Source organism: Campylobacterota bacterium (assembly GCA_040752835.1).
GTDB lineage: Bacteria > Campylobacterota > Campylobacteria > Campylobacterales > Sulfurimonadaceae > Sulfuricurvum.
The window spans coordinates 95,032-152,702 of the sequence record JBFMGG010000004.1; the positions used below are offsets into that span (position 1 = coordinate 95,032).

Consider the following 57,671-nt stretch of genomic DNA (forward strand, 5'->3'; position numbering starts at 1 on the left):
CTTGTTGATCCGCAATCCCGAACTCAAACTCGCCAAGCTCTTATCCAACCCGGCGTTTGTCTTCTGTGCAAACATGTGTGCGTTCATCGCACCGATATTCGTGTTAATTCTGAAACCCATGATAAATCCTTTTATCGCAAGAGCTTTATGCTCTCTCTTGTTTTATCAGCGTCCTTGCTGTTATGAACTATATCGGGTATCCGCAAAAAAAACTTTAGCCGTTTTACAATTTTTTTTGTTACACTTTCGAAATCTATCGGCAACATTATCCATATTATATAGGATTGACTATTTGAAACTCATCATCGTCGAGTCTCCGGCCAAAGCCAAGACCATCAAAAACTTTCTCTCCAAAGACTACGAAGTCATCGCTTCCAAAGGGCACATCCGCGACCTGCCCAAAAACCGTTTCGGGATCAAGATCGACAACGAAACCCTGATTCCCGAGTACCGGATCAGCGATGACAGTACCGCTACCGTCAAACAGATCCAGGAACTTGCGAAAAAAAGCGATCAGATCTACATCGCGACCGATGAGGACCGCGAAGGAGAAGCAATCGGCTGGCACATCGCCCACGCCATCGATAAGGACCCCGCGGCACTCCCCCGGATCGTCTTTCACGAAATTACCAAAACCGCCATTACCCACGCGCTCGAAACCCCACGATCCATCGACATGGACCGGGTAAACGCCCAGCAGGCACGCCGTCTCCTGGATCGTATCGTGGGATACAAACTCTCCCCGCTGCTGGCCAGCAAAATCCAAAAAGGACTTTCCGCCGGACGGGTACAGTCCTCGACGCTGAAAATCGTCGTCGACCGGGAGCGTGAGATCCGCGCTTTCGTCCCCGAAGAATACTGGAGCATCGACACCGTCTTCGCTCCCGATATCGAAGCGACCCTTACCCTCCTCCATGCGGAAAAAATCGACAAGCTCTCAATCAAATCGGGCGACGAAGCCAAACGGATTGTTGAAACGCTCAAAGCGCAAAGCTATGCGGTCGGAGAGATCGAAACCAAAGAGCGCAAAAGCTCCACCCCCCCGCCGTTCATGACCTCGACACTGCAGCAGGCCGCCAGCTCGCAGCTTGGCTTCTCCCCCAAGAAAACGATGATGATCGCGCAGGCGCTGTACGAAGGGGTCAAAACGCCCGACGGGACGAGCGGGGTCATTACCTACATGCGTACCGACTCGCTCAACCTGGCCGGCGAAGCGGTCGAAGCGGCGCGTGAAGTGATCGGCGAACGCTACGGCAAAGCCTATCTTCCCGAAAAACCCAAAGTCTACGTCAAAAAGGCCAAAGGGGCCCAGGAGGCCCACGAAGCGATCCGTCCGACGATGCTCTCGTTCACGCCCGAAATTGCGGCCGGTTACCTCAAACCCGACGAAATCAAACTCTACCGCCTGATCTATAACCGCTTTTTAGCGTGTCAGATGAACGATGCCCGCTTCGAACAGCAAAGCATCGCGTTCGTATCCGAAGCGGCCGAATTCCGTGCGACGGGGCGAAAACTTCTCTTCGACGGATTTTACCGCGTCACCGGAAGCGACGATAAAGACAAGCTTCTCCCGACGCTGCGGACGGGGGAATCGATTTCGATCCAGAGCATCACTACCGAGCAGCATTTCACCGAGCCGCCCTCACGCTACTCGGAAGCAAGCCTGATCAAAAAGCTCGAAACCGAAGGGATCGGACGCCCTTCGACGTACGCCCCGACCATTTCGACACTGCAGGCGCGCGATTACATCACGATCGAAAAACGCTCGATCATTCCGACCGAAATCGCTTTTACCGTCACCGAACTGCTGGAAAAACACTTCAACGAAATCGTCGACGCGGGATTCACCGCCCAGATGGAAGAGACCCTCGATGAGATCAGCGAAGCGGGGAAATCGTGGCACGCTATCCTCCTCGATTTTTATTACCCTTTCATCGAGAAAATCGAAGCGGGAAAAACGTCCATCGCCAGCCTGAAAATGGCCAAGCCGCTCGGACGGAACTGCCCGCAGTGCGGCAGCGAACTGCTCCTGCGTTCGGGACGCTACGGCGAATTCATCGCCTGCAGCGGCTTCCCGAAATGCAAATACACCGAACAGACCGAAGAGAACAAAAAAGAGGATTCGGGTGCCCCTGCGGACGAAACGAGCGAAGAGACGTGCGAAAAATGCGGTGCGCCGATGGTGATCAAAAACGGTCGCAACGGGAAGTTCCTGGCGTGCAGCGCCTATCCCAAATGCAAAAACACGAAAACGCTCGCGGAGCAGAAAGTCTCCGCGATCCCCTGCCCCGACTGCGGCGGGAAACTGATCTGGCGCCAGTCGCGCCGGGGGGCGTTCTGGGGATGCGAACATTATCCCAAATGCAAATTCATCTCGAAATTCGAACCGAGCGACAAAAAATGCGAGCTCGAAGGGTGCGACGGAGCACTGGCACGCCGTACCTACCGGAACAAAGAGGTGTACGAGTGCACCAAATGCAAAAACCGCACACCGGTGGAAGAAGAGAACGGGGAATGAAAATCGGCCTTTTGTCCGATACCCACAGTAAAAAAGGACGCTCGCAACGCCTGATCGACCATCTCGTTTCACAGGGAGCGGAGTTTTTGGTCCATGCCGGGGACATCGTCAAACCCGAAATCCTCGAGCAGCTAAAAGCCAGCGGCTTGCGCTACGTCGCGGTTTACGGGAACAATGACGCCAGACTCGTCGAATACCATGACCGATACAACCTCGTGCAAGAGCCCCATTATTTCAAACTCGGCGGTGCCGCGTTCAAACTGATGCACCTGCCGTTTTACATGACTGCGGACGCGGAAATCGTCGTTTTCGGCCATACCCACGTCTTCGAATGCGATTTCAAAAACCGCACCCTATACCTCAATCCCGGAGAGTGCTGTGCCCGGGACAAACCGTTTTCGAGCGGGGCGATGCTGGAAATCACCCAGGAATTGTTCAAAGTCACCCATTATTCGCGCGCCGTCGGGAGCGATACCTTTGAAGAACGCCATTACACTTTTGAAAGATCGTAAACCATGAAAAAAATATTTCTCTGTTCCATCTGCAACATCAACAGTGGTACCTGCAATGAAGACTGCAAGTTTTGCAGCCAAAGCATCAAGTACAAAGCCGATATCGAACGTTACAAACAAAAACCGCTTCCCCGGATTCTCGACGAAGCACGACGCCTCGAAGCGCTCGGGGCGCTCGGATTCTGCCTCGTGACGGCCCAAAAAGGGCTGGATGACAAAACCCTCGAATTCGTCTGCAACGTCGCACACGCGGTAAAAAAAGAGGTTCCAAGACTCCGTCTGATCGCCTGTAACGGCACCGCGTCGGTAGATCAGCTGCGCGAACTCCAGCGCTCTGGGGTCGCGGCCTACAACCACAACCTGGAAACCAGCCGCGAATTCTATTCTCAAATCTGCACTACCCACCCGTGGGACGAACGGTACGAGACGTGCGAAAACGTCAATACCGTCGGACTCAAACTCATCAGCGGCGGAATTTTCGGAATGGGAGAGACCCACGATGACCGCATCAGCATGCTCCGTTCGCTCAAAGAGCTGAATCCCGTATCGGTCCCGCTGAACTTTTACCATCACAATCCCGCCCTGCCGCTTAATCCCAGTCCGCTGAGCGTGGAGGAAGCCCTCTCCCTCATCACCCTCGCGCGGCAAACGCTCGATCGGGCCGACCGTATCATGATCGCCGGCGGACGCGAAGTCACCTTCAAAGAACGGCAAAACGAAATCTTCGACGCCGGAGCCAACAGCATCGTCATCGGCGACTACCTCACAACCGCCGGGCGCGATGCCCACCAGGATCTGCAAATGCTTCGCGGACTCGGTTTCGCGATTGCTACCTCACCCGAAGACAAATAGGCTATAATAGGATACCGCGATCCAGAAAGGGAGGAAGTATTCCGTGTCACAATCGGTACTGCTTACCATTGCCCGCCGCTCCATCGAAGAGGTTCTTCAAGCCGAAAACATCATCGACCGGAACGAACTGTTGGAACAATATCCCGTTTTGACGCAGCCGATCGCGACGCAGGTCAATCTCTACCTCGGCGACGAGCTCAGGGGAAGCGCCAAAAGCGCCGTTCCCGAGCATTCGCTGCTCGAAGACATCATCCGCAACGCCAAAATCGCCGCCTTTCAGGATGAGAGCTTCGCCCCTCTCGTCACCTCCGAATACCTTCGCACATCGGTCGAACTGATCCTTTTCAGCCCCGAGGGGCCCCTCAGCCATAAAGACGCCCCGATCCTCTCGGAATAATTCAGCGCGATTGGATGTAGCGGGCGATGGCGAAGCCGTGGTTCAACCCCAGCGCGATCGATCCCCCCGATTCCTGGGTAATGTCTCCGGCGACGAAAAGGCCCGGAACATTCGTCTCGTAGTTTTCATCATGGACCGGTTTTCCGTCCTCTTCGCGGATGCCGCTGCTTTGCAAAAAACCGCTCGGGGTCGTCCCCCCGATCGCATAGACGATCCGGTCGAACCGTTCCGACGAACCGTCGGAAAACAGGACGTTCACTTTTCCGCTTTCGTTTTCGACCCCCGTGATTTCGGTATTCAAAAGTGCCCGTACGGCCCGATTGGCGATGGCCTGTGCGATATCGGCCTGGTTGGTGGGATTGGCACGCCGAAACGTCCCCCGCCGGTAACAGATCGCCACCTCGTTGTTGCCGCATAACTCTACCGCGTACTCGATCGCGGAATCGCCTCCGCCCACCACCATGATTTTTTCACCCGCACCACAGCCGTCGAGCGTATAATGGACCTGATCCTTGATGGAAGGGGGGATTTTGTAATCGGGCTTGTTCGGCTTACCCATCCGTCCGATGGTCACGACGACGTATCGGGCCCGGATCGAGTCTCCCGCCACCTGTACGTCGAATGCATCGCCGTTTTTAACGATCTTCTGCACTTCGGTATGGGTCCGAAGCTCCAGGACTTCGTTGTCCAGCAGACGGTCGAAAAAATCGAGGGTCGACTCTTTGGTTCCGTCGACGAAATAGATGGTCCCGTCGAGCTCGACCTTCTGCCCCTTCCAGTCTTTGTCGACCCGCTTGCTGTCCTTGTAGAATTTACGGATGGTCGCATTGTGGTTTTCGTCTTTTTCCAGCAGCACGATATCGCGCATCCCCAGCACGTAACTTTCCACGGCCGTCGCTATGCCGGCCGGCCCGGCGCCGATAATCGCCAATTGGTAGGTGTGTCCCATCCCTTTTCCTCGTCGAATTGAATTTAATACTGTATCACAAAGAGGGATAAAATTTGATTTATGCTATGATGGGCGAATGTACTATGTAATACAACGTCATCACGGAAATCCCAAAAAGCACTACATTGCTTACACGGTTCCCAAATACATCAGTTCCAATACAAGTCAGAACGTCATCTTCGAATTCCGTCAGGACGGCGCCGTCAAACGCAAATGGGCCCCAAAAAGCGACATCGTCCTCCTCACCGACGATCGCGCCCTCTTCGAATCGATCCTCACCAAACTCGAAAACCTCAAAAAAAATCACCTCGAACGGATCGACGAAGCCGAGATGCAGCTCAACCGCGAAATCTCCGAAATGCTCAGCGCCATGCAGTTCGAATTCGACAATATTAAAGAAAGTAATTAACCTTTCGTTCACACCCTTCGATTAAAATTGTGTGTTATACTTTGTGAACTATGAATCGAAGGAGTTAATCATGAAAAAAATCGCTTTGTCCGCTTTGGTAGCGGCGACGCTCGTTTCGGCGGCGGATTACAATTACGAAATCAGCCCGGTCGTCGGGTATCTGTGGAACAGTACCTCGGACGAAACCAACGCGGGAGCGATGGGAGGGGTCGACAACCGTGCCGTCTACGGCGTCGAGCTGCAGATGAACAACGCCTGCGAGCTGATCAAGCCCGAAATTTCAGTCCTTTACGGTCGCGACCGGGCAGCCGGTTATGCCGACAAAACAGGAGTGTTGACGACCATGCTCAACGGCGTCTACGAAGTCGGCGATTTTTCGGGGATCACCCCTTTCGCCAAAGCAGGGGTCGGGTATGAATGGTACACCAATACCCATCCCAACGATTACGACGGCTTTTTACTCGACGCCGGGGTGGGGATGAAAGCCGCCCTGACCGAGCAGCTCGCGTTGAAACTCGAGGGGCTGTATCTGTACAAAATGAACCGTAACGGCGTGGACGGCAGCAACGGCGAAGTCCACAACATCGCGGCGCTCGTCGGCCTGAGCTACAGTTTCGGCGAAAAAGCGGCCCCCGCCGTCGCGGCTCCGGTTGCCGCACAAGAGACCAAGCCCGAACCCAAACCCGAACCGAAACCTGAGCCCAAACCTCTCGTGGCCGCCCCGCTTGACAGCGACAAAGACGGGGTTTTCGACTCCAAAGACCAGTGTCCCAACTCTCCGGCAGGGTTTGCGGTCGATGCCAAAGGGTGCAATCTCGACAGCGACAAAGACGGCGTGCTCGATCCTGCCGACAAATGCCCCGATACTCCGGCCGGCTTTAAAGTCGATGCCGACGGATGCCCGCTCAAAGCGACCCTTCACCTCAATTTCGCATTCGATTCAAACAAAGTCGTCGATGCCGACAGCACGGCGAAAGTCGATAATTTCGCGGCGTTCATGAAAGAAAGCCCGGCGTACAAAGCTTCGATCGTGGGTCACACCGATTCCATCGGAAAAGAAGCGTACAATCAAAAACTTTCCGAAAAACGGGCTGAAATCGTCAAATCGATGCTCGTTGAACGCGGCGTAGAAGCAGACCGCCTCTCCACCGGCGGAAAAGGCGAATCAACACCGATCGCCAGCAACAAAACCAAAGAGGGACGTGCGGAAAACCGCCGCATCGAAGTCGAACTTTCACACTAAAATGACGGGGCGGGAATCCCTTCCCGCCCTTTTTTTCTCGCTGGCTACCGCTTAACTTTTCCGCCGTATTTCTTCATAAATTTCTCTATTTTCGGAGCTATCACCGCATAGCAGTACCCTTGCGTCGGATGTTCGTCGTAATAATTCTGATGATACGGTTCCGCCGGATAAAATTCGGCGAGAGGGGAGACTTCGGTGACGATCGGAGCGTTCCAGTCGTTTTGGGCCTTTCGAATCGACTCGATGGCCTTCTGACGCTGCTGTTCGTTGTAATAGTAGATGACGGAGCGGTATTGCGTCCCTTTATCGGCCCCTTGTGCGTTGAGTGTGGTGGGATCGTGAATCACCCAGAAAATCTCGAGTATCTCTTCGTAGGTGATGACCGCCGGATCGAACGTCACTTCGACTACCTCGGCATGCCCCGTCGCACCCGTACAGACCTGCTCGTAGCTGGGATTTTTCCGCATCCCGCCGCTGTACCCGCTGACTGCGGCACTTACGCCCCGTACACGGCGGTAAACCGCTTCGATGCACCAGAAGCACCCTCCGCCCAATAACGCTTTTTCCATAACCTGTTTCCTTTTTGGTACGATTATGCGTTATTCGTTCTGTCGGACGCGTAAAAAAAATATTTTGCTTCAAAAGATTAAGATGCCCATTTTTTAATCAACTATTTGAATATTTTATACATCCCTTCGTTTACAATGTCATTGTTTCGTCAAAACCGTTATCGTCCGGTAATCTTTTATCGGTACGATACCGTTAATCTGATACGAAAGGAGTACAACCATGGAAAAGATGACGCCGTTTGACAAGATGCTGCTCAAAAAACTTCGCCGTTCCAAACGTTCGAGCTGGATGGTCGATTAACGTTTTTCTTTGCTCGCAAGAGCAACCGTTTCCTCATTTCTTCTTTTTTTCCGTTTACCGTCCGTACTTGTTTATTAACATCCCTGCGTCATAATGACATACCCATTCCACCATTGCGAGAAAAATCGATGCTGTTTGCCCTGATGATCGAAGACGATCCCGACATTACGACGCTGCTGGTCAATTTTCTCAAAAGCTACGGCATCGCCCTCACGGCCCTGCCCAACCCCGCCGAAGGGCTGGAACTCCTATCCCGCGAACGATTCGACTTTATCATCCTCGATCTCACGCTTCCCCAGATGGACGGACTGGAAGTGTGCCGGGCGATCCGAACGCTCACCGACGTGCCGATCATCATCTCCAGTGCCCGCAGCGACATCCGCGACAAAGTCGTAGCCCTGGGCTATGGCGCCGACGACTACCTCCCCAAACCCTACGAGCCGCGCGAACTCATCGCCCGGATCAAGAGCATATTGCGGCGCTACCGCCCCGAACGGGCGAACACAACCAAGCGCTTCTCCCTGAACCGGGACGAACAGTCGATCCTTTTTAACGGCGCACCCCTTTCCCTCACCCGTGCCGAGTACGAGATCCTCGCTCTTTTCATCGATCATCCCAACCAGACCCTCAGCCGCGATTTTCTTTCGGGGCATTCCGCATCGATTTCGCAGGAGAGCTCCGTACGGACGGTGGACGTCATCATCAGCCGTCTCCGGCAGAAAATCGAACACGATCCCAGAACGCCGCGACACATCCATTCGGTACGCGGAAGCGGATACCGTTTTTCGGGTTGAACGGTGGGACAGAGCATTTTTTTCCGGATCACCCTCTTTTTTGTCGTGGTGATGCTCGGCGCAGGGGTCGGATTTTACGCCCTCTCCGTTCAGCTTCGCAAAGAGCACGAATCGCGTTTGCGCACGGAAGCGCAGGCCATGCTGGGAATACTGCGCCAAAGCGTCGTTTATCCCCATGCGCGGCGGATGACGTTCCTGCGCGAAAAAGGGTATCGCGTTCTTGCGCCCGAACCTGCGTTGATGCAATCGCTGGAGCCCGCTTTTTCCGGCGTTCCCGATGACTATCCGGTTGAAATCCGAGATTCGATGCGCGAAGGGATCATCCGCGTACTCAAAGATGCCGACCATCTCTACATCCACCTGGTCCGCGCATCCCCCCCGATGGTGGTCGCCAAACCCGAAGCCGCGCGTCGTTCGCTGTGGCCGGACGTCGTTTTTGCAACGGTTCTGGGTGCCTTGCTGATCCTCTACTTGGCCATTGTCCGTACCCTCTTTCCCCTCACGCGTCTCATCCGCTCCATCCGTACCTACGGCGTCAGCGGGAGGTATGAACCGATCGCTTCAAAAAGCCGGGACGAACTCGGCCTCATCAGCACGGCTCTCGATACCGCAATGCGAAAAAACCGTTCGCTGATCGAGGCGCGACAGCTCTTTTTGCGCAACATCATGCACGAGCTCAAAACGCCGATCACCGTCGGTAAACTTGCCCTTCCGTTTCTGAAAAAAGGGGAAGAAAAATCGATTCTCGAAAGGGCTTTCGTCCGGATGGAACAACTGATCCAGGAGGTCGTACGGGTCGAACAGATCACCTCCGGAGAGCTCAAACCCGACCTTCGCTCCTGCGATCCCTCCCTGATCGGCGAAAAAGCGTGCGCGTTGCTCTTTTTGCGCGAGGAGCAGCGGGTCGAAACGCGTTTTGACGGAAACCTCATCACCGCCGACTGCGATGCGTTCGTCAGCGTCTTTAAAAACCTCATCGACAACGCTCTCAAATACAGCCCCGACCACGCGGTGCGAATCGAGCAGGAAGGCGACACCCTGATCTTTTCCAACGCGGGGGATGCGTGGGAGCCCAACCGGACCCTCGCTTCCCTGAGCGAACCCTTTTTTCACAGCCGTTCCCACCCCGAAAGCTTCGGATTGGGACTTTACATCGTCAAGTCGATTCTGGACGCTCACGGTTTTGAGATGGTTCATCGCTATCAGGACGGTCGCCACCGGTTTGAGGTGACGTGTCATCGCCCGCAGACGAGCGGTTAAGCCGTATTTCGAAGCAGGCCCCTTTTGACGCGTTGTAAACGCTCAGTTTTCCCAGAAAGTGCTTTTCGATGATCGTTTTGGCCATGTACAGCCCGATCCCCGTCCCCTGGGATTCAAATTTGGTCGTAAAATAGGGGTCGAATATCTTGTCGGCGATCGCGGGGGGAATTCCCCCTCCGGTATCCTCGATCGCAATCGTGCAATAGTGCTCGTCGCTGACGCAACGGATAATGATTTTGCGCTCAGGGCTCCGATGCAGCTCGATCGCCTCGCGTGCGTTGTTGATGATGTTGATCAGCACCTGTTTGAGTTCGTTGGGGTATACAAGCACTTCCGTCAACGGATCGATCTCCCGTTCCACCGTAATCTTTTTTCGGATCAGCAGCGGTCCCAGAAGAGCTTCGACATCGTTGACAAGCGCATTGATGTTGACCGGGATCCGGCTGCGGTCTTGTTTGAAGAAATTGCGGAAGTCGTCGATCGTCTGGGACATGTACTGTATCTGGGCTTCGGCGATGTCGATCACCTTGCGCGTGTCGCTTTTGGGGTCAAGCGGGCAGTTCAGACTCAGCCGCGTCATCGACAATCCCAGGATATTGAGCGGCTGGCGCCACTGATGGGCGATCGATTCGAGCATCGAGCCGATTTCGGCCATCTTGGCCTGCTGCATCAGCAATTTTTCCTGTTTCCGGTTTTTGTCGACCGCTTTTTCGATCTCCTCCTGAAGCCGCTGATTAAACATCTCCAGTTCATCCGTCCGTTTTCGGACCAGTACGTCCAGACGGCGGTTTTTGTACGCAATGAGCACAAACAATACCGCCATGAAACCGACAATCCACCATACGACCCGATAGTTGACTTGCGGAGCCGGGTCCATAACAAGCCATCGTCCGTGAATCTCTTCGTATTCGGCCGGGGTGATGGAGCCAAGTACTTTATCGCTGATGGAAGCCAGCATCTCCCAATCCTTGCGGAACGCGAAGCCAATCTCGTACTGATAAGGGGTCTCGCCGACTACCTTGAGATGCTTGATGCCGTGGCGCTCGATCAGGTAGCTGACGACTCCCAGCCCCTCGATACACGCGTACGCTTCCCCCGAAGCGACTTTATTGAGTGCTTCAAGGGCCGAATCAGCCACGACCGGAACGATTTTCGGATAATGTTTGCGCAATATCTCTTCGGTGGCATACGAACGGACGACCGCGACTTTCTTTCCGTCCAGATCCCCCAGATCGTTGACGAAACCCACTTTGGAATTGGCCACGATCACCATCGTCTGCTTCATGTAAGGCCGGCTAAACGCCAGACGTTCCTGGCGGGTGTCGGTAATGGCGACGCACGAGAGCATGTCAAGCTCTTTGTTGTACACCGCCTGAAGTGAATCGCTCCAGTACCGGCGGCTGTAATCGACTTCGAAACGGACACCGAGGCGCTTTTCGAGAAGGGCCAGGTACGAAGCGCTGATCCCGAAATGTCGTCCGTTTTGATCGACCGATTCGATCGGCGGCCAGTCGTGGTCGATCCCCACCCGAATTACCGGATGGGCTTTGAGCCAGGCCCTCTCCTCTTGCGTCAGATGAAGAGAGCTTTGCTTGTACAGTGCCGGACCGAACGGAGGCGTCGATTTTACCACCCCCATCAGACGATACCCCTGGGCAATCATTTCCAGCCGCATGGGATCAATCGAACCGAAGCTGACGTTGGGCCTGAAAGCGAGATCCCGCAGGACTCTCCCCTCGTAGATCAGGGCTTCGAGCGATTTCCCCTGCGGATTGTAATGGCGATGGATCAGTGCGGCCGTCTCTTCAATGTGCTCAAATGCCCAGAGCCATCCGCGAATCGACGCATCGTAAAAAGCATCCGCACGCTGAGGGTGTTCGGCAATCTCCTGCTGCGTCGTAAACAAAATATCGCTGTAATAATCGAACCCGTACTCTTTGGGATCGATCGGATGGGTTTCAATGCCCATTTTCTGAAGGATAAACGGCTCGTTGGAAAGATACGCGACCATAGCATCGGTTTCGTTGCGGGCCAGCGAACGGGGATCGTACGAATGGCGCTGTAGCTTCAAATCGGCATCATGCAGCCCCGCACTGCGGAGCATCGCCTGCATCTCCGCCCCCTCAACCGTATCGGGGGTCAGCATCACCCGTTTGTGCCGGAGATCTTTGGCGCTGCGGATATTGGCGTCTTTGCGGGTGAGCAGCACCATCGGGGAAGACTGGTAAATCGCCGCCATCATGACGATCGGCGCACCCGAAGCGTAATTGACGACCAAAGAAGAACGTCCGACTCCGTATTGGGCTTTTCCCTGCGTCACCGCCTGGATCGAATGGTGTGCGCTTTTCGCGTCCAGAATCGTCACATCAAGCCCGGCATCGGCGTAATACCCTTTTTCCTTGGCGACGTAATAACCGGCAAACTGGAACTGATGCAGCCATGAAAGCTGCAACGTAATTTTCTCCGACGCCCACAGCCACGAGGACACTATCGCCAAAATCAGCAACGCTCTTTTCATACCCAAGAGTGTACCCTAACAATTATATCGCCTCCCTTATAAGCGCTTATGCTCCTTTTTGCTAGAATCGCGCCAATTTAGCCAAACAAAGGTTTTTCATGTCGGTCAAAGCCTACCTCCTCGATACCATTACCCGTCGTCCGGTCATCATCGACGGCGCCATGGGAACGCAGCTACAGGAGCGAGCCGACAAGATTCCCGAATCGGCATGGGAAGGGATGGAAGGGTGTAACGAACTCCTCAACGTCACCTGTCCCGAAGTGATGGGATCCATTTTCCACGCCTATCTTACCGCGGGTGCCGATCTGATCACCACCAATACCTTCGGTGCCTTTAAATGGGTTTTGGACGAGTACGGAATCGCTCATCGCTCCTATGAACTCGCCCGTGCGGGTGCGGCGGTCTGTAAGGCGGAATGTGAAAAGTTTTCCACCCCCGAGCATCCCCGTTTCGTTCTCGCCTCGATCGGGCCGGGGACGAAACTCCCCTCGCTTGGGCACATCCATTACGACGAAATGTTCGAGGGTTATGTCGAATGCTGTCTCGGTCTGATCGACGGGGGTGCCGATATTTTCCTTCTTGAAACCTGTCAGGACCCCCTGCAGATCAAAGCGGCGCTCCATGCGTGCGAAGCCGCCAACCGTGAACGGGGCACCAGCCTCCCGATTATGGTGTCGGTCACGATCGAACTGGCCGGGACGATGCTCATCGGAACCGATGCCCAGACGATTGCTGCCATCATGGAACCTTTCGACATTATCAGCCTCGGGTTCAACTGCGGTACGGGGCCCGAACAGTACGCCAAGCACGTCCGCACCCTCAGCTCGGTCTGGGGCAAACCGATTTCGGTCCACGCCAACGCCGGACTCCCCCAAAACCGCGGAGGGTATTCGTTTTATCCGATGGGGCCGGACGAGTTTGCCGAACGTCAGTACGGTTTCCTCGAATACGATGGGGTCAGCTTTCTGGGGGGATGCTGCGGCACGACCCCCCAGCATATCCGCGCACTCGTCAACAAAGTATCCGCGGTTGCCCCGAAAAAACCTGTCGGGAGCCAGCCCAATGCGCTGGCCTCGCTTTTTGGCACAGCGGCACTGATGCAAGAACCCGCACCGCTCCTCGTCGGCGAACGATCGAACGCTACGGGTTCGAAAGCATTCCGCGAGCTCCTGCTGGCCGAAGATTACGAGGGGACGCTCAGCGTCGCGCAAGAACAGGTGCGCGCCGGGGCGCACGTCCTTGATCTCTCAGTCGGGTTTGCCGGACGGGACGAGACCAAAGACATGAATGCCGTCATGGCCCTCTACGCCCAGAAGATCAACCTCCCGATGATGCCCGACTCGACCCAGACCCCGGCGCTCGAAGCGGCACTCAAGCTCATCGGGGGAAAACCGATCATCAACTCGGTCAACCTCGAAGACGGGATTGAGAAGTTCGACAAAGTGTGCGCGCTGGCGAAAAAATTCGGTGCGGCCCTCGTCTGCCTCACGATCGACGAAACCGGCATGGCCAAAACCAAAGAGCGTAAACTCGAAGTGGCGGAGCGGATCTATGAACTGGCAACGAAGAAGCACGGGATCAACCCCGAGGATCTCGTCTTCGACCTCCTCACTTTCACCGTCGGAAGCGGCGATGAAGAGTACCGCGATGCGGCGATTCAAACAATCGAAGCGATCCGTGAACTGCGGTCACGCCATCCCGAAGTCGGGGCCATCCTTGGACTTTCGAACATTTCGTTCGGTCTGCATAAAGACGCCCGGCCCTATCTGAACTCGGTCTTTTTGCACCACTGTATCGAAGCGGGTCTCACCTCGGTCATCATCAACGTCAAACACATTATCCCGATGGCCAAAATCAGCGACGAGGACAAAAAAATCTGTGAAGATCTCCTCTTCGACCGCCTCCCTGATGGAGCCGCCCTCTTTAATTTCATCAACCACTTCGACAGCCGCGAAGCGATCGATACGGCCGCCGAAGACGAAGCCTATCTGGCCATGAGCGACGAGGAGAAGATCGCCAAGCTCCTGATGGACGGCGACAAGGAGCGGATGCTGCCGCTCGTCGAAGAGGTGCGCCACCGTATCGCCCCGGAAAGAATCGTCAACGAAATTTTGATCGATGCGATGAAGGTGGTGGGGGAACTTTTCGGCTCGGGACAGATGCAGCTGCCGTTCGTACTGCAAAGCGCCGAAACGATGAAAGCGACCGTCGACGCCCTCAATCCCCACCTGCCCAAACAGGAAAAGACGGCCGAAACCGTTTTGGTGCTGGGAACGGTCAAAGGGGACGTCCACGACGTGGGGAAAAATCTCGTCGACATCATCCTCACCAACAACGGGTTCAAGGTTATCAACCTGGGGATCAAGGTAGAGCTGGAAAGTTTCATCGAAGCGGTCAAAAACTCCAACGCTTCGGCGATCGGGATGAGCGGATTGCTCGTCAAATCGACGCAGGTGATGAAAGAAAACCTCGAAGCACTCGCCCGTGAAGGGATCGAAATCCCGATCCTTCTGGGAGGCGCCGCGCTAACGCGCAGCTTTATCGACGATTTTTGCCGTCCGATCTACAAGGGGCCGATTTTTTACTGCAAAGACGCGTTTGACGGGGTCACCGCGATGGGGCGGATCGAAGCGGGGAACATGGATACCGATTTGCACGGCAACGTCCGAGACGACTGGGAGACTACCCCCAAAGAGGAAATCGTCATCCCTCCGTTCGAAGAGCTCACGATGCCCTCACGCGACGTGCGGATCCCCACGCCGCCGTTCTGGGGGCGTCGCGTCATGGCCATCACGCCGCAGACGATGAATCTGGCGTTTGAATGGGTCAACCACAAAATCCTCTTCAAACAGCGCTGGGGATACAATTCCAAAGGGCTTTCCAAAGAGGCCTACCAAAAACAGCTCGACGACGTCGTGTGGCCCGCTTACGAGCGGCTCAAGTCGCAGTTTCTGAACGAAGGACTCTTCGATCCCAAGGTCGTTTACGGCTACTGGCCCTGCCGGGGCGACGACACGACGCTGCTCGTGTTCGATGCGGGGGAGGGGTGGAACAGCGAAAGCGAGCGTAACCGGGAACCGCTGGAGAGCGTGATCGCCCGCGCAACCCATCAGTTCACCTTTCCGCGTCAGCGCAAAGCGCCCCACCGGGCGCTCAGCGACTTTTTTCACCGTGACCGCCACGACCTCCTCGCCCTCACCTGCGTGAGCGCCGGATCGCGTCTGAGCGAATACGAAAAAGAGCTTTACGATGCGGGGAAATACGCCGAATATTACCTGGTCCACGGCCTTGGGGTAGAACTGGCCGAGGCGCTCGCCGAAATTGCCCACAAACAGATCCGTCTGGACCTTGGGATCAGCGAGAACGAAGGCTCGACATTGGCCGACGTACAAATGAACCGCTATCAGGGATCGCGCTACAGTTTCGGCTATCCGGCGTGTCCGGATCTCGAACTCAATGCGCCGCTTTTCGATCTGCTCAAACCCGAAGAACTGGGGATCACCCTCTCCGAAACGTTCCAGATCGTCCCGGAACAGTCGACGTCGGCGCTCGTCGTCTACCATCCGAACGCGACGTATTACAATATTTAAGGGTGTAAGGGAATTATTTTTTCCACACCTTATCGATCCATTCCCCCATCTTTGCTTCGTAGCCGATGTTTTTAAACTCGACGAACCGGAGCGGTTTGGCGAGGTATTTTTGTTCGACCCATCCTCCGAAATCATGGGGATAGCGGTACCCCTTGTGCTGCTGACGCAAGTGTTCGGGTATTTCCAGGATCAGCCCCTCGCGTACCGCCTGCTGCGCGGCATTGATCGCGTTATAGGCGGTATTGGATTTGGGGGAAGCGCACAGGTAGATGACCGCCTGCGAGAGGATGATCCGTGCTTCGGGATATCCGATCTGTTTCACGGCGCCCATCGCCGATGCCGTCAGCGTCAACGCCTGGGGGTTGGCGTTGCCGACGTCTTCGGATGCGAGGATCACCAGACGCCGCGCGATGAATTCGGGGGGTTCTCCCCCCTCAATCAGGCGTGCCAGATAATACACCGCCGCATCCGGATCGCTCCCGCGGATGCTTTTGATCAAGGCCGATGCGAGATCGTAATGGACCCCCGCTTCGGAGCTCCCCCGCGCCTGTGCCGCAGGACGCAACGAGGTAAGCAGCTCTTTGGTGATCGGTTTCTTGAGCGCTGCGGCCACTTCGAGGAGTTTGAGCATCGCTCTCGCATCACCGCCCGAACTGCGGATCAGGTATTCACGCGCTTCCTCGTCCGTTTCTATCCCCGTACGAACTAACAAAACGGCTAACGCTTCCTCACCAATCTCTTTGAGTTCGAACAGTAACGAGCGCGATCTCATCGCCGCCGTAAGGCTGAAATAGGGGTTTTCAGTCGATGCACCGATTACTAACACACTGTTTTTTTCCATAACCGGCAGTAACACTTCCTGCTGATTTTTCGAAAGACGGTGCACTTCGTCGATAAAGATCAACGGACGTTCGAGGGCGTTTTCGTATTGGTCGAAGACCTTGCGCAGCTGTTCGATCTTCAACGACGTGGCATTGAATTCGTAAAACGGAAGCCCCATAGCCGAAGCGATAATCCGGGCCATCGACGTCTTGCCGCAGCCGGGGGGACCGTAGAAAAAAGAGTGGGTGAGGGCTCCCTCTTCGCACAACGCCCGCAGCGGAGCTTCCGGGGAACACAGATGTTCCTGCCCCACTACCTCGTCAAAGCTTTTGGGGCGGAGAAGATAGGTAAAGTCCAAAAACGTTATCCCGCAATGACCTTGATCACGACTTCACGGGCCTGGCGGGGACCGTCGAATTCGCCGAAAAAGACCCCCTGCCATTTCCCGAACATGGGACGCCCTTCGTGAACGGGGATGCTGACCGATGCTCCCATGCGCGACGATTTGAGATGTGCCGCGGCATTGTCGCCGACGTGGGTGTAATGCTCATCGCTCGGGATCGTTTTGGACAACGCGGCAAGAAGGTCCCGGCGCAGGTTCGGATCGGCGTTTTCGAACAAAAAGACGCTTCCCGTCGTATGCGGGGTGAAGACGACGCAGATCCCCTCTTTGACTCCGGAAGTGATAACGGCTTCGCTCACCTCCTTACTGATGTCCATCAACTGTGTTTTGTGACTGGTCGGAAATTTGAGTATTTTCATTTTTTACGTTCACCTTTTACGAATTTTTTTGCGGATGCGGATTTTTCTTTCGCAGGTCTGGCATCTTTCTTCCCTTCCAGGGGATGATGTCGCCGCTCGTCGGGTTTGGGTTTTGATTTTTCGGCTTTTTCAACCGCTTCGAGAAAATCGCGAAGCGAAGCGTATTCGCTCCGTTCCAGAAAACGGACCTTGCCCGTCGGGAGGTTGTTCAGATCGATCCCGCCGAAACTGAGCCGCTTGAGGTCCACGACCTCGGCGCCGAAATGGGCAAAAAAACGACGGAGTTCCCGATTCTGCCCCTCCCCGATCGCCACTTTGAGGACCGAATAATCCCCCTGGTTTTTCTGGATCTGGTAGGCGAAAAACGGGGCGAACGTCATCGAGGTGATCTCGCTTTTTTCATGCGCTCCCGCGCTCGCATCCTCGACGGTAATCCCCTCGTCCATCGCCTTCATCATCGCCTCGGAGACGGGGCCTTTGATCTTGATTTTGTAAACCCGTTCCATCTTCGACGTCATCAGGGCCGTGGCGACCCGCGACGCGTCGGTGAGCAGCAGCAGACCCTCGCTGGCGAAATCAAGCCGCCCGACAGGAATGTAGTGGCGGTACTGCTTGGCAAGCGAATCGTAAATGGTTTTGCGTCCCTGCGGGTCTTTTTTGGTGACGAGTTCGCCTCTGGGTTTGTTGTAGACGATGACGGTGAACTGATCCTGCGGAACGATCTTTTTGCCGCTGATCATCACCTGGTCGTGTTTTTCGTCCACCTGGGTCGCGGGGTTCGTTTCGATCTCGCCGTTGACGCGGACGTAGCCGTCCTGGATCGCCTGGTCGGCCTCACGTCGCGAATAGGTCGAGTAATGGGCGATAAATTTGTTCAGACGCATCATGAAATACCTGCCTCCACAAGAGTGTGAAGGTGCAGCGCACCCTCAATTTTACCGGCTTTGTCGGTGACGACCAGCAACTGGATTTTTTTGGACTCGATCAAGACGAGGGCGTCGCTGGCCAGCATCGTCGCATCGTCGATTATCAACGGGTGCTTGGTCGCATACGCCGACGCCGGAGCATCAAGCGAGAACGATTCGTTCATCAAGGCGCGGCGGATATCGCCGTCACTGAGAAGCCCCGAGAGTTTCCCTTGCGCATCGCGCAGCATAACCGTCCCCAAACGTCCCTCGCTCAGAGCCAAAATAGCTTCTTTGAGCGGCGTGTCTTCCTCGACGATCGGAAGGTTTTCCGTCCGCATCAAATCGGAAACTTTGACAAACAACCGTTTGCCCAGCGAACCACCGGGATGGAACGAAGCAAAATCCTCTTTTTGAAAATTGCGCGCCTTCATCAGGCAGACCGCCAGCGCATCCCCCATCGCAAGCGTCAATGTCGTCGAAGAGGTAGGGGCCGCATCCAGCGGACAGGCTTCCTTGCTGACATTGATATTGATCACGACGTCGCTGTATCGCCCCAACGTCGAACCGCTATTGCGGGTCATCCCGATAAGGGGGATATCGAACCGCTTGATGTGGGGGAGGATCGAGCTGAGCTCTTCGCTCTCGCCGCTGTAACTGATGGCGAGTACGGCGTCTTCTTTCCCGATCATCCCCAGATCGCCGTGAAGCGCTTCGGTAGGGTGGAGGAAAAAGCTCGGCGTTCCGGTCGAGGCGAACGTCGCCGCGATCTTTGCCCCGATCAGTCCCGATTTTCCGACACCGGTGATGATCAGCTTCCCTTTGCATCCAAGGATAATCTCTACGGCGCGTTCGATCTCTTCACCCATCCGTTCCGTTGCCTCACGGAGCATGGCGGCTTCGATTTCAAGTGTGTTTTTGGCTATTGCGATATAATCGTTGTTCATAAAAATAATTATAGCCGAATAACCTTATTAATTCAGGGCCGACCATGCGCAATCTCTATCTTGAAGTCAATTCGCTCGATCAGCGCGGCGTTTCCAAATACGCCCTTTCCGAAGAAATCATGATGGAACACGCCGCTGCGGGGATCAATACCCAAATCCGCAGCCGTTTTCCCCGAGGCTCCTCCGTATTGATCGCCTGCGGCAGCGGCAACAACGGTGCCGATGGTCTGGCGCTCGCCCGTCTGCTGGCGGGGGATTACCGTATCAGCGTCCATCTTCCTTTCGGGGCAAGCTCGCCGCTTGCGCAGCGCCAACGCGAACGGCTCGAAGCGATGGGGTACCGACACTCCCCCATCGAGGGGCCCTACAACGTCGTCGTCGATGCCCTTTTCGGCAGCGGGCTCTCGCGGGCGCTTGGGCCGACCGCGATCGAAGTGATGGAAAAGCTCAACGCCCTGGAAGGCTTCAAAATCGCCTGCGACATCCCCAGCGGCCTTTATCCTTCGGGCACCCCCGACCGTTACACTTTCCGCGCCGACCTCACCCTCACGATGGGCGCCCTCAAACGCTCCCTCTACAGCGACGCGGCCAAAGAGGTATGCGGGGAGATCCTCACCTGCGATCTGGGAATCGGACGCTCGTTTTACGAAATCCCATCGGCATGGCAGCTCCTCGAAGAATCCGATCTCGCTCTGCCGATACGGACCCGCGCTTCGGCACACAAGGGCAGCTACGGCCATCTCGCCGTCGTCTGCGGCGAAAAAACGGGGGCGGCCGTCATCGCCGGTTCGGCGGCCCTGCGCTTCGGAACGGGTCTGGTAAGCCTCATCAGCAACGAAAACGTCACCATCCCGTACGAACTGATGCAGAGTCATTCCGTCCCTTCCGCCTCGACCGCCATTGCGATGGGAATGGGGCTTGGATGCGAATTCGACGACGGCGAACTCGCAACGTTCCTGAACAATGAACTGCCGATGGTGCTCGACGCCGATATTTTTTATCACCCGCTCCTTCCCGGAGTGCTGAAGCGGAACAACCTCGTCCTGACCCCTCACCCGAAAGAATTTACCCAGATACTGCGTGTCACGGGATTGGCCGACATCGACGTCGGCGAACTCCAAAACGACCGGTTCGGTTATGCCTCCGCCTTTTGCGCGGCCTATCCCGAAGCGGTCCTCGTTCTCAAAGGATCGAATGTCATCATCGGTCGAAAGGATCGTTTCTTCATCAATCCCCACGGAACCGTCGCGTTGGCCAAAGGGGGAAGCGGGGATGTCCTCGGCGGACTCATCGGCGCATTGCTCGCCCAAGGGGTGGACCCCCTCGATGCCGCCATACAGGGTTCGCTCGCCCACACCCTTGCAGCCAAAGGATTCGAAGGGCATAATTACGCTCTCACTCCGTTTGACCTGATAGAAAGAATAGCCCGTTTATGAAAAAAATCGTTGCCCTCTTCAGCGGCGAGGGGACCAACCTCGCCAACCTGATCGACAAACTCCACCTTAAACACTGCGCCATCGTCGCCGCCATCACCAACAACCCCGAAGCCGCTGGAATTGCCAAAGCCCGCGCCGCCGGAATCCCGGTCGACGTACTCGATCACCGCGACTTCGAGAGCCGCGAAAGCTATGACACGGCACTGGTGAAACTGATCGGTGAATATCAGCCCGACCTGGTCGTTTTGTGCGGCTTTATGCGGATTCTCACCCCCGCATTCACCTCGCAGGTCCGCTCCATCAACCTCCATCCATCACTCCTTCCCGCATTCAAAGGCTCCCGTGCGATCGAACGGAGTTTCGAAAGCGACGAAAACGTATGCGGGGTGAGCGTTCACTGGGTTACCGACGAACTCGACGGAGGAGAGGTGATCATGCAAAAAAGCTTCATCAAAAGCGCGGACGAAACGCTCGAGAGCTTCACCGCCAAAATCCGCGCCATCGAACACGACATCCTCCCCTTAAGCGTCATCGCCTTGCTCAAGGAAGCATAGAATTCCTAAGAGTTTCTATGTTATAAGTCCCACATTAAACTCCCAAGGAGCCATCTTTATGCATACTCTGCAAATCGGAAAGTACACTCTCGGCAGCCGTCTCATCGTCGGCAGCGGCAAATACGATTCATTCGAAACCACCAAAGCGGCGACGCTCGCCAGCGGATCGGAGCTCATCACCGTAGCGGTACGGCGTCTTAACATCACCAACCCGAACGAACCGAACCTCCGCGACACGTTTGCGGGGACAAACGTGAAATTTCTCCCCAATTCCGCGGGATGTACGACCGCCGAAGAGGCGATTACCCTTTTTCGCCTCACGCGCGAAGCGACCGGCATCGACCTCATCAAGCTCGAGGTGATTGGGGATACCCAAAAAACCCTCTACCCCGACGTCCTTGAGACGATCAAAGCGTGTGAAGTGTTGGCGAAAGACGGCTTTACGATCATGGCGTACACGTCTGATGATCCGATCATGGCACGCCGCCTCGAAGACGCGGGAGCCCATGCGATCATGCCGCTGGCCGCACCGATCGGTTCAGGCCTCGGGGTGCAAAACCGCTATAACATCGTGTTTGTCCGCGAAGCGGTCAAAGTCCCCGTCATCGTCGATGCGGGAATCGGATGCGCTTCGGATGCGGCGGCGGCGATGGAGCTGGGAGCGGACGGGATTTTGACCAATACGGCGATCGCGCAGGCGAAAGATCCGATCGCGATGGCCGAGGCGATGAAACACGCCGTCATCGCGGGGAGACTCAGCTATATGGCCGGTCGGATTCCGAAACGGCCGTACGCGACGGCATCCTCACCCGTAGACGGGATGATCCAGTTTTAATGCTCTATACTTTTCTTTTTCATAAGAAAAGTATCAAAAGAAAATCGCCCTCACACCAAGTCGCTTAACCAGCCGCTTTTGCACTGCTGCAACGCGGCTTGGCTCTGGGTGTGGTGTGAGGGCAGAAAGTATTTGATGGAATGATTTTCGCATTCGCGAAAATAGATAACAAAACCCCCACGATCCAATACCTAGAGCCGCTCCGTTGGCAGCAGTGCCGAGAGGAACGAGCGTTCTTGGATCGCGGTATGCTCTTTTGGTACTTTTCTCGCTAAAGAGAAAAGTACATTACGCTTCTATATAATCCAGATCCTCATGAAACGTTTCCCGCGTGTAGTACAGGGCGATCAACGCGATCGCAAACGTCACCCCTCCGACCACCGCCGCCGATCCCAGAACCCCCATGCTCTCTTTGAGGAGCATGAAACTCGACGTGATGGGGACGACCGAACCGCGGACGAAATTGGGAACCGTCGTCGCAACGGTCGCACGGATATTGGTCCCGAACTGCTCGGCCGCCATCGTGATGAACAGTGCCCAGTAGCCGCAGAAAACCCCCAGCCAGAACGCCGCCACGTAAAACGCCTCGGCACTTGCCCCAGAGAGGGTGAAATAATACACCACGCTCGCCACCGAAAGGACCATAAAGACGGCATACGCCCGTTTCCGGCTTCGCATCCGCTGCGAGAGGTAACCGCTGGCGAGATCGCCGACGGAGAGGCCGATGTAGGTGTACATGAGCGCTGCCCCCGCGCTTACTTCACCCTGGATGGAGAGGGCGGTTGCGAATTCGGGAGAGAACATCACCAGTACCCCGACGACGTACCACAGCGGCATTCCGATAACGATCGCTTTGAGGTATTTGGCAAAAAGCTTTTTATGGCTGAAAAGGGCGAAAAAGTGACCCCGTTTGACGTCGTCGCTTGCATGGTGTTCGAACATCGCCGATTCACGGACGCGGAAGCGGAGGACGAGCAGCATGAACCCCAGTACCCCGCCGATGATGTAGGCGTTACGCCAGGCAAAATGCTCGGCGACGATGTTGGCCGCGACTACTCCCAGAACTCCGAACGCCGCAATCGTCATCACCCCGTATCCACGGTACTCCTTGGGAAGGATTTCGGCGACCAGCGTCACCCCCGCCCCCAGTTCTCCGGCCAACCCGATTCCCGCGATAAAACGCAAAATCGCGTACTGTTCGACGTTGGTGACAAACGCGTTGAGCAGATTCGCCACCGAATAGAGGATGATCGAGGCAAACAGCACCGACAGGCGCCCCCGCTTGTCCCCCAGAACCCCCCAGAGGATCCCCCCGATCAGCATCCCCGCCATCTGGGCGTTGAGGATGATCGATCCCCAGTAGGTAATCCCCTCTTTGTCCAGCCCCAGCTCGGTGAGGCTCTCGACCCGGACGACGCCGAACAAAATAAGGTCGTAGATATCGACGAAATACCCCATCGCGATGACGATGACGGGGAGCGTTAAAACCTGGCGTACCACCGAAAGCGACGACGACATCAGAGTCCTTCCGTTTTTGAATTTTTCACGCTGTAAAACGCGTAGATCAGCATCCCGATGATCGACCATCCGATAAAGCGCAGCCACGTATCAAAAGGGAGCCCGGCCATCATGAACACGATCAGGATAAAATTGAGCGGCATCAGGATTTTAAACGCGGGAATCCGGAAAGCGGGCTGTATCGTGTTCTGACGGCGAAGAACGATGATCGCGACCGCGACCATCAGGTACGCGAACAGGGTTCCGATATTGACCAGCTCGGCAAGCGTTTTGAGCGGAACCAACCCCGCAAGGATACTCAGAAAAACCCCGCCGAGCAACGTCGCCTTGAAAGGGGTGTTGTATTTGGGATGAATCTCGCTGAGGCTTTTGGGGAGCAGGTTGTCCCGGGAGAGGGCGAACAAAATCCGTGTAAAGCCCAATCCCATGACGATCATCACGGTCGTAATCGTGATGACCGCTCCCAGCGCGATGACGTTGGCGGCAAAGGGCTCATTGACCCGGTAGAGGGCAAACGCCAGCGCATCGGGAACGTTGAGTTCCTGATACGGAACGATCGCGGTGAGGGTGAAACTGACGAGGATGAAAAACACCAGGCTCAACGCCAGCGAAAGAATCAGCCCCAGCGGAATGTTCCGTTCGGGGTTTTTGGTCTCTTCGGCAACGGTACTGATCGCGTCGAATCCCAGATAGGCGAAAATGAGCAATGCCGCGGCATGCCACACCCCTTCCCATCCGTATGGGAAAAAGTTCGTGAGGTTATTCCAGTCGACGTGCGGCAGCCCGACAAAGACGAAAACGGCCAGCACGGTAAGTTTGATAAACACGATTGCCGTATTGACCCGAGCGCTCTCTTTGATCCCGATGGCGAGGAGAATGAAAATCGCCAGGATAATCCCAAACGCGCTGATATCGATATAAGTTCCGTTTGCGGGATCATACGCCCCGCTGAGCGCTTTTGGGATCGCGACCCCGACGCTCTCTTCGAGAAACCGGCGCAGATACCCCGACCATCCCGTCGCGACCGCCGCGGTGGCAACCCCGTATTCCAACAGGAGATTCCATCCCACAAACCACGCAAAAACCTCACCCAGCGATGCGAACGTAAAACTGTACGCACTTCCCGCGACGGGAAATGCAGAACTGAGTTCCGCGTAAATCAGTGCCGTGATCCCGATCATCACCGCCCCCAGCAAAAACGACAGCACGATCGCAGGACCCGCCATCGTCGCCGCCGCCTGACCGGTAATGACGAAAATACCCGCGCCGATCACCGCGCCGATGCCGATAAACGTAACGTCCATCAGGCCGAGGCGGCGCTGAAACTCCCCGCCGACCCCCGACATGTCTTTTTTCCGAAAATACTTTTTCATTCCCCTCTCACCCCTTCGTTGGAATTGTGCCTCTTATGGCCCCTATACCGCGATAATAAGTCCCGATTATACATAAAGTTTGATGGCGTTTTCTTGTCCGCATTCCCCTTCCCCCTCCGTTTCCCGAAAAACATTACCATTGTAAACACGTCTCTTGACAAGATTTTTTCTTTCCGATATAATTTCGCCTCACTAATTTAGCTCGCTTTTGAGTAAATTAGGAAGGTCGGGGCGTAGCTCAGTATGGTTAGAGTACTTGGTTTGGGACCAAGGGGCCGGAGGTTCGAGTCCTCTCGCCCCGACCACGTTTTTTTCTTTCCTGTATCATTCAAATAGATTTTTTCATGGTGGGTGTAGCTCAGTTGGTTAGAGCACCAGATTGTGGTCCTGGGGGTCGTGGGTTCAATTCCCATCATCCACCCCATGTTTCTGTTTGGATACCTTTTGATACGCGATGTTTTAGAAGGATGTGCGTCCGTAGCTCAATTGGATAGAGTAACGGACTTCGGATCCGTAGGTTATAGGTTCGAACCCTATCGGGCGCACCATATAGTCTTTCGCGTCCTTAGCTCAGCTGGATAGAGCAATGCCCTTCTAAGGCATCGGTCAGAGGTTCGAATCCTCTAGGGCGTACCACCTTAGACTTTTATACTGTATCGTGCGCGGACGTGGTGAAATTGGTAGACACGCCAGACTTAGGATCTGGTGCCTCACGGTGTGAAGGTTCAAGTCCTTTCGTCCGCACCATGCCTTAAATAGGCACTTTTCAAGCTTTTTCTTCTTTTTTTTAAGAAATAAAAAAAATCATTTTTTACTACATTTTTACTACAACCTCTACTATTAGCTCAAACTTTTTTTCGCGTGATAATTTTATTTTTTCAACGAAGCTACCCATACTCCACTTTTCATGAAAAATATCGTAACAATATGAAACGTTTTGATACACTTTGATAGCCTATGAAAATTTATTAACATAGCTCTTTTTTTCAACTATGATTCCCCCGTTACGATTATTCAACGGGGTACCAAGTGTTTTATCACTCCCAAGTGATGGAAGCCTCTCGGCTTCCCGTTGAGTAATTCAATTGGGACACTTGGTACCTGCGCCCTTACTCACAAATCCATTCCCATTGTTCAATATATGAAAGGCGTATCATCAAGCGTCTGGTGAAGTATATATTTTGATTGTGACCATCATAGTCTCTGCTCATAATGCAGTACCCGAAATATAGAAAAAAGAGTAGAAGTTGATGCGGCTGCGGCTGGCTCTCACAGGGAAACCAAAAGGGGGATCGATCACACGCGAAAAGTGGCGCTGTGGTAGATACTATGCTCTCTGCACCTTCTCATACCGACCTAAATCCAAGACTCTCACATAATGGACACGGAACAAACTGTACAGCACAACCGACAGTTGATGGTATGCTCTTGCCGAGCGTGAAAAAGGCGAAGAGGCTATTCGACGATCAATCGAAACGACGGAATTATAACGTAAATTTAGTTGGTGGAATTTCAAGTGCGGAGAAGTATGCCCAATTTTTTGGGAGCTTTGAAGCCCCTAACTGCGTCATCTCCTCACTTCTCACTCTGGAATGTGATAAAGAAAGAAGAAAATCAGGGGCGAGGCAAACAGGATGAAAATGATTTTTAGCGAAAATTATTTGAGACTATATCGTTCTCAATCTTTTCGCGATTATACAAGACCAAGCCGTTAATATAATGGTAGTGTATCCCCTCATGAAGCACTCCTTTATTTCTAAGTTGATATGTCCAGTTTTTACTGCGTCCAAAATATAAAGCCAGCTCAGTTTCAGTGAGCAAAGGTTTATTCAATCCATTAGAAATGATAAGTTTTTCAGATAGCTCAATTGAGCTACCAATGAGTTGTACGACTTGGTCATGCAAAAGATCCACGGGAATCTTTCGTATGGTGTCACCTAAGAACACTTTGCAAATGGCCTGTTCGCTTAGAGTTACTTAAGTGCAATTGTTTTCGAATTTAGCATTAGAACCGTTGAGTAACAATTCCTATGATATTCGTTCATTCGTTTATTTTAGATCAGTAGCAGAATTGAAACAACTCTTTTACTTAGATCCATTTCTCTTTTCTAAATCATATACATGATTCAGTTTGATAACGTTATCAATACTTGTCTATACCCTCTAGAACATCAAATATCCATGAAGTTTTAAGACTCGATCCATATAGCATTTTCCAGTGAAGCTATTTATTTTCTATTGAATCTTCAATTGCCTCAAATTTTGAAGATTTATTGTGTTTAAATTCATCCCGATCCAAATTATATATTAGAATAGAAAAGAAAGCAAGTGTATTATTTTATAAATAAAACATAAAATTTGACAACGCCAAAAAAAAGTTGTATTATTTTGCTGTAAAACAAAATGGAGCATAAATGAAGGTTGGAAAAATTTCTGACATTAGAATCGGTTTGCCTTTAGCTCGTAAAAAAGGTGATATTCATGATGATCAGTTTTTTAGATACAAAGCGGTCACATTAAAAGCTTTCTCTTCAACGGGTCAGTTGCTTCATGATGAGCTCGACGAGTTCATTGCAAGCGAGGAATTGAGTGAAAGCTACATCACACAAGAAGGTGATATTTTGGTTCGATTGAGAGAACCGAATACGGCTGTCTATATTGATAAAGAAAGTAGCGGTTTGCTTGTTCCTGCATTAATGGCGATCATCAAACCAAAAAAGGAAATCAATAGTCGTTATCTCACCCACTATATCAACTCAAATGAAGCACAAAAAAGACTTCACAAAGAGCTTCAAGGGACAACGATCCAAATGCTCAAAGCAAGTGAACTGGCTGATTTAGACGTAACTTTACCACCCGAAGAGACTCAAGAAGAAATTGTTGCGATGCTGAATCTTGCCAATCGTGAGATCGAGCTACTTGATACTCTCAAATCACTAAAAACGCAATTCAAAAATGAACTACTCGACACTATTTTAAAAAAGGAAATAAATCAATGAAAACAACAAAAGAAGTAATCAATAACGTAGTATGGAAAGCATGTGACACCTTTCGAGGGACAATGGATAGTTCACAATACAAAGACTACGTCCTCAGTATGCTATTCGTCAAATATCTATCGGACTTCTATAAAGAGAAACTTCAAACTCTTAATGACAAATACAATGGGGATGAAGATCGTGTACAAAGAGCACTCCAGAGAGAAAAATTCGTTCTCGATGAGAGCTGCACGTTTGAATATCTACTCAAACATAAAGAGGCAAATAATCTTGGTGAAGTTATCAATAAAGCCCTTGAAAAGATAGAAGAAGACAACCCTGAAAAACTCGAAGGGATCTTTAGAAACGTTGATTTCAATGACAAAAAAGTTCTCGGCGATACCAAAGAGAGAAACAGTATCCTCAAACACCTTCTCGAAGATTTTAGCGATTCGCGACTGGATTTGAGCCCGAGCAAACTCACTGGTCAAGACATCATTGGAGACAGCTATGAATATCTAATCGCTCACTTTGCTAGTGATGCAGGTAAAAAAGGTGGTGAGTTTTTTACTCCAAGCGAAGTCTCAACACTATTAGCAAAACTCGTAGAGCCAAAAGAGGGCGATCGAATCTACGATCCTACTTGTGGTTCTGGATCATTGCTTATCAAGGCATCTAAAGAAGTCGGATCTGCAAACTTCGCTATTTACGGTCAAGAGAAAAATGGGCAAACGCACGCGCTTTGCCGGATGAATATGTATCTGCACGAGATTAACGATGCCAAGATCGAATGGGGGGATACCATCAGAAACCCTTTGCACGTCGAAGATGACAAGCTCATGAAGTTTGATGTGGTCGTTGCCAATCCACCGTTCAGTCTCGATAAATGGGGGGCAGATTTCGCTGAAAATGACCCTTATAGAAGATTTAGTGATTATGGCATACCACCAAAAAGCAAAGGCGATTACGCCTTTGTGACTCACATGATCAAAAGTCTCAATGAAAAAGGGAGAATGGGGGTTGTCCTCCCTCATGGTGTCTTATTTCGTGGTGCCAGTGAAGGAAGAATCCGAGAGAAACTGATCAATGAAAATTTACTCGATGCTGTCATCGGATTACCGGCGAATCTCTTCTTTGGTACTGGTATTCCAGCTACGATCCTTATATTTAAAAAGAATAGAACTCAAAAAGATATTCTCTTTATCGATGCAAGTAAAGAAGAAGTTGATAAAGCTAAAAATCAAAATAATCTAACCGAAGAAAATATCCAAAAGATACTTGACACATACAGAAGTAGAAGTGAGATAGAAAAATATTCTCATGTGGCAACGATAGAAGAGATACAAGAAAACGACTATAACCTCAATATTCCAAGATATGTCGATACATTTGAAGAGGAAGAACCGGTAGATATCGAGACTACAAAAGCAAGTATTGAAAAAGTGGAAAATGAATTAGCATCTATCAAAACTCAAATGAGTGCATATCTCAAAGAGTTGGGACTATAAGATGGAAACAATAGCTCCAAGTGGATATAAAAAGACCAAAGTTGGTGTTATCCCAACGGATTGGAATTTGCACCGAATTGACGAAGTGTTAACAAGAGTACGAAAACCTCTTGAAGTAAAGCCTGACGAAAAGTATCAAGAAATAGGGATTCGATCTCATGGGAAGGGACTTTTCTACAAAGATTTTACTACTATTGATGAGATAGGTGATAAATCAGTGTTTTGGGTTGAACCAGATTGCTTTATTGTTAATATCGTATTTGCATGGGAACAAGCCATAGGGAAAACTACTGAAAATGAAAAAGGTATGATTGCTTCTCATCGATTTCCGATGTATAAGCCTCAAAAGAACATATTAGATCTTGATTATTTGGTTTACTTGTTTAAATCTAAACGCGGTAAGTATTTACTCGAACTCGCTTCACCGGGTGGGGCTGGACGGAATAAAACACTGGGGCAAGGTGAATTTGCAGAACTTCAAATTCCATTACCACCTTTTAGTGAACAAGAAAAAATAGCTCACATACTTACTACTTGGGATGAAGCCATCGTAAAACAAGAAGAGCTTATCAGAGAGAAAGAACAACTTAAAAAAGGGCTTATGCAAAAGCTACTAAGTGGTGAAATTCGTTTTGATGGGTTTTCAGATCCATGGAAATTTGTAAAACTTGGAGACTTACTGGACTATGAGCAACCAACACAATATTTAGTTAAAGATACTAATTATAATGACAGTTACGATACTCCTGTTCTGACAGCTGGTAAAACCTTCATACTTGGATATACAAATGAAAAAAGTGGAATTTATAAAAATAATTTACCTGTCATAATCTTCGATGATTTCACTACAGCAACACAATTTGTAGATTTTCCATTCAAAGCTAAATCATCAGCGATGAAAATTTTAAAGCCAAAAAACAACACTGTCAATATGAACTTGATTTATGAGTTTATTCAAATGATCAATTTCGTTGCTGATGATCACAAACGATATTGGATATCTGAATATCAAGAATTAGAAATTAAGTTGCCATCTGAAGAAGAGCAACGAAAAATAGCTGATATCTTAATCTTTGCAACCAAAGAAATCAGTCTTCTTAAAAATGAACTTGAAGAGCTAAAACAGCAGAAAAAAGGGCTAATGCAAAAGTTACTGACTGGTGAAGTGAGGGTAAAAATATGAGTAAAAAATTTAGAATTCTCTGTTTAGACGGCGGCGGTATTAGAGGACTATACTCTGCACAGCTTTTAAAAAGAATACAAGACGATTGCGGTGTGAATTTCTATAATGATTTTGATTTGATCGTTGGAACGTCTACCGGCTCAATTTTGGCTGGGTCTATTGTCAAAAAAATTGCTATTGATAAAGTAATTTCTCTATATGAGTATGAAGGCAAAAATATTTTTAAGAAGAGATGGTTGTCTAGAATTGGTTTGTTTGGCAGTAGATATAACCCTAATCCATTAAAAGAACAATTGAAAACGATTTTTGAAAATACGGTGTTTGGAGATATAGAGAAACCTCTTTTAATATGTGCTACTGACATTGGGAATTCAACACAATTCGTTTTTAAGACAACTTTCAATGGTCAAAATGATAGCAATGGGAATACCAAAGAGTTGGTTAGAGATAAAAAGATAGCTTTATATGATGCTATTTTGGCTTCATCTTCAGCACCCATCTTTTTCCCTCCACATAAAATTGGCAATCATTTGCTTGCAGATGGAGGGCTTTGGGCAAACAGTCCTGTTCTAGTTGCATTGGCTGAGGCAAAAAAGATTTTTAAGGTTGAGCCTCAAGATGTTTCTATTGTCTCAATTGGAACAGGTGTAGAAGAAAATGATTATCATATAAATACCAAATTCTGGGGGTTCTTAACTGGCTGGAAAAGAGAAAAACTTATTTCGATGATTTTAAATTTGCAGACTAAAACTAATAATAGTTTGCTGCAATTTTTAATGCCGAAAGAAAATATTTTACGTTTGACATATACAAGCGACAAAACTCTGCCTCTTGATGATATATCCCAGAATGAAAACTTGCTCAGTAAAGCAGATCATGACTTTACTTCTCGACACGCTGAAATTCAATCGTTTATAAATAAATACATAAAGGACAAAGATGTCGACCAATAAAGAACTATTTAAAATTTTAGAAAAAGTCGGTGACTCTTTAGAGATCACCAAATCTCAATATAAATTAGCGGAAGAACGCTATAAAGCCGTAGGAAAATGGCTGGCTGAAGGCGAATATTGTTTATTGGGTGATGGTAAAAAACAATGTTTTAAAGATGGTGAAATATACCCTCAGGGTTCGATTAGATTGGGAACGACTGTCAAACCCATCGGAAAAAATGAGTTCGATATTGATCTGGTTTTTTATACGCCAAATGTTTCGGCAGATATGATCAAGCCTGAACGTTTAAAGGAACTTATTGGTGATCGGCTTAAAGAACATGACACCTACAAAAAAATGCTCACCCCTTTAAATAGAGGCTGGTGTATTAATTATGCCAATGAATTCCATCTCGACATCACACCATCACTCGATAATCATCACGAGCCATTCAATGAGAGTGAACTGGTAGCTGATGAAAAACTTGAACGCTATATGCCTACCAATCCCGAAGGATATGCGCAATGGTTCGATAATATCTCATCAATAGAGCCGATATCAGAATTTACAAAAAATATGTTTGAATCAAGAAATACAATCCTTATGACTGAAGACGCAGCAACAGTCACTGAATTGCCAGAACATGACTCAAACAAACCTCTTTTAAAAAGATATATTCAAATTTTTAAAAGACATAGAGACATGATGTTCGATGGTAGAGACGATGCGCCTATTTCAATCATTATTACTACTCTAGCAACCAAATCCTATGAATATTGTATTCGACATTTCACGTATTACAATGAGTATAGCTTAATGATCGATACTTTGAAAAACATGCCTTTATTTATCGAAACAAGAAATACTTTACATTGGATAGAAAATCCTACAGTTACAGGTGAAAATTTTGCAGAAAAGTGGAATTACACTCCAATAAAAAAACAAAATTTTGATTCATGGCACACGGAAATAGTAAAAATGTTTGAATCGATTAATAACCTCAAAGGTCAACATTTAATTTTTGAATCGCTCAAAAAAGGATTGGGAGAGTCCCCTGTCAATAAAGTTTACAACGACATGACACAAAAGGTTGATGACTATAGACAAAGAGGACTTTTAGGTGCTGGATTCGGAACTCTATCTGATTCTCATCCGGTCAAAAAAAATACATTTTTTGGAAACTAAATGTCATTTGCAAAAGGGGTCTCTAAGTACAAAACACTAAGTTTAGAACAACAGTACTTTAATATAAAAAATTGTCCCCTGGCATCTAATGGAAGAGGAGAATTTTCACGTGACTATTTTTATTGGGAGTTTACTGCACAACCAACTCCTCTCAGTAAAACTTACCTCGTATTGCTCATTTTTCATATGGATAATTATTCACCTGATGTTTTTATACTGGATCAGGATGTTTGGGATATATCGAAAAAAAAATCTATTCCTCACCTCTACGATTCCAAAAGGGTCAAATTATGTCTATATTACCCAGCATACAAAGATTGGGATCAGACTATGCCATTAAATACGACATTCGTGCCATGGACTTATTTGTGGCTGTATTATTATGAAGAATGGTTATTTTCATGTGAATGGAAAGGTGGAGGAGAACATCCATCGAGTAAAAATTCTGAAGAAAATGACAAAAAACAGGTAAGTATTTTCAATAAGTTTCGAAAACAAAAAGCAAAAAAAACGAATAAAGAAGATAAAGCTAAACAAATCATTCATTCCATTTATGAACAACGCAGAAAAGCTTATATAGAACGCGAAGGAGTAGCATGAAACAAGATATCTTTGCAGAGTTGACTCTTCAAAACAACACCATAGAGCTATTAAAAAAGATGGGCTATACCTTTATCAGCCAAGAAGAGAATGTAAGAGTTCGCAATGGCAAGCTTGGAGAGGTGATACTCAAAGACATTCTCCTCGAACAACTTCAAAAGATTAATAGCTTTGAATACAAAGGGGTAGAGTATACATTTTCCCCAAAAAATATCGCCAAAGCGATCGAAGAACTCAATGTTCCACTCAATGAAGGTCTCATGAGTGCTAATCAAAAAATCAGTGACAAACTCATGCTCGGAACCAGTTATGACGAAGAGCTGATCGACGGTGTCAAAAAAAGCTTCTCTCTCCAATATATCGATTTCAAAAATCCTGAAAAAAATATCTTTCATATCACAGAAGAGTTCACTGTCAACCGTCAAATTACATCTGAAATTGAGAAGACTAGACGGCCTGACTTGGTACTTTTTATCAACGGTATCCCGTTTGCAGTGATCGAACTGAAAAAATCCAGTGTAGACGCGGAGCAAGGTATCTCTCAAATGATCCGCAATCAAGGTAAAGATGAGATTCCGCATCTCTTCAAATACATTCAGCTCACTATCGCCGGAAACAACCACAGCCCTAAATATGCTACAGCAGGGACACCTAAAAAGTTCTATGCCGTATGGGAAGAGGAAGAATTCAAAAGTGAACCAAGCAACCTCATAGAAAATAGAACGGTGAGTGCGCTGGATAAAACTATTTTTGCACTCTTCAATAAAAAGCGTGTGATCGAAATTTTGCACTCTTATATCATCTTTGACAACAAAATCAAAAAAGTGGCGCGTTATCAGCAATTTTTTGCGATCAAAGAGATCGTCAAAAAGATCAATGTGTTTGATAATACCGGTAGACGTGACGGTGGGCTCGTATGGCATACGCAAGGAAGCGGGAAGTCACTCACGATGGCAATGCTCACAAAAGTGATCAAACGCGATATCGTAGGTTCTAAAATCATTGTGGTCACAGATAGAACGGATTTGGATAGACAGATACACACGACGTTTGCCAATAGTGAAATAAAAGCGGGACGTGCCAGTAGTGGTCATGATCTGATCGAAAAACTACAATCAGGCATGAGTGTTATCACTACGCTGATTCATAAATTTGAGACGGTTGAAAAAGAAAAAATCGTTTTGGATGATCCTAACATCTTTGTGCTCGTCGATGAATCACACCGAACCCAAGGCGGTGATCTGCATAAGTCGATGAAAAAAGTGTTTGATAACGGATGCTATCTCGGGTTTACAGGTACACCACTGCTCAAACGTGAAAAAAGTTCTATCGCGAAATTTGGGGGGTTGATTCATAAATACACGATTGATCAAGCAGTACGAGACAACGCCGTTTTACCTCTACTTTATGAGGGTAGATTGGTCGATCAGTGGGTGAATGATCAAAACGGACTGGATCGACGGTTTGAGATGATTTCTCGTGACTTGAATGATGAACAAAAAATGGATTTAAAAAGAAAATGGGCGAGATTTCAGCGAATCGCTTCGAGTGAACGGCGTCTGGAGATGATCGCGCTTGATATCAATGAGCATTTCATCAAAAATGTACAGGGAACAGGGTTCAAAGCGATGTTAGCTACCAGTAGTAAATACGAAGCGATCAAATATCACTCTATTTTTGAAGAATTTGGCAATATCAAAACCTCATTTGTCATTTCCGCTCCAGATACGAGAGAGGGGCATGACGAAGTCGATGAGAGCAATAAACAATTCGTTATCGAAGCGTGGAATAAACTCATTAGAAAATATGGCGACGAAGAGCGTTTTCTCGAAAAAATCAAAGACGAATTTATCGAAGGTGATGAGATCGAATTGCTGATTGTAGTTGATAAACTCCTGACCGGGTTTGACGCACCAAGAGCGGCGATACTCTATATAGACAAAGAGCTCAAAGAACATAATCTCTTGCAAGCAATCGCACGTGTTAACCGTCTTTATGATGGAAAAGATTTCGGATTTATTGTTGATTATCGAGGGCTTCTGGGTAACCTTGACCAAGCTCTAACTTCATACAGCTCACTTGATGGCTTCGAAGAAGAAGATCTTCTGGGTGCTGTTATCGATATCAAAGAAGAAGTGGCGAGAGTAAAAACGTTTTATTCTCATCTCAAAGAGCTTTTTGACCCCGTCGACAATAAAAACGATCAAGAGAGTTATGAAGTTTTCTTGGGTGATGAAGAGAAAAGAAAAGAGTTTTATGAGCTCCTATCATCCTACGCAAGAGCACTCAAGCTCGCCCTCTCTAGTGACAAAATTACCGAAGTATTCACCAAAGTAGAGATAGAAGAGTACAAAAGAGCTATGAAGTTTTACAGCGAACTTCGTAAAAGCGTCAAAATTCGCTATCACGAAGAGGTGGACTTCGGTAAATATGAAAAGCAGATGCAAAAGCTTCTGGATACATTTATCAGTGCCGAAGAGGTGAATCAACTCACTAAGCTCGTTAATATATTCGAAGCAGATTTTGAAAAAGAGCTGGATCGTGTGGTTGGGGATAATGCGAGAGCTGATACCATCATCAGTGCCAGTACTAAAGTGATTTCTGAGCGACGAGAGCAAAATCCGGCGTATTACGACAAACTCTCTAAGCGGATTCAAGAGATTTTGGATGAGTATAAAGAGGGGCGTCTTAGCGATGAAGATAAACTCAAACATGCGAAAGATATTCGTTCACTATTGATGCAAAAAAATAGTGACGATCTTGACGAATACCCAGAACAAATCAAACATAATGCTATGGCACGATCGTTTTATGATAACCTACAAGCGTATATGAAAGAGATACCATCGGAAACGTTTGTAGAAGTGGTACTCAAGGTAGATTCTATTTTCAAAGAAGCATCCAAAAAACCCGATTGGGAAAATAATAACGATGTTAAAAATACTATTGATCAAGAGATTGACGATTTACTTTGGGAGCTTGAAAGTACCCATAAAATTAAATTCGCCGACTTAGATGAGATCATCGCTCAAGTTCGTTCCATCGGCATCAACAACTATGCAAAGAGATAACATCACCATTGTTTACAAGGATATCAAACACGCCAATCTAAAGGTCAAACCAAATCAAGAAGTATTGCTAACAGTGCCTCTTGATATGACGGATGGGGAAATTGAACATATCCTTGTAAAAAGAGCCAATTGGGTCAATCAGCAGCTCAAACTTTTTCAAAAAAACACGCAACCAAAAAAAGAGCTAGTGAGCGGTGAAAGCTTTTTGTATCTTGGTAAGAATTATCGCCTAAAGGTGATCGAATCAAACGAAGAAAAAGCTCGACTGAATCGTGGATATTTTGAACTCTTTGTTAAAGACAAACATGACTATAGCAGAAAAGAAAAGCTCATCAATGATTGGTATAAATCTAGGGCTATGGAGTATTTTCAAAAAAATATTGACAAATATAACGCTATCGTCAAACTAGAGATCAAAGCGGTTCGAATTAGATCCATGAAAACACGCTGGGGATCGTGTAACCCTAAAAAATCCTATATCAATCTAAATCTTGAACTCATCAAAAAACCAAAAAGCTCAATTGAGTATGTCATTTTTCATGAATTGGTTCATTTGATCCATAATGATCATAGTAAAAACTTCTACAATCATCTGAGTTTGCATATGCCTGATTGGCAGAAAAGAAAGGCAAACCTCGAACGATAATAAAAATGTGTTTCTAATTGAAACACATACTGAAATTTGTATTTTTAGGGTCAAATTTGCAAATAGCTCTAAATAATTTCAAATGATTTTATATAGCTATACCCCCATATTTTCCGTATTTTTTTGCCCTTCCTTTCCAATTTTTTCTTTTCTATACTTATCTCAACAAATAGCTATGCGTTAATTTTTTTGCAATTAGAGGAAAGGTTATGACGGAAAAAGAACTCGTTGAAATGATGTACGGGAAACATAAAAAATGGCTGCTTAATGCCAATGAAGCAGCTGCAGAATGGGGCAGTAGTTATTCTGCTTTAAGCAAATTATTTGGTGGGAGTGACGCTCTCCCTGAAAAAATGCTTTTGCAAAAGCAAATCATTCCCCCTTGGACTATGTTTGGTCAAAAGCGAATGTGGAAAATCACGGATATTGCCGCATGGTTGGTTAATACAGAAAATACGGAGGTTAAAAAATGAATAATCAGCCCTTCAATAATTATTCGAATTCAGGACAAAACAACAACGATTACCAGCGTCAGCGACAACTTGATGCTGATCGCCAAAAACAGACTTATAAAATGGCAGCAGAACAGGCTTTGGATCACATTGCTAGAGATTATCAAAACGCTCAAGCGAACAATCTGAAGAACTGGAAGCTTGATCCATCGGACAAAGCAGCTGTTATACGCTATTATAAACGGTACTGGGATTCGCAGTTCATATCTATTTCTATCTCAATTTTGATCCTAACATTTCTTGTATCGTTTTATACGAAATGGGCTGTTTTTGGTATTTTTGCAGTCTTCATATTTCGTATAAGATTCTCCCAGCCGGTATTTTTGAGGTATCTACTGAATGATCATGAACTAACCGGCAAGCAAATCACCGAAATCAAGGACAAAATCTTTTACAAACAGCTTGAAACCAGTATGACCGCACTCTTAACGGCTATTTTGATATTGGTAAGCTATAGCAGCTTATTGTTTTCAAAGAGTATCTATCTTGCTAAAGATATGAGTTTTGACGAGATCCAAAAATTGGTCTCAATTCTCTCGAAGCCATCTCCATTTTATCTGGAAAATGAGCTTTTTGCATACTTCAATGTGGCTTCTATTCTCGTGTTGATGCTATTGAAAATCTATGAGAAATGGAGCAAGTGATGTTTTTTAAAACTCCAGCTAGAGAAAAAAATACTACCCAAAACAATGTGTACGCGCAACAAAGCGCGTATGGGCGAGGCATCACCTCTATTCAATCTGCCAAAGATGAATTGTACCGTCAGCCAAAACGTTTTAATCCGCTGCAATACCTCGAAAAAAACCGATATTTTTTGGGATTAAATCATCTTAATGGTCAACCGACATATAACTATGAATCGATTCATACCCAAATCGTTGCACCTACTCGCTCTGGAAAGGGTGTTTTCATCGGGATCAAAGCCGTTGAAGCATTACGTGAATATCGTGGTTTGATTGTCATTGACCCTAAAGAAGATGATTTTCTCCCTCAAGTCATACTTGAAGAGCTTGATCGACAGAATCGCACCGCTGATTTTCAAATACTAAATTGGCCAAATGATTTTGGCTATACCGTATTTTCACCTACTGATACAATCGAAGAAGCGACCAAAAAGATGACGATCATGCTCAATTTGATAGAAAACGATACCGAATTAGGGGCAAGTCATTATCGAAAAAGCGAGCGCATATTACTCTCAAAAATAATGCACATCTTTTTCAATGTCGAAAAGCTTTTAAGCATTAAAATAGACCGTTCACTGGCTGGCTTGTCGCAGTTTTTAAAATACGTCATTGCTGATTTAAATGCTGCTAGTGAATTTGTCAAAGAACAGGAAAAAAGCAAGCCAAATTTTGACAAGCTCGAAAAGCTTTCAAAACGGTATTTCGATCCAGAACTATTTATAAAAATGGATCTGAAGCCTTCACAGATGGCGATATTGGAGTCGTTGCAGTTTTCCATTTCCGAGTTTGATAATGTCACTATCTACGATAAATATCATCTTGCAGATGCTCTGACAAAAGGTAAAGTACTCTATATCAAAAGCGACATGCTGGATGAAACAGCACTCAAGTTTTTGAAACTTGTCATCACAGATATCATTCAGCAGTCTAAAAAAATGAAGAGTCAAACGAATTGCTTGGTAATACTGGATGAGCTTTCATTCTATCCGACACAGATTTTATCGGCTGGGCTCGCCACGGCAGCAGGATTTGGAGTTAAATTTATCTTGTCATATCAAAGTGAAGCACAAATGCGTGATGAGAGCTTGCGTGTCGCCATCAAAGACAACTGCCAAACGAAGATTTATTATAAAACATCCGATGATAAAACGCTCAAATACATCGAACTTTTAAGCGGCTTGGAATTGGTTTCACAAGTGACAAAAAAGGGGCATGAAACAACTATCAGACAGATGCAAGAGGAGCACATGAACATCACACGTCTTCGTGCGTTGCCTCGCTCAACCGTGGCGATCTTGATTGAAGAGAATCTCAATGAAATGAAGATTTTTCAAACATCACCAATACCTGTACGGCAAAAGTTCGACTGGACACAACTCAATGCGAAACAAGTACAAATTCCAAAATTTGAACTCAAAAAAGCATTTGCAGTTGAGCTTGTTTCGGTGGATACGATTGAACTATCCGCAACTACTTCTAAAGAGCTGGTTTTATAGGGGGAGGGGATGATTACCGACAGAGACATAGAAATATTCAAATTCATCAATCGCTACGGCAAAAGCTATATTGAGGTACTTGCAAAAACATTTTTCACTAATGAGCAAGTTGCCCGTAATCGTATCAATAGCCTTGCGAAACAAAACTTGATAAGCTATTGGAATACTGGTTTGATGAAACCGCGTAGAGCAATAGTTCTCTCAAATGATTCAAAAATGCTACTTGAATCTGAACATGAGATCATTGCCAAAACAGTGAAGCTCAATCGCACTACAATCCATCACAACATCATCGAACAAATTGCCGATTATCACCTTGGAAGGATTGGCATAGTTGAGAGGGCAACGGTTGCTACGCATTGCAGCAAGCTTCATCATGTGCCTGATTTTATTTTTACCAACGAACAGGGTAATAAAATCAATATCGAAGTGGAGCTGACCAAAAAATCAGCTCCTCGTTACGCTGGCATCATGAAGGATGTCAGCAAAGACAATGTGGATGCGATCATCTATATTTTAGACAGTGCCACTAAAATAAGATCATACGCTTCCATCATGCCAAAATGGCATAAACTCTTTTTTATCGACATTGATGATTTGATAAAAAATATTGATCAAACAGGGCAAATCAAACCGCACTCGCAGGAGGTGAGTTTGTTTGAAGCCCCTATTTGAGATGCTATTTAAAAGTCTGTTCAACTCGTAAACAGACTTTTAAATAAGTAATGCGGTACTCAAACCTCGTATGGTCGGTTGTTTGCACCTTATGGGCGCGTCTGGAGTAAACTCCCGACCCCGATGTGCCATCCGGCGTTTGTTGACACAAAAAAATTAACACACTCGCAAGTGTTAACATTTTTATCTCATCAACACCTGAGCATCATCAAGTTTATCTACAACTTGCGCCTCCCCGCAACTTGCTATCTAAACTGAATGATTTGTCCCATCGGGGTCTGGCGACACTAAAAATTTACGCTCAGATTTTTACAAAATCTAACGCTATTTTTAGGCTCCAAGACGCGCCCAGTCTCCGTTGCGCTCTTTTAAAAAAATCATCTCCCAGATAATTTTTTCAAAAAAGCTCTCTTCGCCATCTTCACAAGGAAATGAAAAATAGTGGATGATTTTTCATTTTTATCTATCATGTGAATCTCACGTATGGTGAGCTATCTTTCTTTATATTTTTATTTTTAACAAAAGAACATCAACGGGAGAAATAAATAATATTATCATTAAAGCAATATATTATTACAATCAATGATAATATGCCTATTTTATGATAATATAAGCTTTGTATTTTGATGCCATAAAACACATGTATGGGATTTAAATCTTATATTATCATTAATATCATATTTTATTGAAGCCATTGAGAAAGTTATTTTTTTATGATAATATAAGGCTATGGAAAAGAAATATAAAGAACTTTTAAATACTGTAAAAGATGAATTTGATTTGTCTATATCATTTGGACAAGCGAGTCAAGAAGTCAAATTGCCTCCTATAATAAGAATGGAATATGATATAGAGTTAATTAAAATAGAATTTATTGAATTTGCCTTAATCACTCCAAAACATCAAGAGCCAGATTCAATAAAGCGGATAAATATGATACAGGAAAGGTACAATAAGCCTCTTTTATACCTAAGTGAAAACATAGCCTCACCTCTTAAAAGACAGTTTCTTGATTCTCACATATCATTCGTATCTAAAAATATGATATACCTATATCCTCTTTTGCTGATTCAAAAAGATAGAGGTGAATTTGTTCAAAACAAAAATATAAAAAATATAAATATATCTATGCAACCTTTAATGCTTTATCTCCTATACAATCATAGATATGATGATCATTTTAGTGTTGAAAAAATTCATTCAGAGTTTAAACAAAGTATTCCAACAATATATAGATATATCCAAGTTTTAGAAGATTTATCTTTAATAAAAGTAGAAAAGGATGGAAGAAATAAATTTTTTAAACTAAATCAAGAGATGTCTTTTGAGAAGATGATAGAACTATTGCGTTCACCTGTCAAAGAAACAGTTTTTATAAAGCATGAAGACTTTCAAAGGATAAATAAAAATCATCAATATTGTATAGCTGGTGAAAGCGCACTTAGTCAATATAATCTAGCCGTAAGTCAACAAAGCTATGCAGTTTTTTACAATGATACAAAAGGAAGGGAATGGGATAAAGTGAATTATTCTTCTCGTTATTATGATGAATACGATGAAATACAAAAGTGGCATTATGATCCAAAAAGTATCAACAAAATGATAAAAGATTCGTATATGTATTACCAAGATAGTGTTGATCCAATATCACTATATTTAAGCCTTAGAGATATTGATATTGATATTGATATTAGACTTACAGATGCAATAGAGGAATTATTTGAAGAGATTAAAAGGTTATATGGATGGCAAACGATATAGTACAAGGATTATCCCATTTTTCAGATTTTTTTACGGATTACAAGGATGATTACATAGTTATTGGTGGTGTGGCAACTGCTTTACATTTGAAAAGATATGGTGCTACATCAATCAGGGCCACTTTGGATATTGATTTAATAGTCCTAGATGATCAAAAAAATAGTACTTTTGTAGATAGAATGGTTGAATATGTAAAAACAGTAAGCTATCAGCACTGTGGTATATATAAAGAAGAAACGAGGATATTATATCAATTTAAAGATCCTGTCATTAAAGACGCACCAGAGCAAATAGAACTATTTACTATTGATGAAATAAAAGATGAGAAATTAACCTTTATACGGCTGGAGGGGAGTGAATACTATTTTTATATTAGTGCAATAGTTCTGAATAGTGATTACAGAGAACTCATTGATCAGTTTAAGCTAGATCATCATAATTTATCAATAGCAGCTCCTGAAGTTTTAATACCATTAAAAGCATTAGCATATGTAAATCTTGGAAAAGAAGGCACAAAAAGAGCTTTGAGAGAACAGAAAAAACATCTTGATGATATCAAAAGACTAATAGAATATGTCGAGGAAGAAAAAATTGAAGTAAGTGAGAAAATTTATAATGATCTTACCACGGTTTTAGGGGAAGTAAAAAAAATTAGAGGTAGAGAAGAGTTAGCTGATAACGCTTTAAAGGTATATGTTAAAAAAGCGTAAAATTTACGGCTCTTCTAAAACAAAGCTTTCGTGATATTGTGTCTGATGTTAGGAATTAAATGTGCGTAACGCATTGTCATATCAATATTTTTATGACCTAATTGCTCTTTTATCTGTAATATATCAAGCCCTGCTTCTGCAAGCCAACTCGCATGGGTATGACGAAGTGAGTGGGCAGTAATTTTATATTTAGTATCCAGAGCGTTATTACCTGGAATAACACTTTCTACCGCCGTTGCAAAATAATCCGGCATTCTCAAAATTATCCCTCCGTCACTATTATTGATGACATTTTCATTTACTCTGTTTTCATAAAGGTCATTAATCGTTTCGCGAAGGGTTTCATTCATTGCGATATGGCGCTCATTGCCATTTTTTGTCTTTTTGAAAAAAATCGTATTGTTAGCAAAATTGACATCAGCCCATTTCAATCGAGTATCGATACCCGTTTTGTTTTTCTGAGATGAGGCACCTGTAATTTCACTAAACCGTGCACCGGTAAAAAGGAGTAGTACCATCAAATGATACGTCAAAGGGTGTGTAGATTCCAAAATCTCTAAAATTTTTCTAGCCTGTTCTTTCGTTAAATACCCTTGTCGTTTATTATCAATTTCTGGCATTTTGACTTTGCCGGCACTCATAGGATTGGTAAAGTTTTTGAGTATATCATGTTTGATCGCGTAATTGATGATCGTTCGGATGAGTGTTAATTGATGCTTGATTGTTTGCGATTCCAAACCCTTTTCTATCAGTTCTTGCTTGAATTTCTCAAAATCTAATGAAGCTAGATCCTTGACATTTTTTTGTCCAAAAATAGGCCTGATGTGTTTTTTATAATTCCGTTCATCCATGAGATAGGATTTTTTATTTGCCTTTGCATAACTGTAAAACTCTTCCCAAATAGCCTCAAATTTTAGTTTCGAAGTTCGACCAGCTTTGATAGTTGGCTCTTCATCATGCTGAAGCTTATACTTCATTTCGATCAATTTAGCATAAGCATCTTTTACGGTAAAATCAGAAATTTTCGTTTTTTTACCTACAAGTACTTTAACTGGCTTGCCTTGATCATCACGATAATTGATGTAATAGGAGATATCGCCATTCTTTAGCTCGTTGATCCAAACGCCTTCATATTTTCCACCAACTGGCTTCAGTCCCATTTTATAACTCTCCAATTTAACGACAAAACTGCTTTTTATATATAATTCGTCGTTTTTTTATTGAAAAAGTATAACAAAGTTTTCGTAATAAGAAGTGATTTTTTTACTACAATTTTTACTACAAAGTTTGAAAAATGATGAAAATGAAAGCATAATAATGAAAAACAAGGAAGGCTATATAATCCCAAAATATAGGGATTTTGAAAAGATTTGAAAAGATTTAAGAAATTATGAAAAATGCCAAAAAACAGACTTAGGATCTGGTGCCTCACGGTGTGAAGGTTCAAGTCCTTTCGTCCGCACCACCCTTCCAATATTTTTCTTTCAATCCCCCTTTTCAATGACAATCCCAACCGTTTATCCGACTGCGTTATAATAATTGCCATCCCTTGAAAAAGGCGGCAGCATGAACCTTCCTTCCGCACCCTGGTCCGAAACAGCCGACACCCTTTTAACCCGTTTGGAGACTTCCGCCGAAGGGTTGAGTGCGCTGGATGCCGAAAACCGCCTCACCCGTTTCGGTCCCAACGGAATCGAAGAGGAAGAACGCTCCAGAATCTCCCTTTTTCTGGCCCAGTTCGCAAGCCCGATTGTCTGGATTCTTCTGACTGCGGCCCTCATCAGCTTTGTCATGGAACATCACAAAGACGGCGTCATCATCCTCGCCGTTTTGACCATCAACGCCCTGTTAGGGTTTTATCAGGAACTCAAAGCCGAAACGTCGATCCGCGCCCTGCAAAAACTCACCGAAAGCCACGTCAAAGTTCTACGAAGCGGCATCAATGCCCTGATTCCTTCACGCGAACTGGTCCCCGGAGACATCGTGCTCCTGGTGGAGGGGGATATCGTCCCTGCGGACATACGGCTCTTCGAATCCCATGCTCTTCAAGTGGATGAAGCGGTGTTGACGGGGGAATCCCTCCCCTGTGATAAAAATGCCGATACGGTGCTGGGTGAGGACACTCCCTTGTTTGAACGGACCAATACCGTTTTTTCGGGAACCTCCGTCCTCAGGGGTAAAGCACTCGGGATCGTCGCGGCGACGGGAGAATCGACCCAAATAGCGCGTATCGCCCAATCGGCCCAGGAAGCATCCCCCCACTCGCCCCTCACCAAATCAATCCGCCATTTTTCCAGACTCCTGATCGCGGCTATTGTGCTGATCCTCTCGTTTCTTGCCCTTATTGCCCTGATGCAGGGGCGAAGCATCGAAGAGGTGGCAACTTTCATGCTCGCCCAGCTTGTTTCCGCAGTTCCCGAAGGGCTCCCGATCGTCATCACCCTGACCCTCGCGATCGGAGCCTACCGGCTGAGCCGCCACAAAGTACTGGTCCGCCATCTCCCTTCCGTCGAATCTCTAGGGAGCGCGACCGTGATCGCAACCGATAAAACGGGGACTCTTACCGAAGGCGTTTTATCCGTCAGGGAAGAGATTGCCCTCGATCCCGACGGACTCAGGCTGTGTGCCGCACTGTGCAACGATTCGCTAAACGGTACCGGAGATGCCGTCGACGTAGCCCTGGCACAATGGCTTGCAGAGGAGTATGACATGCTCCGAAACCGTTACGAACGGATCTATTTTCATCCGTTTGATCCCATCACCCGCATGATGGCTACCGTCAACCGTCGCGGGAAGGATGAAAAACTCTACGTCAAAGGGGCATACGAAGCCCTCATCCCCTTAGCCGTCAATCCCGAACACGAGCTTGAACGCCTTTCCCGCGCGCATGACGCCATGGCCGAGCGGGGGCTGAGGGTCCTTGCGTTCGGATTCAGCGATCATCACTGGGAAGACCCTTCCTCCGCACCGTTCGTCCTGACGGGACTCGTCGCATTCGCCGACCGCCCCAAAACGGGGCTGGACGAAACGATAACCGTTGCCCGCGAAGCGGGGATCGGGTTGATTATGATTACCGGCGACAACCCGGTTACGGCGGGAGTCATCGCCCGCGAAGTCGGGATCTGCAGAGGAGAAGCCCGCATTCTGCTCGGAAGCGATCTCGATCGGATCGACGACAAGACGCTTGCGGAGAAACTTCGGCATACCGATGTCGTGGCCCGCGCGATGCCCGAGCACAAATACCGCATCGTTCGTGTCCTTCAGCAAGAAGGGGAAATCGTCGCGGTCACCGGAGACGGAGTCAACGACGTTCCGGCGCTCAAGGCGGCCGATCTCGGGATCGCGATGGGAAACGGCAGTGAAGCGGCCAAATCCTCCTCCAAAATGGTCATCGGCGACAACAATCTGGGAGTCATTATCGATGCCGTACGTCAGGGAAGAATCATTGCCGACAACCTGCGCAAAGTGCTCTTTTATCTCCTCTCGACGAGCCTTGGAGAAATTCTTATCATCAGCGGCGCCATCCTGATGGGGCTTCCCCTTCCGCTTCACCCGACCCAAATTCTGTGGATCAACATTGTGACCGACGGGGTCAATGACAAGACCTTCGCGATGTGCAAAGAAGAGGGGAACGTCATGCAAAGGGGAGTACGCAAAGTTAACCGACAGTTTTTCGACAACGCGATGCTGCTGCGGCTGGTATGGTTTGCCTTTTCGACCGCGCTGATGTCGCTCGTCCTCTTTTTTTATCTACTCTCCAGCGATCATCCCTACGAAACGGCCCTGACCGCCACATTCTGCACGGTGGTCGTCGCTCAATGGATCAACGCCGTTTTTGCGCAAAAAGAGGGGGAACCGTTGTTGAAAAACATCAGACGCACCCTGACGATCAACCCCTGGCTGTGGTTCGGGATCAGCGGGGGAATCGCGCTTCAGGCGATTGCGCTGTACGCCATCCCCGAATGGTTCCACGTCATTCCCCCCACCGCCGAAATATTGCTCTACGTTCTCGTGGCCTCTTTGGGAATTTTCATTCTCGAAGAGGGGTACAAGTGGGGAGAATACTACGTCAATGCCCGGTTAAAGAAAAAAAATCACGGCTCGACCAAATCGGCGGAAGGCTCGTAAAAATAATACCCCTGCGACGCATCGACGCCGCTGGCTTTGACCCGTTCGTAGATCTCTTCGCTCGATACGAATTCGGCGACGGTGCTGATCCCCATCTCGTGGGCGAATTCGGCGATATGCTTGACGAAAATCTGCGCGTTCCGGTCGTGCGGAAGGTTTTTGATCAGCGTCCCGTCGATTTTGATCGTATCGACGTTGAGCTTGAGAAGGTGGTCGAAATTCGAATAGCCCGATCCGAAATCATCAATCGCAAACCGGCATCCGATCGATTTGAAGCGGTCGACGAACGCCGACACCGCATCGTAATTTTCAAACCCTTCGCTTTCGAGAATTTCGAAAATGATCAGCCGCCCCATCCCTTCACGCAATATGGTCGATTCGAGATAATCGGCCAGGTCGGGGTTCGTCAGATCCTGCGTCGAGAGGTTCAGACTCACCGGCAACTCGCTCCCTTTGAAGCGCGCGATCACTTTATCGATCATGATTTTGGTCAATTCGGGATAGATTTTCGTTTTTTTGGCGATTTCAAGAAACAGGTAGGGGGAGATCACCTTTCCCTCGGGATCGATCAGACGGATCAGCGCCTCGTATTTGACGATCCGGCCCGTCACGTTATCGACGATCGGCTGAAAGAAAGGGACGATGCGGGATTCTTCGACCGCCTCTTTGATCCGTTTGTACCAGGCGATATTTTTCCCCTGTTCCTGCTTCACTTCGTACGAAAAAACCTCCAGGCTACGCCGTTTACGCTTGGCCTCTTTGAGCGCGGCGGTGGCGTGTTCAAGGACCCGTTCCGAAGTGGGCGCAATCCCGACGGTGATGGTGAGGACGATTTCGATCCCCTCGATCACGAAAGACTCTTTTTGCGTCATCGCGATCAGGCGGTCCAAAAACGCGATGCAGTAACTCATGTCACTGCACTCTTCGTACACCAGCGCGTATTCATCACTCCCCATCTTGTACAGCGAAATATGGGGTTCGGCCGCGATCATCCGCTTGAGCCAGTGGGCATACCCCGAGAGAATCGCATCCCCGATCGTAATCCCGTAGACATCGTTGATATCGCTGAAACGGTCGATGTTGATGATCGCCAGGGCCGAGATTCCTTTGCGTTCCAGCGCTTCGACCAGCGAAAAACGGTTCGGAAGATCGGTTACGGCATCGGTTGTGAGATGATACTGCAGCCGTGTGCGTTGGGTGAACGAACCGACGGCAAATCCGATGTCCCCTGCGAGTTCTTCGAGCATTGCAATCTCTTTGGCTTCGAATCCGTGGGAGTTTTTGGCATAGATCGTCATCACCCCGATCGGCAGTGCATCGATCGTTTCGACCAGGGGAATGGCGATAACCGAACCGAACTGCCCCTTTTCGGCGATGTAGCGCCATGCACCCAGCGACGTATTGTGCTCGAGATGGTCGATGATGATTGTTTCGTTTTCGGTGTAAGCAACTACCGAAGGGTCTCTTTCGTCAAGGTGTTCCTGATCGAGATCGATTTTCATCCCGCCGTACAGGTACCCCGTAGTATCGTTCGAAAAAGCCTCGACGACCAGGGCGCTGTTAGCCCGCAACGCGATATGGCAGAGCTCGTACCCGGGATGCTGTGCGAGACGGTTGCAGGAATGATGCAGCAGTTCGCCGACATTCCGGGCGGTTAAAAGATACTGATTGATATCGGCTACGGTACGCAGTATTCCGTCGAGATAACGGGTTTCGTCAAGCGCTTCTCTCAGATGATCCTGCTGGATTTTCATCGAACGGAACGATTCGCCCAGCGTCGCATCTAGCAACGACAATTCTTCGATCAGATGGTCCCGATGCCCCGTCTCCTGTTTTTGGGCACGATAGGCGATCTCCTCCAGGGGTCGGATCATCCAGCGGCGGACAACGCCATAAAGGCTCAGCGCCACGACCGCAAAGACCAGGAAAAGGGTGAGACCGTAAAACAGCGCGATCTGGTTGAGGCGGCTGTAAATGAACTCCTCGTTCAACTCGATCAGCAATAATGCCCGTTCCTGCCGCGACTCCGGAAAATAGGCGATTTCCGCCGCATACCGCAGATGGTGGTCGCGTATCCCCTGCTGGATCTGGGAGACCGGAAGATACCCTTCTGCGATCATTTTTCCCGCAAGGGTACGGGACGAAGACGCGCCGATCGTTTTCCCGTCCCGCGACAGGGAAAAGACCGCTACCGCGTCGTCGATCGCGGCCGACTGGTCTAGCAGCGCCTGGATGGAATCGGGCCGGTTGTTTTGCAGCGCTTTGCTCAGGTCTTCTTCGAGATTGAAAATGCTTTGATTCAACGCCGTCGCCACATAACGCAGCGTAATCATCCTCTCGACGTAGTAAAATCCGGCCGACACGACCGAAATGGCGAGAAACGCGACGGCGATGTTGATCAGGACGAAGCGCTGGATCTTCACGGCAGCAGCCTGTCGGTTTTAATGTTTTGCGAATGAAGGTATTCGACAATCGTCGGGGGAACCGTATCGTGGACCCATTCGATCCCTTCGGTACTTTCAATGAACTCGTCGTAGGTCTGCCCTTCCAGATACCCTTTGACGACCGAATAATACTCTTTGGGGTCTTGCTTGAACCGTTTGATCGCCAATCCCATGATCTCTTTGAGGCGGACGAACTCCTCTTCGTTCCCCTCAATCACTTTTTCATCCACAAAAAGGGCGTCGATAACGTAAAAGTTTTTCAACGTCTGCGTCGATGCAAGCGTGCGATACCCCTTTTTCCGAAGTTCCGAAAGATAAGGCGAATACGAGACGAGGATTACCGCTTCCGACATCATCGGCATCGCGGAGATGTTTTTCTGGGACGAATCGATCTGACTGAATAATTCGGGTTCCAGCCCGTTTTCCCGTACAAACGCATTGAAAAAATCTTCATTCAGCGATCCCCTTTCAAGAAAAACCTTCACCGGCTGTTTCGATGAACGAAGTTCCTCCAGCGAACGGTTTGAAAGGATGGCATCGGCCCCGTAGGAGTGATCGATCAAAAAAACGGGCTTGATCGTATGCTGATCTTTAAAGTGCATCAGCTCGTACTGCGTCGCCGTAAACCCCCGGGTAAACCCGCGATGATAAAGACGCGCGTTGTCGGTCAGGTCAACCAGCCAGATGAATTTGAACGGAGAATCGTCAAGCCACCCTTTTTCCTGCGCGTAGATCAGCGGGGTAAAGCCTACCCACGGGTTGGTCGAAATCCGGATTTCGGAAGTAATTGAGGGGCGGTTGAGATAATAGTACAATGAAACGGCGACCATCGAAATGAGCATAACAAGAGCGATAACAACAACATATGCTTTTTTCATCAGGATGCTCTCAAATGAATTTTGATGCCTTGGTCTCATATGGTAACATAAATTTGCCCGATCGTTCACCGCATCTGCGGGAGATTGCTCCGGGTACTACCCGCCTCCGGGCGGTAAATGCTACAATTACGCTGATTTTTCGGGGGAGTCGCTTGTGAAGTACCTGTTTATTCTGTTGTTGGTAGTCTCTTTTCCGGGATGGGGAAGCGAAACGTTTAACGGCAAAAGCGCTTTGGTCGTCCTGCCGCTTCCCGCCGGCAAAGTATCGTTTGCCGATGCGAACCTCAGCGTCGTGGCACATCCCCTCGATCGCACCAGGGGGATCGTCATCGTTCCGGTCGACTATTACACCTCCGCCGGCGACTACAACATCACCTGGAACGCCCCGGGGAAAAACATCCCGATGGGATTGAGCGTTCGCGACGGTGCGTATCCTTCGGAAACCCTCAGCGTCGATCCCGCCAAAGTGACTCCCCCGCCCGAGGCGATGGAGAGGATCGAACAAGAAAAAGCCGAAGCCGAAGCGATTTACGCAACATTCACCCCGATACGTTACTGGGACAAACCGTTCGTCCGCCCGATGGATTCGAACATTACCAGCGTATACGGAGCCAAACGCACCTACAACGGAACCCTCAAAAGCTATCACGGGGGAGTCGATTTTCGCGCACGCACGCCCCAACCGATCTTGGCCGCCAATGACGGAATCGTCGTCCTCGCCAAAGAGCGCTATTACGCCGGAGACACGGTTATTATCGATCACGGCGAAGGGATTTACAGCTGTTATTTTCACCTCAGCCGCTATGGCGTCAAGGTCGGACAATACGTGAGGAGGGGAGACGTGATCGGTCTTACGGGGGCAACCGGACGGATTACGGGACCGCATCTGCATTTTGGCATGACGGTCCACTCCCGCCAAACCGATCCGCTCCATCTGATCGCACAAATCAACGGATTGTTCGAAAAGGCGCCCGATGCGACCGTCGCTTCTCGCTAGCCTGCTGCTGGCTTCGGCCCTCCACGGATTCTCGACCACCAATCTTCAGTACCTCTATGGCAGTTTCGAAGGACCGACGTTTCTGGATACGGTTGAGGGGGCGAAACATACCTTAACCGCCGAGCATTACCGTACGTTCGGGTACGGGGATGTGTTTGCGTTCGTCGATTACGTCTATACCCCCAAAGGGTTGCGGTTCAGCGGAAAGAAAAACGACCTCTACGGAGAATTTTCACCCCGTATCAGCTTCAATAAAATCGCCGATCTTCCCGTATCGTCCGGGGTATTCAAAGAGTGGTATGCAGCCTATCAGCACAATCGCGCAGACGGCTACCGGGCCGATCTATACGGGGTGGGATGCGATCTGAACATTCCTGGATTCGACGTGTTCAGCCTCAACGGCTACCGCAAAGCGCGCTCGCAAATGAGCGATACCTATCAGCTCTCGGGGAACTATTCCGCGGCGCTGAGCGAAGCGTGGCTTTTCGAGGGGTACTTTGACTGGACGGGAGCCGATTTTCTGACGCAGAACCAACTGCTGTTCAACCTCTCCCCCTTTCTGGGGATCCGGGAGGGACAGCTCCGTATCGGGACCGAATGGCATTATTATCGCGAAAACGGCTCCGACACCGACAACGACGTCTTCCAGGCGATGATCAAGTACAGCTGGTAATCAATCTTTTTTCATTACGGCCCAGATAAAGCCGCCCAGCCCGATCCCCACCACGATCACCAAAAATCCGACCTGAAACCAGTCCATCGCGCTCATTGTTCCGCCTCCTTCAAATCTTTTTCTTTAAGTTGACCGCACGCGGCGCTGATATCGAGCCCTTTGGAATCGCGGATCGTACAGAGGACGCCGTGCTTGATCAGGTACTCCTGAAACGCGACCATGTCCGCACGAGAAGGACGCTGATAGTCGCTTCCCGGATAGGGGTTGAAATAGATCAGGTTCACCTTCGCCTTGATCCCGTGCAGCAGTTTGACGAGCTTTTTCGCCGATCCCAAGTCGTCGTTTTTACCCTTGATGACGAGGTACTCGAACATCACCCGTTTGCGGGTGTCAATGGGAAAGCGCTTCACCGCGTCGATAATCGATGCGATGTTGTAGGCTTTGTTCATCGGGATGAGTTCGGTGCGCAGCTCGTCATCGACGGCGTGAAGGCTGATGGCGATATGGACCCCCAGATCCATCTCCCCGAGTCTGTCGATCTTGGTACTCAGACCGCTGGTGGAGACCGTCTGCCGCTTGCCCGAAATGCTCAAACCTTCCTCGTCTTTGAGAATCTGGATCGCACGGGCCAGGTTGTCGAGATTATCGAGCGGCTCTCCCATCCCCATGTAGACAATGTTCAGACGGCGGTGGGCCGCGAGGTTGTTGTCCATCTTCACCGATAGCACCTGCGCGACGATTTCGCCTGCGCTAAGGTCGCGGGTAAATCCCCCCTTGGCGGTCAGGCAGAACGAACATCCCACCTTGCATCCCACCTGCGTCGAGACACAGACGGTGTAGCGGGCTTCGTGCTCGACGTTCCCCTCCTCGTCGATGCTTTCGTCCTTCATCTTCAGCCACACCGTCTCGACGGTTTTGCCGTCGCGCAATTCGAAAAGGTACTTGATCGTCCCGTCACTGGAACACTCCTTGCGGACGATTCTGAGCGGCAGTATGTCGTACTCTTGCGCAAGCTCTTCACGCATCGCTTTGGGAAGGTTCTGCATCGCGTCAAAGCTTGTTGCGTACTGATGGTAGATCCATCCCCATATCTGTTTGGCGCGGAAGGAAGGCCTGAGCATCTGAGCCAATTCGGCTTTCGTATAATCGAGGATGCACTTTTTATCCACGGATCAGCCCCTTTTCTTTTAAATGCTCTTTGAGCAGCACTTTTGCAAACCCGTGATTGGCGATGAAATCGCGGTGGGCATTCGCATCGCAATAATTGGTGATGCAAAACACCCCGCCGGCGGGGATGCCGAAAATCTGCGCAACCCGCATCACGCTGAAAAACTCCATATTCTCAATCCCCAGCCCCAACGCACGAAACTTCTCCATCGCACGCTCGCTCGTCGTGATGTAGTTGGAGCCGTTGACGACCACATCCTTGGTATCCTCCGTTTGTGCCGAAACCACGTTATCAATCGGTGTGTAAGCGTTCTGATCCAAAAACCCCAGCTCGATGTTCGCCGCCGTTTTGGATTCGACGATCTCGTGGATTTTATACTCGCCGTAACTCCCGGCACTCCCGACGAAAAGGAGAAACTCGGGTTTGTGGAGCAGACACAGACGGGTCAGGCTCATGGCACTGTCCACCAGTCCCACCCCGATCGGGGTCGCGAAATCAAACGTCTCGTTATTGCCGGCACAGAGAATCATCGCAAACCTTATCATTTAGTAAATCGAAGAATACTACTTTTAGATTTAGACCTTGATTTGATTCGCAAGTTGACTCTTTGAAATAGTGAAAATGGTTTCCTTGCATTTCGTTGCTTTTTGGGTAAATCAGATACATGTCTTTACATTGCTCGTATTTTGTACCGTATGCGTAGAGCTGATACATATCGCTTTGATTTACGCCGTTGTTCGTTTTTTCTTCATCCAAAATTTTCCATTTGGTATCGGCGATAATCATCTGATCTTGATGATGAATGACAATGTCGGGTTTAAGTCTGAATTTCCCCGAGCCATTTTCATACGCCAAATGATGGGTTTTATCTTGAGTAGTAATCCGATCAAACTGCCTGCGTAAATACGCCGCAACATAGCTTTCAAACAATAAATTCATATCGAACAAAAGGGCAAATGAAAGATCATTTCCTCTGTAAGGACTAAAGCTGTTATTGTCCAAAAATGTTCTGCACCAAATCAAAACTTGCTCATAATCTCTCATCTGCCGATTGGGCTTGATTTTCGAAAAATCGGTTTTAAAATCCACAGACGGTGTAATAGCATCGAACACAAACAAAAATTCTCGAATCCGTTGCTGATTACGGTTAGAAGAAGACCGCTTGTAGAGATATTGCAATGTCGTTTTGATCAATCGGTTTTCAACTCGATCACTGCTGAACTCTTCGTATTCGACAAAAAACCGCTCTTTGTGAATAAAATTTTGTTTGACATGCTCTCCCATTTTGAGCTTACCTTTGAGAAAAGGGAGATTCTCTTCACGGCCTATGTAGTCGCTCTTAATCCCGCGCTGAATGAGTTTGGCAAGCTCATCCAAAAACATCGTAATAAATATCTCAAACAAGGGCATTTTAGCACTCTGTAAATGAGCCGAATTAAAACTTCGGAAAGGGGAGTTTTTGAGCGTCCGAAGCATTTTAAACAAAATTTCTTTTGCTTGTTTAGGGTCATCGTTTTGAAAAATTTTTGGGAGGATTTCGATGGTTGTGCCGTCTTTGGTTTGGATCACTCCGACGAAATTTTGAGCCTGCAAAACTTTTCCAAACCCTTTTTTAGTGGTGAGTTTGAGATATTCGGCGGTTGGCTCGTTTTCGAGTACAAATTTTTCAATCGCTTCAAAATTATGAGGCGTTATGTAGTGAGGCTTTTGAGCATCTTTACACTGTAAAAATTCATACTCTTTAATAATCATGATTGCAGTTTTGTGTAATCAAAACTCTTTTTGATCGAATAGATAAATTTTTCATCATCGAAAATATCTGATTTTACTTCGATTTTATCGATAAAACCATCACCCAACACCATGCGGATTTTTTCCCAATCGTCATAAAAATATTCCTGCAACAGGGGAAAAATTTTGTTACGCATCACATCGTCTAAATCTTCTTTGCTCCGAACATCGATAAAATATGCATGCCCGATCGTGTGATCCCGATCATAGAGGTATTCGATACGCTGATTGATTTTGGTGAGGATTTTTTTGAGGTCAATCCCCTCGGGTGTTTTATCGTTCAATGCTTCCAAATCGGGCATCATCTCTTCGAAATGAAACCGACGGCGCAATGCCGTATCCATGAGAGCGATACTGCGGTCAGCCGTGTTCATCGTCCCAATAATATAGAGGTTTTGGGGAACGCCGAATTCTTCGTTACTATAAGGGAGTCTAAGTCTGATTGCTTCATCCGCACCGATCCGTTTGCTCGGTTCGATCAGAGTGATAAGTTCTCCGAAGATTTTGGAAATATTACCGCGATTGATTTCGTCGATGATGAGAATGTAGTTTCGCTTTTCTTGATCAGAATCGATTTTTCCAAACAAATTATTTTCACTGGCGATCTCTTTCCAATCGTTATAGCCGTTTGACTGTCTTCCAAGAATAACGGAAGATGCCGCGCTCATGCTTTGGAAAACGTAATCTTCTTCCAAAATGTAAAACTCGGTTTCCTCTCTTAATTTTGCTTGTTTTAGAACCTTGTTTTTTAACTCGATGTAATTGTAGTTATCGAAAGACGGAGCCTGTCCTTTTCTGATTTTCGAGCCTTTCAATACTCTGTATGTATTAGCATCATCCTCGATCATTTCAGCTTGAATATTTAACGTTTTTGCATGCAAAGCAAATTTCTTTTTATTCAAAACGGGATTGCTTTTCTTTGTGTAATTCTCCAATGATTTTTTGGACATTTTTTTGAAAATACCGTCTTTGACGGCATAAATCATTTCATTACCGTCTTCATTTCCTTCTTCGCCAACGGGAATCGCTCTGATCCCTTCGACAAACTCTTCATACCCGTAGCTTTGGTGAAAAGTTATAAATTCTATCTGCCCTGATTTTCGGTACTCTTCGAATTTTGCTTTTGCTTCTTTCCGATCCGTTGAAACTGTCCCGTCGATAATCGCTAACGCTTTTGTGATTGTGTTATAGGTTTTTCCTGTGCCGGGAGGTCCATAGAGAATTTGGTTAAGAGGAGTTAGTTTTAATAAAGGCTGCTTCTTCAATTCAATAGTAATGTCGCAATGACTTTGAATATATTGATGGATCGTTTCAAATAAAGTTATCCTACCGTCTTCTCTTCCTAAAGTTTCATTACCTCTCCAACCTTCAAATAAAAACTTATATAAATTATCTTTTGTTATAGCTTCATATGTTTTTTTTTCAGTATTGAATACAATTTTATAATTTCCATTTTCACGTTTGACTAAATTGATCTTAGTCCCTCTTTGTGTTTCGAGAGGTAATTTATCATCATTTTCTTTTATAGCATGATCTAAACATGAGCATATCAAATCAAATTTTTTATCATTTGTCATTTTTTCCTCTTTAACTTCCAAATCATTTGAAAATCTGTATCACGATTTCACTTCATCCAATATCGTCATTGTTACACTCAATAATCCATCAATCTCGTGTGCACAAATCTCATAAATCGTTTCGGCATCGAGGTCGAAATAGTGATGTGACAAAATATCCCGTATCCCTTTGACCTGTTTCCACGGGATTTGGGGATATTTCTCCAAAAGCTGAAATTCGGTGAGCTTATCGACGTTTTTAAACCCTTCCCCGATGGCGATCAGGCGCATCGAAATACTGTCGAGCTTTTCAAGCCCCCGTTCATCTTTGAGAAAATCATCGCTGGTTTGAATACTTTGAAATCGTTGTTGGATTAGTTTTAATGAGGTGATGATGTCTTCGAGGGTAGAGCGCAGTATCAAAAGCCGGTCATTGTGCATAGATCACATCTCTTTTGATCATCTCTAAAAAGAGGGGTTTCATATGTTTGTGTTCGCGGACGATATCCACTTTTTTGTGCAGGTCGTTCTCGATCTGTTCTTTGATCGCGACCATATCGAACAATGAGGGCTTCATTTTGACGATAATATCGATGTCGCTGTTCTCTTTGGCTTCGTCGCGTGCGAAACTGCCAAACAACCCGATTTGTTCGACGGCATATTTGGTCTTGAACTCTTGAAAATGGCGTGAAAGGTAGTCTAAAATATCCGATTTTTTAATATTCGTCGCCACAACAGCCCCCTTTTCAAAAATCCACTTGTTTTAATTATAACCGATTTTTAATCCTAAAGCCGTACCGGAATACCGTTGGCCGATAGATAGCGCTTGAGATCCATAATGTCGATCTCTTTGTAGTGGAAGATGCTTGCCGCCAGCGCCGCATCGGCGCCGTGCTCAAACGCCTCTTTGATGTGCTCCATCGTCCCGGCCCCGCCGCTGGCGATGACGGGGACGTTGACCATCCGGCTGATCTGCTCGGTGATGGAGAGATCGAATCCCGCCTTGGTCCCGTCGGCGTCCATCGAGG

Annotated in this window: 50 protein-coding genes and 5 tRNA genes (1 of these 55 running past the window's edge); 34 read left to right on the forward strand and 21 right to left on the reverse strand. The window is 47.9% G+C overall.

Translation table 11 applies throughout. The features are described from left to right. Nucleotides 1–120, reverse strand: a 120-nt coding sequence (locus AB1763_02335; GenBank protein ID MEW5831661.1) for a flagellin, incomplete at its 3' end; no start/stop codon positions are given. 172 nt (nucleotides 121–292) lie between these two features. Between AB1763_02335 and topA the strand changes: the two genes are divergently transcribed. Genes topA through AB1763_02355 form a run of 4 tightly spaced genes read left to right on the forward strand, consistent with a single transcriptional unit; the run spans nucleotide 293 to nucleotide 4,279 of the window. Beyond that, the gene (topA, locus tag AB1763_02340; protein ID MEW5831662.1) at nucleotides 293–2,518 is read left to right on the forward strand and encodes a type I DNA topoisomerase; all 2,226 of its coding nucleotides are present in this window, start codon (nucleotides 293–295) and stop codon (nucleotides 2,516–2,518) included. Beyond that, nucleotides 2,515–3,030 (forward strand): YfcE family phosphodiesterase, encoded by a 516-nt coding sequence (locus AB1763_02345; protein ID MEW5831663.1) that lies wholly within the window; start codon nucleotides 2,515–2,517, stop codon nucleotides 3,028–3,030. Before topA ends, AB1763_02345 begins: the two co-directional genes overlap by 4 nt. Before the next feature lie 3 nt (nucleotides 3,031–3,033). Beyond that, nucleotides 3,034–3,882 (forward strand): biotin synthase, encoded by an 849-nt coding sequence (locus tag AB1763_02350; GenBank protein ID MEW5831664.1) that lies wholly within the window; start codon nucleotides 3,034–3,036, stop codon nucleotides 3,880–3,882. A gap of 43 nt (nucleotides 3,883–3,925) precedes the next feature. Then, nucleotides 3,926–4,279, forward strand: coding sequence for an AMMECR1 domain-containing protein (locus AB1763_02355; protein MEW5831665.1), 354 nt, complete (start codon nucleotides 3,926–3,928; stop codon nucleotides 4,277–4,279). Nucleotide 4,280: 1 nt separating this feature from the next. Here the strand turns inward: AB1763_02355 and AB1763_02360 are convergent, their stop codons facing one another. Continuing rightward, a complete protein-coding gene (locus AB1763_02360) occupies nucleotides 4,281–5,228 on the reverse strand; it encodes an NAD(P)-binding domain-containing protein (protein MEW5831666.1) in 948 nt (315 codons plus the stop codon). A gap of 76 nt (nucleotides 5,229–5,304) precedes the next feature. Here AB1763_02360 and AB1763_02365 point away from each other — a divergent pair, with 76 nt between their 5' ends. Beyond that, nucleotides 5,305–5,637: a hypothetical protein gene (locus AB1763_02365; GenBank protein MEW5831667.1), complete on the forward strand. Its 333-nt coding sequence runs from the start codon at nucleotides 5,305–5,307 to the stop codon at nucleotides 5,635–5,637. A gap of 70 nt (nucleotides 5,638–5,707) precedes the next feature. Further along, the gene (locus AB1763_02370) at nucleotides 5,708–6,880 is read left to right on the forward strand and encodes an OmpA family protein (GenBank protein MEW5831668.1); all 1,173 of its coding nucleotides are present in this window, start codon (nucleotides 5,708–5,710) and stop codon (nucleotides 6,878–6,880) included. Nucleotides 6,881–6,924: 44 nt separating this feature from the next. Here the strand turns inward: AB1763_02370 and msrA are convergent, their stop codons facing one another. Continuing rightward, on the reverse strand, nucleotides 6,925–7,449 hold the full coding sequence (gene msrA, locus AB1763_02375; protein ID MEW5831669.1) for a peptide-methionine (S)-S-oxide reductase MsrA: 525 nt from the start codon (nucleotides 7,447–7,449) through the stop codon (nucleotides 6,925–6,927). Nucleotides 7,450–7,878: 429 nt separating this feature from the next. Here msrA and AB1763_02380 point away from each other — a divergent pair, with 429 nt between their 5' ends. Together AB1763_02380 and AB1763_02385 are read left to right on the forward strand one after the other, a co-directional pair. Then, nucleotides 7,879–8,544 carry a response regulator transcription factor gene (locus tag AB1763_02380; GenBank protein ID MEW5831670.1) on the forward strand — a complete coding sequence of 222 codons (666 nt, stop codon included), beginning with the start codon at nucleotides 7,879–7,881 and terminating at the stop codon, nucleotides 8,542–8,544. A 3-nt stretch (nucleotides 8,545–8,547) separates the two neighbouring features. Further along, a complete protein-coding gene (locus AB1763_02385) occupies nucleotides 8,548–9,804 on the forward strand; it encodes an ArsS family sensor histidine kinase (GenBank protein ID MEW5831671.1) in 1,257 nt (418 codons plus the stop codon). Here AB1763_02385 and AB1763_02390 read toward each other — a convergent pair. Next, nucleotides 9,701–12,322, reverse strand: coding sequence for an ABC transporter substrate-binding protein (locus AB1763_02390; protein MEW5831672.1), 2,622 nt, complete (start codon nucleotides 12,320–12,322; stop codon nucleotides 9,701–9,703). The two genes, AB1763_02385 and AB1763_02390, sit on opposite strands and share 104 nt — an antisense overlap. Nucleotides 12,323–12,420: 98 nt before the next feature. Between AB1763_02390 and metH the strand changes: the two genes are divergently transcribed. Then, entirely contained in the window at nucleotides 12,421–15,912 is a 3,492-nt protein-coding gene (metH, locus tag AB1763_02395) for a methionine synthase (protein ID MEW5831673.1), read from the forward strand. A gap of 13 nt (nucleotides 15,913–15,925) precedes the next feature. Here the strand turns inward: metH and AB1763_02400 are convergent, their stop codons facing one another. Genes AB1763_02400 through AB1763_02415 form a run of 4 tightly spaced genes read right to left on the reverse strand, consistent with a single transcriptional unit; the run spans nucleotide 15,926 to nucleotide 19,348 of the window. Further along, a complete protein-coding gene (locus AB1763_02400; GenBank protein MEW5831674.1) occupies nucleotides 15,926–17,092 on the reverse strand; it encodes a replication-associated recombination protein A in 1,167 nt (388 codons plus the stop codon). A 5-nt stretch (nucleotides 17,093–17,097) separates the two neighbouring features. Next, nucleotides 17,098–17,496 carry a secondary thiamine-phosphate synthase enzyme YjbQ gene (locus tag AB1763_02405; GenBank protein MEW5831675.1) on the reverse strand — a complete coding sequence of 133 codons (399 nt, stop codon included), beginning with the start codon at nucleotides 17,494–17,496 and terminating at the stop codon, nucleotides 17,098–17,100. Continuing rightward, on the reverse strand, nucleotides 17,493–18,383 hold the full coding sequence (locus tag AB1763_02410) for a pseudouridine synthase (GenBank protein MEW5831676.1): 891 nt from the start codon (nucleotides 18,381–18,383) through the stop codon (nucleotides 17,493–17,495). The genes AB1763_02405 and AB1763_02410 overlap by 4 nt, the downstream gene beginning before the upstream one ends. Then, nucleotides 18,380–19,348 carry a KpsF/GutQ family sugar-phosphate isomerase gene (locus tag AB1763_02415; protein MEW5831677.1) on the reverse strand — a complete coding sequence of 323 codons (969 nt, stop codon included), beginning with the start codon at nucleotides 19,346–19,348 and terminating at the stop codon, nucleotides 18,380–18,382. The genes AB1763_02410 and AB1763_02415 overlap by 4 nt, the downstream gene beginning before the upstream one ends. A gap of 44 nt (nucleotides 19,349–19,392) precedes the next feature. Here AB1763_02415 and AB1763_02420 point away from each other — a divergent pair, with 44 nt between their 5' ends. The 3 genes from AB1763_02420 to AB1763_02430 are packed head-to-tail and all read left to right on the forward strand — an operon-like array spanning nucleotide 19,393 to nucleotide 22,173. Further along, on the forward strand, nucleotides 19,393–20,784 hold the full coding sequence (locus AB1763_02420) for an NAD(P)H-hydrate dehydratase (GenBank protein MEW5831678.1): 1,392 nt from the start codon (nucleotides 19,393–19,395) through the stop codon (nucleotides 20,782–20,784). Continuing rightward, nucleotides 20,781–21,338 carry a phosphoribosylglycinamide formyltransferase gene (gene purN, locus AB1763_02425; protein ID MEW5831679.1) on the forward strand — a complete coding sequence of 186 codons (558 nt, stop codon included), beginning with the start codon at nucleotides 20,781–20,783 and terminating at the stop codon, nucleotides 21,336–21,338. Before AB1763_02420 ends, purN begins: the two co-directional genes overlap by 4 nt. A gap of 58 nt (nucleotides 21,339–21,396) precedes the next feature. Continuing rightward, nucleotides 21,397–22,173, forward strand: a complete 777-nt coding sequence (locus tag AB1763_02430) for a thiazole synthase (GenBank protein MEW5831680.1) — start codon at nucleotides 21,397–21,399, stop codon at nucleotides 22,171–22,173. A gap of 288 nt (nucleotides 22,174–22,461) precedes the next feature. Here AB1763_02430 and AB1763_02435 read toward each other — a convergent pair whose 3' ends face one another. Continuing rightward, a complete protein-coding gene (locus AB1763_02435; GenBank protein ID MEW5831681.1) occupies nucleotides 22,462–23,691 on the reverse strand; it encodes an MFS transporter in 1,230 nt (409 codons plus the stop codon). After that, complete coding sequence (locus AB1763_02440) at nucleotides 23,691–25,064, reverse strand: amino acid permease (GenBank protein ID MEW5831682.1); 1,374 nt, start codon at nucleotides 25,062–25,064, stop codon at nucleotides 23,691–23,693. The genes AB1763_02435 and AB1763_02440 overlap by 1 nt, the downstream gene beginning before the upstream one ends. A 227-nt stretch (nucleotides 25,065–25,291) precedes the next feature. On the opposite strand from AB1763_02440, the gene AB1763_02445 reads away from it, so the two are divergent. The 5 genes from AB1763_02445 (at nucleotide 25,292) to AB1763_02465 (ending at nucleotide 25,811) form a co-directional block, all read left to right on the forward strand. Next, nucleotides 25,292–25,369, forward strand: a tRNA-Pro gene (locus tag AB1763_02445). 42 nt (nucleotides 25,370–25,411) lie between these two features. Beyond that, nucleotides 25,412–25,488: transfer RNA gene (locus tag AB1763_02450), tRNA-His, on the forward strand. Between the two features lie 47 nt (nucleotides 25,489–25,535). Then, nucleotides 25,536–25,612: transfer RNA gene (locus AB1763_02455), tRNA-Arg, on the forward strand. An 11-nt stretch (nucleotides 25,613–25,623) separates the two neighbouring features. Then, nucleotides 25,624–25,700: transfer RNA gene (locus AB1763_02460), tRNA-Arg, on the forward strand. 26 nt (nucleotides 25,701–25,726) lie between these two features. Continuing rightward, nucleotides 25,727–25,811, forward strand: a tRNA-Leu gene (locus tag AB1763_02465). A gap of 900 nt (nucleotides 25,812–26,711) precedes the next feature. Here AB1763_02465 and AB1763_02470 read toward each other — a convergent pair. Next, the gene (locus AB1763_02470; protein MEW5831683.1) at nucleotides 26,712–26,978 is read right to left on the reverse strand and encodes a hypothetical protein; all 267 of its coding nucleotides are present in this window, start codon (nucleotides 26,976–26,978) and stop codon (nucleotides 26,712–26,714) included. Between the two features lie 500 nt (nucleotides 26,979–27,478). Between AB1763_02470 and AB1763_02475 the strand changes: the two genes are divergently transcribed. The 14 genes from AB1763_02475 to AB1763_02540 all read left to right on the forward strand — a co-directional run bounded on the left by AB1763_02475 (nucleotide 27,479) and on the right by AB1763_02540 (nucleotide 43,008). Further along, nucleotides 27,479–28,063: a restriction endonuclease subunit S gene (locus AB1763_02475; GenBank protein ID MEW5831684.1), complete on the forward strand. Its 585-nt coding sequence runs from the start codon at nucleotides 27,479–27,481 to the stop codon at nucleotides 28,061–28,063. After that, nucleotides 28,060–29,550 (forward strand): type I restriction-modification system subunit M, encoded by a 1,491-nt coding sequence (locus AB1763_02480; protein ID MEW5831685.1) that lies wholly within the window; start codon nucleotides 28,060–28,062, stop codon nucleotides 29,548–29,550. Before AB1763_02475 ends, AB1763_02480 begins: the two co-directional genes overlap by 4 nt. A gap of 1 nt (nucleotide 29,551) precedes the next feature. Then, entirely contained in the window at nucleotides 29,552–30,733 is a 1,182-nt protein-coding gene (locus AB1763_02485; protein MEW5831686.1) for a restriction endonuclease subunit S, read from the forward strand. Continuing rightward, on the forward strand, nucleotides 30,730–31,686 hold the full coding sequence (locus AB1763_02490) for a CBASS cGAMP-activated phospholipase (GenBank protein ID MEW5831687.1): 957 nt from the start codon (nucleotides 30,730–30,732) through the stop codon (nucleotides 31,684–31,686). The genes AB1763_02485 and AB1763_02490 overlap by 4 nt, the downstream gene beginning before the upstream one ends. After that, nucleotides 31,673–32,851, forward strand: a complete 1,179-nt coding sequence (locus tag AB1763_02495; protein MEW5831688.1) for a nucleotidyltransferase — start codon at nucleotides 31,673–31,675, stop codon at nucleotides 32,849–32,851. The genes AB1763_02490 and AB1763_02495 overlap by 14 nt, the downstream gene beginning before the upstream one ends. Further along, a complete protein-coding gene (locus AB1763_02500) occupies nucleotides 32,852–33,451 on the forward strand; it encodes a hypothetical protein (GenBank protein MEW5831689.1) in 600 nt (199 codons plus the stop codon). Continuing rightward, on the forward strand, nucleotides 33,448–36,522 hold the full coding sequence (locus tag AB1763_02505) for an HsdR family type I site-specific deoxyribonuclease (protein ID MEW5831690.1): 3,075 nt from the start codon (nucleotides 33,448–33,450) through the stop codon (nucleotides 36,520–36,522). The genes AB1763_02500 and AB1763_02505 overlap by 4 nt, the downstream gene beginning before the upstream one ends. Further along, nucleotides 36,509–37,168: a SprT family zinc-dependent metalloprotease gene (locus AB1763_02510; protein MEW5831691.1), complete on the forward strand. Its 660-nt coding sequence runs from the start codon at nucleotides 36,509–36,511 to the stop codon at nucleotides 37,166–37,168. Before AB1763_02505 ends, AB1763_02510 begins: the two co-directional genes overlap by 14 nt. 209 nt (nucleotides 37,169–37,377) lie before the next feature. Beyond that, nucleotides 37,378–37,641, forward strand: a complete 264-nt coding sequence (locus tag AB1763_02515) for a hypothetical protein (protein ID MEW5831692.1) — start codon at nucleotides 37,378–37,380, stop codon at nucleotides 37,639–37,641. Next, nucleotides 37,638–38,324: a hypothetical protein gene (locus tag AB1763_02520; GenBank protein ID MEW5831693.1), complete on the forward strand. Its 687-nt coding sequence runs from the start codon at nucleotides 37,638–37,640 to the stop codon at nucleotides 38,322–38,324. The genes AB1763_02515 and AB1763_02520 overlap by 4 nt, the downstream gene beginning before the upstream one ends. Continuing rightward, nucleotides 38,312–39,862, forward strand: a complete 1,551-nt coding sequence (locus tag AB1763_02525) for a type IV secretory system conjugative DNA transfer family protein (GenBank protein ID MEW5831694.1) — start codon at nucleotides 38,312–38,314, stop codon at nucleotides 39,860–39,862. The genes AB1763_02520 and AB1763_02525 overlap by 13 nt, the downstream gene beginning before the upstream one ends. Before the next feature lie 9 nt (nucleotides 39,863–39,871). Continuing rightward, nucleotides 39,872–40,537 (forward strand): hypothetical protein, encoded by a 666-nt coding sequence (locus AB1763_02530; GenBank protein MEW5831695.1) that lies wholly within the window; start codon nucleotides 39,872–39,874, stop codon nucleotides 40,535–40,537. 729 nt (nucleotides 40,538–41,266) lie between these two features. Next, a complete protein-coding gene (locus AB1763_02535) occupies nucleotides 41,267–42,298 on the forward strand; it encodes a helix-turn-helix domain-containing protein (protein ID MEW5831696.1) in 1,032 nt (343 codons plus the stop codon). Continuing rightward, complete coding sequence (locus AB1763_02540; GenBank protein MEW5831697.1) at nucleotides 42,283–43,008, forward strand: hypothetical protein; 726 nt, start codon at nucleotides 42,283–42,285, stop codon at nucleotides 43,006–43,008. Before AB1763_02535 ends, AB1763_02540 begins: the two co-directional genes overlap by 16 nt. A gap of 14 nt (nucleotides 43,009–43,022) precedes the next feature. Here the strand turns inward: AB1763_02540 and AB1763_02545 are convergent, their stop codons facing one another. Next, complete coding sequence (locus AB1763_02545) at nucleotides 43,023–44,168, reverse strand: site-specific integrase (protein ID MEW5831698.1); 1,146 nt, start codon at nucleotides 44,166–44,168, stop codon at nucleotides 43,023–43,025. 406 nt (nucleotides 44,169–44,574) lie between these two features. Here AB1763_02545 and AB1763_02550 point away from each other — a divergent pair, with 406 nt between their 5' ends. After that, nucleotides 44,575–47,136 carry a cation-transporting P-type ATPase gene (locus tag AB1763_02550; protein ID MEW5831699.1) on the forward strand — a complete coding sequence of 854 codons (2,562 nt, stop codon included), beginning with the start codon at nucleotides 44,575–44,577 and terminating at the stop codon, nucleotides 47,134–47,136. Here AB1763_02550 and AB1763_02555 read toward each other — a convergent pair. Beyond that, the gene (locus AB1763_02555) at nucleotides 47,103–49,559 is read right to left on the reverse strand and encodes a GGDEF domain-containing protein (GenBank protein MEW5831700.1); all 2,457 of its coding nucleotides are present in this window, start codon (nucleotides 49,557–49,559) and stop codon (nucleotides 47,103–47,105) included. The two genes, AB1763_02550 and AB1763_02555, sit on opposite strands and share 34 nt — an antisense overlap. Further along, nucleotides 49,556–50,458 carry a hypothetical protein gene (locus tag AB1763_02560; protein ID MEW5831701.1) on the reverse strand — a complete coding sequence of 301 codons (903 nt, stop codon included), beginning with the start codon at nucleotides 50,456–50,458 and terminating at the stop codon, nucleotides 49,556–49,558. Before AB1763_02560 ends, AB1763_02555 begins: the two co-directional genes overlap by 4 nt. Nucleotides 50,459–50,612: 154 nt before the next feature. Between AB1763_02560 and AB1763_02565 the strand changes: the two genes are divergently transcribed. Both AB1763_02565 and AB1763_02570 read left to right on the forward strand, forming a co-directional pair. Continuing rightward, nucleotides 50,613–51,455, forward strand: a complete 843-nt coding sequence (locus tag AB1763_02565; protein ID MEW5831702.1) for a M23 family metallopeptidase — start codon at nucleotides 50,613–50,615, stop codon at nucleotides 51,453–51,455. Beyond that, complete coding sequence (locus AB1763_02570) at nucleotides 51,433–52,128, forward strand: outer membrane protein OmpK (GenBank protein ID MEW5831703.1); 696 nt, start codon at nucleotides 51,433–51,435, stop codon at nucleotides 52,126–52,128. The genes AB1763_02565 and AB1763_02570 overlap by 23 nt, the downstream gene beginning before the upstream one ends. 92 nt (nucleotides 52,129–52,220) lie before the next feature. On the opposite strand, the gene rlmN is transcribed toward AB1763_02570, so the two are convergent. The 7 genes in view from rlmN to hisF are tightly spaced (at most 53 nt apart) and all read right to left on the reverse strand, a layout consistent with a single transcriptional unit that may run on beyond the window. Continuing rightward, nucleotides 52,221–53,297: a 23S rRNA (adenine(2503)-C(2))-methyltransferase RlmN gene (rlmN, locus tag AB1763_02575; protein MEW5831704.1), complete on the reverse strand. Its 1,077-nt coding sequence runs from the start codon at nucleotides 53,295–53,297 to the stop codon at nucleotides 52,221–52,223. Next, nucleotides 53,290–53,826 carry a purine-nucleoside phosphorylase gene (locus tag AB1763_02580; GenBank protein MEW5831705.1) on the reverse strand — a complete coding sequence of 179 codons (537 nt, stop codon included), beginning with the start codon at nucleotides 53,824–53,826 and terminating at the stop codon, nucleotides 53,290–53,292. The genes rlmN and AB1763_02580 overlap by 8 nt, the downstream gene beginning before the upstream one ends. Further along, nucleotides 53,804–55,048, reverse strand: coding sequence for an McrC family protein (locus AB1763_02585; protein MEW5831706.1), 1,245 nt, complete (start codon nucleotides 55,046–55,048; stop codon nucleotides 53,804–53,806). Before AB1763_02585 ends, AB1763_02580 begins: the two co-directional genes overlap by 23 nt. Beyond that, the gene (locus tag AB1763_02590; protein MEW5831707.1) at nucleotides 55,045–56,664 is read right to left on the reverse strand and encodes a DUF4357 domain-containing protein; all 1,620 of its coding nucleotides are present in this window, start codon (nucleotides 56,662–56,664) and stop codon (nucleotides 55,045–55,047) included. The genes AB1763_02585 and AB1763_02590 overlap by 4 nt, the downstream gene beginning before the upstream one ends. A gap of 39 nt (nucleotides 56,665–56,703) precedes the next feature. After that, nucleotides 56,704–57,084 (reverse strand): HepT-like ribonuclease domain-containing protein, encoded by a 381-nt coding sequence (locus AB1763_02595; protein ID MEW5831708.1) that lies wholly within the window; start codon nucleotides 57,082–57,084, stop codon nucleotides 56,704–56,706. Continuing rightward, a complete protein-coding gene (locus AB1763_02600; GenBank protein MEW5831709.1) occupies nucleotides 57,074–57,376 on the reverse strand; it encodes a nucleotidyltransferase domain-containing protein in 303 nt (100 codons plus the stop codon). Before AB1763_02600 ends, AB1763_02595 begins: the two co-directional genes overlap by 11 nt. 53 nt (nucleotides 57,377–57,429) lie before the next feature. Next, nucleotides 57,430–57,671 carry the 3' end of an imidazole glycerol phosphate synthase subunit HisF gene (gene hisF, locus AB1763_02605; protein MEW5831710.1) on the reverse strand. The gene runs 520 nt beyond the window's last position, so only the last 242 of its 762 coding nucleotides appear in the window; its start codon lies beyond the right edge, outside the window; its stop codon occupies nucleotides 57,430–57,432.

Excerpts from the sequence above, each read along its gene's own strand:
- AB1763_02430 (MEW5831680.1), top strand. The coding sequence starts at position 21,397 with ATGCATACTCTGCAAATCGGAAAGTACACTCTCGGCAGCCGTCTCATC.
- AB1763_02585 (MEW5831706.1), bottom strand. The coding sequence starts at position 55,048 with ATGATTATTAAAGAGTATGAATTTTTACAGTGTAAAGATGCTCAAAAG.
- AB1763_02350 (MEW5831664.1), top strand. The coding sequence starts at position 3,034 with ATGAAAAAAATATTTCTCTGTTCCATCTGCAACATCAACAGTGGTACC.
- AB1763_02475 (MEW5831684.1), top strand. The coding sequence starts at position 27,479 with ATGAAGGTTGGAAAAATTTCTGACATTAGAATCGGTTTGCCTTTAGCT.
- AB1763_02390 (MEW5831672.1), bottom strand. The coding sequence starts at position 12,322 with ATGAAAAGAGCGTTGCTGATTTTGGCGATAGTGTCCTCGTGGCTGTGG.
- AB1763_02525 (MEW5831694.1), top strand. The coding sequence starts at position 38,312 with ATGGAGCAAGTGATGTTTTTTAAAACTCCAGCTAGAGAAAAAAATACT.
- AB1763_02370 (MEW5831668.1), top strand. The coding sequence starts at position 5,708 with ATGAAAAAAATCGCTTTGTCCGCTTTGGTAGCGGCGACGCTCGTTTCG.
- AB1763_02510 (MEW5831691.1), top strand. The coding sequence starts at position 36,509 with ATGCAAAGAGATAACATCACCATTGTTTACAAGGATATCAAACACGCC.
- AB1763_02570 (MEW5831703.1), top strand. The coding sequence starts at position 51,433 with ATGCGACCGTCGCTTCTCGCTAGCCTGCTGCTGGCTTCGGCCCTCCAC.
- AB1763_02480 (MEW5831685.1), top strand. The coding sequence starts at position 28,060 with ATGAAAACAACAAAAGAAGTAATCAATAACGTAGTATGGAAAGCATGT.
- AB1763_02440 (MEW5831682.1), bottom strand. The coding sequence starts at position 25,064 with ATGAAAAAGTATTTTCGGAAAAAAGACATGTCGGGGGTCGGCGGGGAG.
- AB1763_02560 (MEW5831701.1), bottom strand. The coding sequence starts at position 50,458 with ATGAAAAAAGCATATGTTGTTGTTATCGCTCTTGTTATGCTCATTTCG.
- AB1763_02345 (MEW5831663.1), top strand. The coding sequence starts at position 2,515 with ATGAAAATCGGCCTTTTGTCCGATACCCACAGTAAAAAAGGACGCTCG.
- AB1763_02505 (MEW5831690.1), top strand. The coding sequence starts at position 33,448 with ATGAAACAAGATATCTTTGCAGAGTTGACTCTTCAAAACAACACCATA.
- AB1763_02405 (MEW5831675.1), bottom strand. The coding sequence starts at position 17,496 with ATGAAAATACTCAAATTTCCGACCAGTCACAAAACACAGTTGATGGAC.
- AB1763_02360 (MEW5831666.1), bottom strand. The coding sequence starts at position 5,228 with ATGGGACACACCTACCAATTGGCGATTATCGGCGCCGGGCCGGCCGGC.
- AB1763_02535 (MEW5831696.1), top strand. The coding sequence starts at position 41,267 with ATGGAAAAGAAATATAAAGAACTTTTAAATACTGTAAAAGATGAATTT.
- AB1763_02500 (MEW5831689.1), top strand. The coding sequence starts at position 32,852 with ATGTCATTTGCAAAAGGGGTCTCTAAGTACAAAACACTAAGTTTAGAA.
- AB1763_02545 (MEW5831698.1), bottom strand. The coding sequence starts at position 44,168 with ATGGGACTGAAGCCAGTTGGTGGAAAATATGAAGGCGTTTGGATCAAC.
- AB1763_02485 (MEW5831686.1), top strand. The coding sequence starts at position 29,552 with ATGGAAACAATAGCTCCAAGTGGATATAAAAAGACCAAAGTTGGTGTT.
- AB1763_02490 (MEW5831687.1), top strand. The coding sequence starts at position 30,730 with ATGAGTAAAAAATTTAGAATTCTCTGTTTAGACGGCGGCGGTATTAGA.
- AB1763_02380 (MEW5831670.1), top strand. The coding sequence starts at position 7,879 with ATGCTGTTTGCCCTGATGATCGAAGACGATCCCGACATTACGACGCTG.
- msrA (MEW5831669.1), bottom strand. The coding sequence starts at position 7,449 with ATGGAAAAAGCGTTATTGGGCGGAGGGTGCTTCTGGTGCATCGAAGCG.
- AB1763_02435 (MEW5831681.1), bottom strand. The coding sequence starts at position 23,691 with ATGTCGTCGTCGCTTTCGGTGGTACGCCAGGTTTTAACGCTCCCCGTC.
- AB1763_02520 (MEW5831693.1), top strand. The coding sequence starts at position 37,638 with ATGAATAATCAGCCCTTCAATAATTATTCGAATTCAGGACAAAACAAC.
- AB1763_02530 (MEW5831695.1), top strand. The coding sequence starts at position 39,872 with ATGATTACCGACAGAGACATAGAAATATTCAAATTCATCAATCGCTAC.
- AB1763_02515 (MEW5831692.1), top strand. The coding sequence starts at position 37,378 with ATGACGGAAAAAGAACTCGTTGAAATGATGTACGGGAAACATAAAAAA.
- purN (MEW5831679.1), top strand. The coding sequence starts at position 20,781 with ATGAAAAAAATCGTTGCCCTCTTCAGCGGCGAGGGGACCAACCTCGCC.
- AB1763_02550 (MEW5831699.1), top strand. The coding sequence starts at position 44,575 with ATGAACCTTCCTTCCGCACCCTGGTCCGAAACAGCCGACACCCTTTTA.
- AB1763_02495 (MEW5831688.1), top strand. The coding sequence starts at position 31,673 with ATGTCGACCAATAAAGAACTATTTAAAATTTTAGAAAAAGTCGGTGAC.
- AB1763_02365 (MEW5831667.1), top strand. The coding sequence starts at position 5,305 with ATGTACTATGTAATACAACGTCATCACGGAAATCCCAAAAAGCACTAC.
- AB1763_02410 (MEW5831676.1), bottom strand. The coding sequence starts at position 18,383 with ATGATGCGTCTGAACAAATTTATCGCCCATTACTCGACCTATTCGCGA.
- AB1763_02595 (MEW5831708.1), bottom strand. The coding sequence starts at position 57,084 with ATGCACAATGACCGGCTTTTGATACTGCGCTCTACCCTCGAAGACATC.
- AB1763_02580 (MEW5831705.1), bottom strand. The coding sequence starts at position 53,826 with ATGATTCTCTGTGCCGGCAATAACGAGACGTTTGATTTCGCGACCCCG.
- AB1763_02415 (MEW5831677.1), bottom strand. The coding sequence starts at position 19,348 with ATGAACAACGATTATATCGCAATAGCCAAAAACACACTTGAAATCGAA.
- AB1763_02590 (MEW5831707.1), bottom strand. The coding sequence starts at position 56,664 with ATGACAAATGATAAAAAATTTGATTTGATATGCTCATGTTTAGATCAT.
- metH (MEW5831673.1), top strand. The coding sequence starts at position 12,421 with ATGTCGGTCAAAGCCTACCTCCTCGATACCATTACCCGTCGTCCGGTC.
- AB1763_02420 (MEW5831678.1), top strand. The coding sequence starts at position 19,393 with ATGCGCAATCTCTATCTTGAAGTCAATTCGCTCGATCAGCGCGGCGTT.
- AB1763_02540 (MEW5831697.1), top strand. The coding sequence starts at position 42,283 with ATGGCAAACGATATAGTACAAGGATTATCCCATTTTTCAGATTTTTTT.